The following is a 53,108-nucleotide window of genomic DNA, read 5'->3' as shown; positions in this document are numbered from 1 at the left end:
CGGGTCTGGTGACGCTGATGGGCAAGAAGCTCGATCGCGCTATAGCTGCGCTCAGTACGCATTCGTTGAGGGTCGGGCTGACACAGGATCTATTTGCCAGCGGGGCCGATGCAGGCCCTGTTGCCCAGGCGCTGCGCTGGACATCGACATCGACCGCGCTGCGCTATGGACGCAAGCTCGCCCCTGCCTCGAATGCCGCAGCGGCTATGCTGGGGAAGGTGAGAAGGTGACAAGTGAAGCCGAACGGAAATGTAGCCGTGGCCACTGCAGGTAATTTTGTCGGTCCTTGGGGCGCTTCAAAATCGGCTCGTTGCAGTCAATTCCGTCCGCTCACAGGTTCCCACGGATGACGGCTGAGTTCGCCGAGCAGGGCGCGGACCACGGCATAGGCGGAGCAGCCGGTGAGGGGTGTCTCTTGGGGGCCGCGGTCGAGCCCGGCGAACCAGGCGTTGAACCGGTGTTCGGCGTCCGCAAATCCCGCTTGCGCCAGGGATGAAAGCAACACCTCCCGCAGCAGCCCTACGCAGAACAGCCGTTTTTCGATATCGGTGAGGCTGGCGAGGAGCCCGTCGAGCCGGCCGAGCGCCAGCGCGCATTCGCCTTGCGCGAGGGCGAGCTCCTCGGGTGGGACGTCGGTGTCGGCGGCGAGGGGATGGAAGCGCTCCATGCCGGATGTGTAGTGAATGCCAAAACACTGCACAATTACTCAGGTGGTTGGTGAACGAACATGTGATAATTGCACTTATCACATAAGCAGATTTGACCGTTCTTTATAAGGTGGGCTACAAGCGCGGCTGAGGAGCGAGGCGCGTCGTGAGCACCGAAACCGCCCGGGAAGGGCCAGAAATCCCCGTAGCGCCGCCTGAGGCTGTCCTGCCGGCCGTCAGGGCGCCGGCCGACCTTGCGTGGACGATCGTGCAGATGCGCGCCGGCGAGCGCATCACCGTCAACGAGGGCCTGATCGCCGCCTATCAGGCCGCTTCATCGCCCCATAGCATCCGTGCGCTCAAGTCCGACGTCGAGGCGTTCGATGCGTGGTGTAGGCGCAACAACCGGATCGCGCTGCCGGCCACGCCCGAGACCGTGGCCGATTATCTCGACGCGCGGGCCGGGAAGGGGAGCCGGCCGGCCTCGCTATCCCGCTACAAGGCGTCGATCGCCAAGATCCACCAGCTGCTCGAGCTCAAGGATCCGACGCCGGCGCCGCTGGTGAAGCTGCGGCTCCAGACGGTGCGCCGCGAGAAGGGGGCTGCGCAGAAGCAGGCGCGGCCGCTGCGGTTCAAGGGCCCGGTGCGCGACGTCGAGCGCGACAAGGCGCGGGGGCTCAACATCCGCGCGCTGCTCGAGAGTTGTGGCGAGGATCTGCCGGGGCTGCGTGATCGGGCGCTGCTATCGGCCGCTTATGACACCGGGCTGCGCGCCTCCGAACTGGTGGCGGTCGCCATTGAGCATATTGAGGAGGCGATCGATCCCGAAGCGCGGCTGCTGCAGATTCTGCGTCATAAGGGCGATCAAGACGGGGAGGGGGCGACCGCCTACCTCAGCCCGCGCACCGTCGCGGCGATCGCGGCGTGGACCGAAGCGGCGGGGATCACGACAGGGCCGCTGTTCCGGCGGGTGCAGGTGCGGCGCTACAAGGCGCGGGCAGCCGTGCGCGGTCGGCCGATCGACAGCATCTCGGGCCGGGAGACGTGGGATCTGCGCAAGACGCTGTCCAAGCCGGCGGTGAAGGCGCGCGTCGAATATGACATCGGCACCGTGGCGCTGCACCCGGGCTCGATCGGACCAATCTTTCGGTCGATCATCGGCCGCGCGTTCGACCGTGGCGCGCTGCCCGATTTGACGGCGGACGATCTGGCGCGGTTGCTGAAGGGGATCAGTGCGCACTCGACGCGGATCGGGCTCAATCAGGACCTGTTCGCCAGCGGGGAGGATTTGGCCGGCATCATGGACGCGCTGCGGTGGAAGTCGCCGCGGATGCCGCTCGCTTATAATCGCAATCTCGCGGCAGAGCAGGGGGCGGCGGGGCGCCTTATGGCGAAGATTGGCTAGTCATGACGGCCTAAATAGGTCTTTGGATGATGCCGTGCGACCACACGACGGCGGCAGGTAGATCGAGGGATTTGCGCAGCGGCAAGAACCGGAGAAGGGAGGCTGAGCCCCCGGGGTCTTGAGCTACAACGTTAAGCCTAAGAAACGGGCAGGGGCCTGGTAGCGCGTAGTGTATGAGCGAAGCCACCATCGCTCAAACTCATCAGCACAGTCCAATTTCGAAGAGGAAACAAGAAGGGGTGACTACACGAAAGTGACGTATCTGCACGCTAAGGGCGAACAAATCCGGTACGATGCCAGCAGATGCTATTCGCAGGCTTTCCTGCCCCTTTTATGTGGTGCCGCCCTACGGGCGCCGATATGGGAGGGCGGCAATCCGATTGACCAACGATCGAGGTAGAACCCTGCTCGCCAAATATGTGAGCTGGTTGCCCATCCCCGGTATGGCGAAGGATTGCCGATAAACCAGAACGTGGACTGCATGGGCCGCGCACCGGTCAACGTCCATCAAACCCAACCTCCCCCACTTCAAATCGCTGAGGGCAGCCATGTCTGTGTCGATTCCACCGGGTGCAAAAGACCCAACACTCACTCCCGTCCCGGCAAGCTCCACGGAAAGCGCTCGCATGAGGGTGCTCACATAGGCTTTCGACGCGCCGTAGACCGCTTGGAAGGGCACGGATGTTTCGCCCGCCAGGCTCGACACGGCGATTACTGAGGATTCAAACGGCTGCTCCCTGAAAATCGCAATCAGGCGAGCCAGCAAATCCGTGAAACCGAGTATGTTTGTTTCAATTACCTCGGCATAAGTGTCGGCACGGCCTGCATCAAATGAACCAACGCTCGTCATTCCGGCAACCAACAAAGCGGCTGTTACTTGCAATTCTGCAACCTTAGCCGCGATTTTCTCCCTGCCCTCGATTTCACGTTGATCAGCCACTATAATCTCGCACGGCACATTGAACCGCTCGTCAATTTCGGTCTGTAGCTCCCGCAAGTTGTCGTGGACTTGCCCCGGAAAAGTGGAGAGTTCCCTTGAGGTGAAAGGCGAACTCGATGACGAAGCAGCGACGTTTCACGAAGGAATTCGAGGAGGAAGCGGTCCGACTGGTGGCGACCAGTGGACGCACGCAACGGGAGATAGCGGAGGATCTGGGTGTCGGGCTATCGACGCTGGTGCGCTGGATCGGCCGCAGCCGGGATCGTTTGGTGGAGGCACCCGGTCAAGCGCCGCAGGCAGATATGGCTGCCGAGTTGAAGCGGCTTCGGCGGGAGAACGAGATCCTCCGGCAGGAGCGTGACATACTGAAGCGGGCGACCGCTTTTTTCGCCCGGGAGGGAAGTCGATGAAGTTCACGCTCATCGATCGGGCGAGAAAGGATTTCCCGGTCCACCGCCTCTGCCAGGTACTCGGCGTCAGCCAGAGCGGCTATTTCGCCTGGAAGGATCGCCCGGCCAGTCGGCGCCAGCGCGACGACATGGTGATGCTGGCGCATGTCCGCTCGGGGTTCGCGCTGTCGAACGGCACGTACGGCAGTCCACGCATGACGCGCGAGTTGCAGGATGATGGCTTTGCCATCGGGCGGCGTCGCACGGCGCGGCTGATGCGCGAGAACGGCCTGCGCGCCCGGCAGAAGCGCCGGTTCAAACGGACGACCGACAGCGAACACGCCTGGCCGATCGCGCCGAACATCATCGACCAGGATTTCACCGTGACCGCGCCCAACCAGAAGTGGGGCGTCGACATCTCGTATGTCTGGACCAGAGAGGGGTGGCTCTATCTGGCCGTGGTCATCGACCTGTTCTCCCGTCGCGTCGTCGGCTGGGCTGTCGGCGACCGGCTGCACCGCGATCTCGCGCTGGCGGCGCTGCGCAAGGCCCTCGTCCTGCGGCGTCCGCCCCAAGGGCTCATTCATCATTCGGACCGCGGCAGCCAATATGGCGTCACCTCAAGGTTTGTTCGCCAGACAACGATTTCTCGGACATAAGCGGAACATGGGCTACGCTACACGCTTCAACCGCGCCATTGGCTCGTTGAGTGGGTGGAATTCACCTGCTGGAAGTCGCCTGGCCTGCTCCCAGAGGTAATCGCCGGTCAGACTGATGTGCGCCCAGCCCATCGGAGAAAGGTGCGCAAGCAGTGCCGCATCGAACGTCGTGCCGACAGCGTTGAGGTGCTGGGCGGCCCGGTCGAGATAGACCGTGTTCCAGTAGGAAATCGCCGCAATCAGCAGGTTCAGCCCAGATGCGCGAAATTCCTGATTTTCCAGCGAGCGATCGGTGAACCGACCCTGCCGGTTGGTATAGATGGCGGCGGCAAGCGTGTGCCTCGCCTCGCCTTTGTTGAGACCGGCCTGACAGGCACGTCGCAGTTCCGGTTGTTCAAGCCAATCGAGCGTGAACAAAGTGCGCTCGATACGGCCCAGTTCAGCCAATGCAAAATCCAGCCTGTTCTGGCGTTTGTAGGCGGCAAGTTTTCGCAAGATTACTGACGGCGCCACCGTGCCATCCTTGATTGAGGCGACAATCCTGACGATGTCATCCCAATCGGCCTCGATCGCTGCCGTTTTGATGGTGCGGCCCATCAGATTTTCGATGCCCTTGTATGTCGATGGCGCAGCGATCGAACCCAGCTTGCGGTCGCCAATATCGCGCAGCCGGGGCGCGAAGCGGAACCCGAGTAGGTGGCAGAGTGCGAAAACATGATCGGTGGCGCCGCCGGTATCGGTATAGTGCTCATGCAACGGAAGGTTGCCGGCGCCCAGGACAAGCCCGTCGAGCACGTAAGGCGCTTCACCTGCCGTCGCGGACATGATCCGTGATCCGAATGATGCGAAGTGATCGGAAAGGTGAGAATAGATTTTCACGCCAGGTTCGGCGCCATATTTGGCATTGACGTCCGCCGCCCCTGAACGGCTCCGCCCCGACCGGAAGAACTGGCCATCGGACGACGAACTGGTGCCAGCGCCCCAATGCCGCGCGAAGGGTAATTCGTGATGGGCTGAGATGATCATGGCCAGCGCGGCCTGATAGTTCTCGGGTGAAAGATACCAGTTGTGGGTCCATGCGAGTTGGGCATAGCTGACGCCTTCGCTGGCATTGGCCATCCGCTCCAGCCCGAGGTTGGTGCCATCAGCCAGAATTGCGGCGAGTACCGTGCTGGGGTTGTCGTGCTCCTTGCCTGAGCGCAGGTCACGGAATGCGTTCAAAAAACCAGTGCGTTCGGCGACTTCAAGCAGCAGCTCGGTGATGCGCACGCGGGGAAGCAGGGTATCGAGCTTGCGATCGAGGGCTTCAGCTTCCGGTGGGGTGACAGGCGGCATTTGCTGAAGCTTGAGCCGGTCTCGTTCGAGCGACACTCCCTCAAGCTTGTTTGTTTTCAACTGCTTGGCAAATCGGCGCAGCCGCCAGTCAAGATTTCGTGCCCGGTCAGCGAGGTAGGATGCAGCATTTGAATCGAACGGAAGCACATCCGCCACTTTGGCGGCGTCGCGCCGACCCAGCAAATAGGCATCGAAGCGCTGATAGTTGCGGGTTCCCTCGATCCATACATCACCGGCGCGCAAACGATCACGCAAGGTTGCCATGATCGCAATTTCATAACGTCGGCGGTCGATACGGCCGCTTTCGGTGATGAGACGCTTCCACTGCCGATTGGGGAATGGCAGTGGAACGCCATCGGGAAGGTCGCGCGACTTTCGTGTGTTCGCATCGCGAATGACATCGATGGCTTTGATCAGTGCCGTCCCTGTTCCAGACGCCTTGAAGGTGAAGGCGTCCAGAAATGCCGGGCTGAAACGCCGTAGCGTGGCGTAACGCTCGGTTGCCGTTACCAGTGCGTCCTCGCCGGCAAGATCAGCAAGGGCATCTACTTGGGCCTTTGCCGCAACAAGCCGGTGCCAGCCCACCGCTTCGTCAATCAATTCGAGCGGATCGCCGCCATTCTGGACAGCCTCATCAAGTGCTGTAATCGTGGCGCCAAACAGCCGCATGAGTTGCCCCACCGACTGAATACTATCTTGGTAGCGACGCTCGCGCCCACGCCGCGCGCGCGTGAACATGCCGCCGATAAGTCGGTCAAACATTTGGATCGCGGCATCGGCAAGTCTGGCCTCAAGGTCGATCACTGCGGCCGTCAACGTCGCCCGCCTGCGATTGACGCTGTAATCCGAAAGCAGGAATGCCGGTGCCACGCCGCCCTCGCGGACAAATTGGGCAAAGCGGAATTCCGGAATGGCGCCCCCAACTACCGGGTGGATACCTATGCCGCGAACATAGCGCAGGCGCTCAAGCAAGCCATTGATATTGGCCGCAGTCGGGGCTTCTTCGAAATTACGCAACCACGCCAGCGGTGTCATGCCGAAATCCGGGTTGTTGATTACGAGTTCGTCTAGCCGTGTCAGTTCAGCAGAGCTGAGGCCTTCGACGATTGCGGCTGCGGCAGCTTTGCGTGCGCGTGCCCGGCCAGCAAGACCGGCGCGTTCCAGTGTGTCGCCTGACGGAAGAATGAACCGCTCACCCTTCAGGCCAACCATGAGGGCGCGAACAATCGGTTCACCTCTGTCTGTATACTCGGCGGCTTGCGCGGCAAGATTCAGGGCAAGTGCCAGGTCGCCGCGTCGAAACGGGCGTATGCCAAGATAACGCGCCACGAGATCGGCATGATCGGTACGGGTTTGCGCGCGCTGACCATATGCAGAGAAGGAGGAAGGATCGACGAATAACTGTGCCGCGAGGTACTGAAGAATGACGTCGGGAAGCCCGATCTCGGGTTGCAGACCAAAGCCGGGATGTCGCATCAAAGCGATTTGTGCAGCCAGACCGAGGCGATTTGCTGGACCATAGCGGCGCCCAACCAATTCAACATCTTCCGCAGAAAGGGTATAATGCCCAATGATCGCGGTTTCTTGGACAGGAGGATCGAACAGGCGCCGGCGCTCGTCTCCGGTCAGAAGTCGGCGTCGTGCCATTTTGCTCTCCCGCTGAGGCGAATAACAAAATTGACACCAAAGCGGCTTGCACTGGAGGGAGGCCATTCGTTGCCGGTTGATCCCCGAGCAATCACCCGGCGCAGCAAGACAGTTTGGCGACATCCTTATCAAACGTTTGGGCCGCCAGTTTGAGGCCTTCCACAGTGGTCAGGTAAGGAAATATCGTTGCACCCAATTCCAGGGTGGTCATGCCGTGTTTGATCGCCAGCACCAGTGTCTGGATCGAATCCGCGCCTTCGGGTGCCATGATCTGGCCGCCCAGCAAACGGTCGTTCGCCTTGTCGGCAATCAGTTTGATGAGACCCCGCGTATCGCGTGCTGCCAGTGCCCTTGGCACAGCATCGAGCGGGAGCAGCGAAACCTTGATGTCCAGGCCTTGCGCCCGTGCTGTCGTTTCAGTGAGGCCGGCGCTGGCGACTTGCGGGTCGGTGAAGACGACGGATGGCATGGAGGAATTGTCGTAGCGGTATTGGTTGCCCGTCACCGCGTTGCGCGCGGCCAGTTTTGCGCCATAGGCGGCCATGTAGACGAACTGGTCCCGTCCCGTTACATCGCCCGCCGCGTAAATGCCTGGAACCGACGTTTCGAGGTGGTCATCGACGACGATTCCACCATTACGGGCAAGCACTATGCCGCGCTCCTCCAGCCCAAGCCCGTCGCTATTGGGTCGGCGTCCGGTGGCGATGAGCACCTGTTCCGCCGCGACGGTGTCACAATGCCCCTCGCAGGTCAATTCGACCCCGCTCTGTGTTTGGGCGATACGCTGATAGCCGACACCTGCGCAAACCCGCACGCCCTCGGCTTCCAAATAGTTTTTCAGCGCGGCACTCACTTCCGGGTCCATTTCGGGGAGCAGGCGGCTTCGGCAGCAGATGGTGACATCAACGCCCAGACGCGAAAACATCTGTCCCAGTTCTACCCCGATCACCCCGCCACCGATCACCAGCAGCGATTTGGGCAAGCGATCCAGCGCCAGCGCCGATGTGCTGGTTAGGTAGGGCACGCTGTCCATCCCCGGAATCGGCGGCACGGCGGCGTGCGCACCCATCGCCAATATGACCTTGCCGACCTTCATGGGCGCATCGCCGACAATCAGCGCACCATCGGCAAAGCGTGCCTTGCCCTCGATATAGCTCACACCGTCATAGGCGGGCAGCAGATCGACATATTTTTTTTGGCGCAGCGTCGTGACAAGATCGTCCTTCGACGCCGCCAATACGGACCAGTCATCCATCTGGACAGCGCCCCCAAGGCCGGGAAAGCGCGCGGCGGCAAGCCCACCATGCACCGCTTCGGCGGCGCGGATCAGCGTCTTGGAAGGAACGCAGCCAACATTGACACAGGTGCCGCCAATCGTGCCGTGACCGACGAGCGCCACTTTCGCGCCCAGATCGGCAGCGGCGATCGCGGCGGAGAACCCGGCAGAACCCGCGCCGATGACGGCCACGTCAAATCCTTCCTGCCCGGGGCGGTTGCAACAGTCGTTCATTGCTTATCGCTTTCTTGAGGCGCTGGCGGCGCCCCGCTCAGTTTTGAATAGCGCGCGCCGGATAACCCGCGTTGGTTGATGCAGCGGCAATCGCAGCAGCATTGGTGCGGCGCGGGTTATAGGTTGCGCGCGCGGTCTTGGCTGCGAAATCGACCGTGACCGCCGTTACCCCGGCGACGCCTTCCATCGCCTTCTTCACGGTGATCGGGCAGGTGGCGCAGGTCATGTTCTCTATGGCAAAGGTGGTTTGCTTCTGAGCGGTTGCGGTAGCCGCGGGGCGATCTTGCGCCGTGCCACTAACTGCATAGGCGACCCCGCCGCCAGCCATAGCCAGCACGGCCATAGCGATACATACTGTCTTTTTCATGGGTATTTCCTTTCAATAGAACCAGGGTGCCCACCAGTCGATGGTGAGCGCCAGGATGGCGACGGCAAGGCCCAGCCACAGCACCGCCTTGGTGGTCCAAGCCGATTGTGGACGAGCGCAGTAGGAACCGTCTTCACAGGGCGGTTTCGGCTTGAAATAGACATGCCAGAAGCCGTAGCCGAGCAGCGCGAGCGTTACGCCTGCGACATAGGGCTTGTAAGGTTCGAGCGCCGTCAGGTTGGCGATCCACGCGCCGGAAATTCCGAGCATAACCAACAGTAGCGGGACGACGCAGCAAGCCGAGGCGAGCCCCGCGCCGATCAATGCGCCCGCCGCAACCCAGTTTGCCTGCTTCGGCTCGTGGTTTTCGGTGAGGGCTGGCTGTCCCGCTTCCGGCGTTGAGACCATGGCTTGAATCCCTTGTTCCAACTGAGTGATTCGCAGTGTAGGCTCTGTAGCCACTACAGACTCAAGAGGTATTTTCATGGAGCAACAGGTCGGCATCTTGCGTGCCCAGCTTGCCCGGAAAACAGGCTGCAATCTCGAAACCATCCGCTATTACGAGAAGGTGGGATTGCTGCCGGGGCCGCCTCGCAGTTCCAACGGCTACCGCGTCTATTCGCCGGAACTGGTGCAAAGGTTGCAGTTCATCCTGCGCGCGCGCGACCTTGGCTATGCAATGGATGAGATACGGTCATTGTTGTCGCTCACCGATACCGGTGCACAAACCTGCGCGGAGGTTATGGCGAGAACCGAACTCCACCTTGAAGATGTCCGCCGCCGCATTGCAGATTTGCAGAAGATAGAGGTGACGCTGGCGACCACGTTAGCCAGATGCACTGGAGATGACGTTGCCGAATGTCCCATCCTGGAAGCACTCCAGTTTTTACCCCATCAAGGCAATTGACGCCATCTTTGAGGGATTTGATTTTGTGATGTCAGCTTGGAGTATAGTCTAACCGGACGTCAGACGGCTGTACCGAAACATGTCAGTTAAGAGCCGATTTCCGCATTTATTGACAGATGCCGATCAACCTCTTAGAACCCAAGCTGACAGATCGGGCCATCGGGGGGCAAAATGAAGGGTCAAAGGATCGGCTATGTCCGGGTCAGCGCCTTCGAACAAAATGTCGACCGCCAGTTGGACGGCGTCGCCCTCGACAGGGTCTTCACCGACCGCGCCTCCGGCAAGGACACCGGCCGCCCGCAACTCGAATCAATGCTCTCTTTCCTTAGAGAAGGCGACACCCTCATCGTCCACAGCATGGACCGCCTCGCCCGCAACCTTGACGACCTGCGCAAGCTCGTCCAGTCCTTGACCCGCCAAGGCATCCGCATCGAATTCGTCAAAGAAAGCCTCGCCTTCACCGGCGAGGATTCGCCGATGGCCAATCTCATGCTTTCGGTCATGGGTGCCTTCGCCGAATTCGAACGCGCTCTCATCCGCGAACGCCAACGCGAAGGCATCGCCTTCGCCAAACAACGCGGCGCCTATCGCGGACGCAAGAAGATGCTGTCGGAGGAGCGCGTCGCCGAACTGGTGCGGCGCGTGGGCGAGGGCGAGAAAAAATCCGTCATCGCGCGGGAAATGGGAATTAGCCGGGAGACGCTCTATCAATATTTAAGAGCGGCTGCGTGACGCCCTTTACTGCGGCGGCTGACCGCGTGTCGTCTGTTCTGCCGCGACTTCGAAAGGGGACGTCGTATTAGCAGTCGGGTCGTAAGAACGGTCGATCCGATTGCGGATGCGGTTCTGCACCCGGTTGGCGATCCGATTGTTGACGCGGCCCATCGGTCCGGTGTCGATGGCTGCGGCGCTCTGGCGCTGCCCGATCTGTCCCACCGCCGATGTCGCTATCTGGCCGGGGCGGGCTATCTCCTGCGTCGGAGCTACTTGGCTCTGTTCCATTTGACCCATCGGCAATGTGGTGACTTGGCCGGGGCGGATCGTCTGCTGCGCCTGCGCGATGGAGGCTAGGACCAGCAAGGTGACTGCGGCGAGGCTGCGCAGATAAAGTCTCATGATGCCGTCCTTGCAGATTCTTGAGCGCGCGCGGGGCGGATCGCGATGCGATCGATCTGCCCCGACACCCCGCCGATATCATCGGTCGAGCGCGCGACCAGCGCCAGCATCTGCACGGGGCAGTCGGTGGGGACGCTTATGGTCCCTTGGAAGCGCCCGCCCGCCTGCGACGAATTGGGCAGTTCCACCCGTCCGATCTCGCCGCCGGTTTGGCAGCGCAGCGTCCAATAGGGCCGTGAGCGCGCGGGCTGCTCGATGCCCATACTATGCCCTTCCAGCACATAATCACCAGCAGGCAGCATATGAAGCTGCTGCAGCAGCGTGCCGCCATTGCCCATCGACACGGTGAAGTCGAACAGTCCGTTCCGTGCATCGGGCAAGATCGCGGTCGATACGCCGAGGCCGTTGACGGCCACCCAGTCGAGGGCGCTACGGGCCTCGAGTGCGTTCGTAAAATCGGGATCGCGCGACCGGCGCCGGTCGCTGCCGGGACGCGCGGCGGCATAATAGGCCCAGGCATCGTCGAATAGCTTCGCTGCCAAAAGCCGGTTGAGGAGCGCGACGCTGGAGGCGTCGGACACGGGCACGCGGGCCGCCTGCAAGGCACGGAAGAAAGCAGCGCTCGCTGCCGGATTTGCGTCGCTGCGTGCGGCATGGGCGATGAAGCCGGTGCCCCAATTGGGTTGTTTCCCGAGCGTCTTGACCATCTCCGTGCGGATCGCCTGGTCGGATAGCGCAGAGGTCAGCACTGGAAAAAGCAGTTCGGGCGCGTTCTTTTTGGTGCGCAGCGCGATGTCATAATGGTGGAGCGCGCCGGCAATGTCGTCCTGTGCGACAGCGAGTTCGATCGCCATCAATTGCGTGCGCAGGTCGCGCCGTGACAGCTTCTGCGAATAGGCGAGCAGGCGCTCGCCCCCTGCCTGATTGCCGCGCGCGAAAGCGTCGGCGGCCAGCGTCGCGACGGCTTCGACGGCGGTCGGGTCGTGCCGCAGAGCCTCGCGCGCGATCGCTACCGCACGCGTTCGCTCCGCTTCGCTCGCATCAGGGCGATAAAGTGCCTGCGACAACCGCCCCGCGATGCGCCCATTGTTCGGTGCCAAAGCATAGGCTTCTTCAATCCGGCTGTCAGGCAGTACCAGCGCCACCGACTGCATGACCGAGAGATAGCCGATCCAGCCGACCACCCCGGCCAGAACCAGACGAACGCCCCATTCCTGCGGCGAGCGCCGTTGCCGGGAGCCCTGTTCCTTCATCAGGCGGCGTCGGGCTCTACCTTGCGGCCATAGCGGTAGCCATATTCATAGCCATAGCCATAGCCATAATGGGCCTTTTTGGCGTCGAACTTGGTGAGCACGCTACCGATGATGCGGACATTGGCAGTGATGAGACGGCCGAGCGCTTCCTTCACCAGGCCGGTGCGGATGCCATGCGATTCAACGGCATAGACGACGCCCTCGACCTTAGCGGCGATGAGCGGCGCGTCGGCGAGGCCCATGACCGGCGGGGAGTCGATGATGACATGGTCGTAGCTCTCGAGCAGCTGCGCGATGAGCTGCGACAGGCGATTGCTGGTCAACAGTTCCGCCGCATTGGGCGGCAGCGGCCCTGCCGACATGGCGGTGAAGCCCAGATCCGCCATGGGGAAGGTCAGGCTGTCGATATTGTCTTCGCCGGTCAGATAGTTGCTGAGGCCCCGATCGTGCTGGACACCGCCCAGATGATGGATCGACGGATTGCGCATGTCACCATCAATGAGGATGATCCGCTTGCCGCCGCGCGCCAATGTCGTGGCAAGCGCGAGACAGGTGGTCGATTTGCCTTCGCTCGGTCGCGTCGAGGTGACGGAGAAGGAGCGCGGCACGCCATGTTCGGTCGAGAAGGCGAGATTGGTCTGCACCGTGAGATAGGCGTCGACCAGATCGGACTTGCGGTCGAGCAGGATATCCTTGGGCGCTTCGTCGATCTTGGGGATCGAACCGAGCAGCGGCAGGCCAAGCTCGCGCTTGGCTTCCGCCGGGTCGGTGATGCCCTCGTCGATCTGTTCGAGACCAAAAGCCAGCGCTGCGCCGATACCCAAGCCCGCCAATATGGCGATGGCGAGATTGATCAGCAACTTGGGGCTTGAAGGCGCTCTGGGCGCCTGCGCCGGATCGACGATCGAGATATTGTTGACGCCGACCCCGCCGGCGATGCCGATTTCCTTGAAGCGCTGGAGCAGGCCGTCATAGAGCGCCTGGTTGGTATCCACTTCCTGCTGGTAGATATTATATTGGATGCTGCGGCGACGCAGATCGAGATAATCGCCCTTAAGCTGCTCGACCTTCGCCTGGAGCGCCTGTTCCTGCTCCTGCGTTCGGCGATAGTCAGCTTGGAGAGACGAGGTCACGCGGCCTTCTTCGCTGGCGATGCTGCGGTCGAGCTGGGTGATCTGCACCTGGATCGCTTGAGCGGCAGGATAGCCCGGTTCGAACTGCGTCATCAGCCGGCGGTACTCAGCCGCGAGTTCTGCACGCCGCTGGCGCAAGCTGTTGATCGCCGAATTGCTCAACGCTTCCGCTGAGGCGCCCGCGCGTCCGTTTTGTTGATAGCGCGCCTGGGCTTCGATACGGCCCGCGGTCGCCTGCGCCAGAGCGGCGTTGAGCGCGGCCAGATCATCGACGACGATCGAGCGCTCCGAACTGGACTGGCCGTTGCCCGATTGCGCGGGGAGGTTGATGATCCGGGCGGACGAAGCGTAATTCACTAACTGCCGCTGCGATTCATCCAGCCGCTTTTTTAGTTGGGTAAGCTGGCTTTGGAGAAGATTGCGGCCATAGGAGGTCGCTTGGACTTTTCGCTCCAGATTAGTTTGGATGAAATTCACAGCCCATCTATTGGTGACTTGGGCCGAGAAGTTTGGGTCTGGGCTGGTAAAATTAATCTCTACCAGGCGCGACATGCGCGTCGGGTTAATACTCAAATGTTTGCGTAGAATGTCTCCGGCAATACGTTGACGTATGGCGCGGCCGGAAGCGGGATAACGGCCATTTTCTAATTTAAAAGCAGCATCGCTACTTTTAATGTCGAACATTTCAAAAAAGCTTAGGGATTCTGCCAATTGAAGTTGCGTCGCCACGCGTTCGGAAAGTGCCCGCGATTTCAACAAGCCATATTGCGTCTGGTAAAATTCCTGGTCAGCAATGCTAGCCTCGCGCTCGACTCCCTGAAAATCCGTGACCTTGTCAGATTCACGGGAGATTTCGATTGTCGAAGAGGCTGTATATTGCGGTGTCGTTAACAAAGTCGCGATGAGTCCGATCAGGAAACAAACCGCCACGGCACCCAAGATAACGTAACGCCAACGCATCGCGATACGCAGATATTGGCGTAATATAGGAGATCGTGCATTATCCAGATGTGTCTGCAAAAATGTATGCTGGGTGAAATAGCTGTCAGAATTCAAACCGATATTATTCATGGAACAGCAACCCTTAACGCAGGACCGCGACAAGGGGCGCCGCGAGTAGAGGTGCTAGAGAAACGACATCGCGGAAGAGGCGACGTTGCGGGGAATCTCCGACGATGACGACATCATTGGCGTAGACTGCCGGGTCGGCGTAGGCGCCACGCCGGATCGCACCGATGTCGTAAAGACCCGCCATCCGCTGATTGTCGACGGTGCGCAGGATCACGACCTGTTCCTGCTTGGCGAATTCCGACAGGCCCTTGGCCGAGGCGATGACGCGCATCAGCGTCATCTGGTTGGTCACCGGGTAGAGGCCAGGCTCCTTCACTTCGCCATCGACGGTCACGACCTGGCTGACCGAGCTTTTGATATTGATCGTCACCTGCGGGTTGCGAACATACCGCCCCTGCAATGAATCCTCGATGGTGCGGGCCAGTTCGTCAGCGGTCTTGTTGCGCGCATCGACGGTGCCGATGAGCGGCATCGAAATCCGTCCGCTCGCGTCCACCTGCATTTCGCGGCTGAGTTCGGGCACGTTGAAGATATCGACGTTGATCGTGTCGAGCGGACCGATCAGCGCAGGCCGGTCGGCCGCGGCGAGATCGCCCCGGCTGGGTGCGGGCAGGCCCTGGCTGTCGGGAATGACGGTCAGTTGCGCGCTGGACTGGGGCGGCGGTGTGCCCGCGCAGCCGACAAGACCGGCCGCGAGCATGATCGAAACAAGAATTTTGCGCATGCGCCCCATATCTTCCCGCTGAAGAGAATTTCGCCTTAGATGCTGATCGCAATCAGGTAAAGGCGGCCCTAACGCCGACTGTCCTATTTTGGCAGAGCCAAGAAGCGGCGATGACGATCATTGCCATGATCATCGGTGTGCGCGCCGGATAGTCGAAGACGCTGGCGACGAGAACGAGAAGCAACATGGCCGATCCGAGCTTGGGCAGGACCGCGTGTCGTCCGCTCGCCCGCCAGGCGCGGACGCTGGCTATCGCATACCAGCCGATCGCGACGATCAGGAGCAGCAGCGCGGGCAGGCCGCCATCGAGCACCACTTCCAGAAAATCATTATGGGCATGATTGAAATAGGTGGGCTTGAGCAGGGCGAACGGCTCATGCAGGCGGAAGATCGGATCGAAGCCGCCGAACCCCGATCCGGCGGGAAAATAGGCGGCGATCATCGCCAGAACCGTCGGCAGACCGCGCGTGCGCATGTCCTGGCCGGCATCGATTTCAAACGCGCGGCGCACGGATTCCGCCCTGTCGGCGGCGATGCTGACCAGGACGAACAGAGCGACGACGCCGACGATCGCCGCGATCAGCGCCGGGAACACCCAGCGCGGCGCTCCACGCAGGGCATGGCCGACATCGTGCCAGCACAAGGCCAGGCCCAGCGCCAGCGCCAGCAGGCCGGTCAATAGGCCGGCGCGCGATCCGGTCGCCAGGATAGTGAGCGCAAACAGCGTGATCAGCCCCAGCGCGACCGGCGCACGCCATCCCGCGCTCCGCTTTCCGGCAAAGGCCCAGACGGGCGTGATCAGGCACCCCATGGCGAGCAACAGCGCGAAATGATTGCGGTTGGCAAATGTCCCGCCGACCGCGCCCGCCGAGTCATTGATGAATGGGTTGTCGATGCCGAAGCTGGAAAATTGCAGCAAGCCGACCAGCATCGCGCAGAAAATGACGCCGAGCAGGATCGTCGGCAGCCATGGTTTCTCCTCATCGCGCAAGGCGCTCATGAGCATGAACGTCACGACCGGCACGATCAGCGAGGAGGCAGCATTGGCCGTCGCCGAAGGGACGATCGCCCAAGGCCGCCATATCGCCTCGTCAGGTGACGCGCCGAGCAGCGCATCCCGGCCCGGCAATGCTGTCCAGATGTTGGGAGGCAGCGGTACAAGCTGCAGCAGCACGAGCAGCACCGTCGCCAGCAGCAGCCAGAACACAGGCCGTGCCCCCGCGACGACCGGCCGCACGCCGAGCAGGATCGCCAGCACGAGGAGCGACCATGCGGCGCCCCGCGTCACCACCTGCCCGGTGACGTCGGCATGTGACGCGCCGCCCGCCATCCAGAGCGCCCCCAGCAGCAGAAGGAACAGCGTCAGAGCGGGATTCCAGCGATGGGTGAGGACGGCGCGGGCAGGCATTTAGGACAGCGCTTCCTCTGTGCGCATCGCGTCCTTCATCACGTCGTCTATGGCCTGCGAAACGCGCGCCATGTCGTTCGCGGACAGGCTCGGATGGACGAGAAACATGAGGCTGGTCCCGCCCAGTTCCTGTGTGACCGGCAAGGGCGCCTCGGGCCGCCAGCCGGTGCCGTCGAACGCCTTTTCGAGATAGACTTCCGAACAGGAGCCTTGAAAACAGGGAATGTCCTGCTGGCCCATTGCATCGACGATCCGGTCGCGCGACCAGCCGGGGGCCAGATTTTCCGGCCGCACATAGGCATAATATTTGTAGAAAGCATGGACCGACCCTTGCCGCCAGCTTTCGTCCTGGCCGAGCGGGCCATGGAGGCGCAGGACCCCTTCCTCCCCGGCAAAGGGCGTCAGCGCCTCTTGCAGGATCGTCGCATTCTCCGTCCGCGCGCGCGTCCACTCGGCCATGCGGCGGAGCTGGATGCGTCCGATCGCGGCCTGCATCTCCAGCATCCGCCAGTTGGTGCCGATGCTTTCGTGCAGCCAGCGAAAACCCGGCGGGTGCGCGCGTTCGTAGACCGCGTCCCAGCTCTTGCCATGATCCTTGAACGACCACATGCGCGACCAGAGCGCGCGGTCGTTGCACGTCACCATGCCGCCCTCGCCGCCGGTGGTCATGATCTTGTCCTGGCAGAAGGACCAGGCGCTGACATCGCCGATCGACCCGACGCTGCGCCCCTTGTAGCGCGCGCCATGCGCCTGCGCGCAATCCTCGATCACCTTGATGCCATTCGCGGCGGCGAGGTCCATGATCGGGTCCATGTCGCACGGCCAGCCTGACAGATGCACCGCGATGATCGCCTTGGTCTGCGGGGTCAGGACGGCTCGACAGGTGTCGGCGGAAATATTGCCGCTGGCACGATCGACATCGGCGAAGACCGGCTTGGCGCCGGCATTGGCGACGCAGGAAATCGATGCGATGAAGGTGCGCGGCGTGACGATCACCTCATCCTGCGCGCTGCCGCCATTGGCGCTGCCGATGCCAAGACCCTGGAGCGCCAGATCGAGCGCGACCGTGCCGTTGGCGACGGCGATGGCATGATCGCTTTCCGACCAGGCGGCGAACTCCCGCTCGAAGGCGCGGCATTCCTCGCCGGTCCAATAGTTGACGCGGTTGGAGAGCAGGACGGCGGAAACGGCGTCCGCTTCTTCCTGCGTGAAACTGGGCCAAGGCGCGAAATTTGTGTTCAGCATGTCAGTTTTTCTCGAGAATGTGGGCGGGGTTGCCGACCACGGTTACACCGGGAGGAACATCCTTGGTCACGACGGCCCCCATGCCGACCACCGCGTCCGCGCCGATCGTCAGATTCTGGCGAATGACCGCGCCGGACCCGATATAGGCGCGATCGCCGATCCGAATATTGCCGTTGCAGCGCACACCCGGTGCAAAGGTGACATAATCGCCGATCACGCAATCATGCTCGACATAGGAATAGAGGTTGGCATGGAAGCAGCGGCCGACCTTGATGTTGGAGGTAAAGGTGACATAGGGCGAAACGAGCGCGCCTTCGTCGATCTCGACATCGTCCATCATGATCGTGTCCTTGGCCCAGACGGACAGCAACTGCAAACCCGTCTCATCGCATTTTCGCGCCATCGCCGCGCGAATTGCAGGTCCGGCGACGGCCAGGGCGACATGCTTTTCGCTCGCTTCCTCTTCCCTGAAGCGGTCGAACGACATAACCTCCTGGCCATTGATATGGCCATGGCCTGCGCCATCGTCGATGAATACGAGCCGGGCATCCCTGGCGAGCGGCATGGACCGCGCGAGCGGCATGATGCCGCGGCCGCATCCGCCGGCGCCATATATGCCGATGAGGCGCGTCACGGGCGGTTTTCGCTTCCAGTGAATTTCGGCATCGTCGCCTCCCCTGCCGCGTTGATCCCGTCACGAACGAGGACTTTGCGAACTGTGCGGAACAGAATCTTCAGGTCGAGTATGAAAGAGCGATGTTCGACATACCAAAGGTCGAGCGCGAATTTTTCGTCCCAGGAAAGCGCGTTGCGACCGTTGACCTGCGCCCAGCCGGTGATCCCAGGGCGCACTTCGTGCCGTCGCGCCTGTTCCGGGCTGTAAAGCGGCAGATATTCTATCAGAAGAGGGCGAGGCCCGACCAGGCTCATATCACCTTTCAAAACATTGACCAATCCAGGGAGTTCGTCGAGACTGGATTTTCGCAGGAAGCGACCAAAACGCGTCAAACGCTGTTCATCGGGTAGCAGGTTGCCTGCCTTATCAACGGCATTGATCATGGTACGGAATTTCCAGATCGTAAAAGCTTTGCCTTTCAAACCCGGTCGTCGTTGTGTGAACAACACAGGACGTCCTAATAGGATAGCGACAAGGGAAGAAATAACGAGCAGGACGGGAATGAAGAAAATCAGGCCCGTGCCGGCTATAACGATGTCGAAAAAGCGCTTTGTCATGTGATTACATTGATCTCAATATAGACGATAAGCATCTTAATATCATACAATAATACTTTATATGTGCGCGCTTGCTATTGGTGAAGAATTTTTGATCTTTTAAATAAAAATGCTAAAATATTATTATGTAATAGCTATAAATATTTTTGAATAATAAAATGTGACGGGCGCAAAATCGCTTTGCGACACATCTGTTTCAATCTCAAGTCACAGAGGCCTTTGAATTTTCCATTGGTTTGAAATTGCCTTATTCACCGACGGGTATCATCGCCGTACGAAGAACAGCGTCGGTTTTTTCAAGAGCGGCTGCGAATGAGAAATTAGAACCATAGGTATCGCGCGCGCGCTGGCCCATGGCCTCGCGTTCTGCAGGCGTCATTGTAGCGAAGGCCACCATCGCGTCAGCGATTGATGCAGAGTTCTCAGGTTGTGCTGCCAAGCCTGCACCCGATTCAACTACGATTCTTGCGGCTTCTCCCTCGACGGCTGCCAGCACCGGTTTGCCGGCCGAAAGGTAGGTCTGGGTCTTATGGGGAACAGTGATCGCGAACAGCGGATCGCGGACGAGATGCAGTGTCAGGACGTCGGCCGATGCCAGCACATCGCCGATGGTCTCGCGCGGGACTGCCGGAAGAAGCTGAACATAATCGCTGCCATCATGGGCGATGAGGTCGCGTAATCGATCCGCTTCCACCCCATTACCAATCAGCGTCAACCGAATGTTAGGAACCGAGCGAGCAGCGATTTTCGTAGCCTCGATCAGCGTGTCGAGTCCTTGCACTATGCCTAGATTACCGGCGTAGACGATATTGAAGCGTCCTTCAAAGCCGTATCGCGCTTGATCGATTTGTGGCGCTGGCACATCTTCATGCGCCCAGTTGTAAATGACGTGAATCTTGTCGCGCGGTACGCCGCGTTCTATCAGCCGGTCGGCAATCCCTTGTGATTGGGCGACGATCATTGCTGCCCGACGATAGGCGATCCTGCACAGCATATGGATTGCTCGTTCCATCCATCGGACGCCGGGCATGCCGGAGGACACTACTGAATCCGGCCAGAGATCCTGGATATCCATGACGTAAGGGCGGCGCCGTAATGCGCACACGGCAGCAGTCGCGAGAGCGGCGGGGATGGGCGGATAGACATAAGCCACATCGAATTGCCTGGATCGCAGCGCACCGAAGACGCCGGCGCTAAATGCAAAACTGAAATAGTTTACGATCCGCAAGATGCTCGATCGGCTGTGGTTCGGATAGAGCAGCACTCTTTCAACAGGGACGCCGCCTGCCATGTCGTGCTTGTGAAATGTCAGGCGATAGCCTGGGTAGACCTTGCCGTGAGGATAATGTGGAAAGCCGGTGATAGACTGCACATGATAACCTCGACTTTCGAGGCCCTTCACGAACGAGGCGCCTTTGAGAATGGGTTCCGGCTCAAACCATTGGGAGATGTAGAGCAGCCGGAGTGGACGTGTCGTCACATGCGCCTGATCGCAATCGCGCTGTTCAATCATATTCACGCCATATCTTCGGGGCATACATGCTTTGCAGATACTCGACTGATGATCCTTTGGCGATAGAAACGCGGTTTGGCATCTCACGGCATGCTGGGATCATGATGAACTGGCGCTCAGGCAGAGAGACGGCAGAGCAAAGGGGAACATGATTCATGAGAAGGACCCTCGCGGTGTGCGGTCGTTGGCGAGCGCTGCCAGCCACGCACCGACGGCCTGTTCGCCGTAAAGGGCTTCGATATGGGCGAGGACGTCGTGTTTGCTCTCCGGCTTAATAAGCGCACGCTGGATCGCATCGGCGATTCCCGCAGGGGTTTCATCGTCGATATAGTCGAAACAGTTCGCGAGGTCGGACGGAATGCTGCGAATGCGCGTTGTCAGCACCGTACGGCCAGTGGCAAGATATTCGATGAGCTTCGACGGGAAGGACTGAACCGCAAAATCGGCGTTTGAAGGTCTCGGATTGATCAGGATGGAGGCATCGCGCATCGCCTCTGCGAGCTGGGCCGAATTGGCAAAGCCACGATAGCTGATGTTGGGTGCGGCGCTATTCTCCAGCCTTACCACTTGATTGCCCTTCCCATAGAAAAGAAAATCGATATCGGGCAGCAATGTCGCTGCATCGATGAGCCGGTCGACGCCATAAGCGGCGACAAGACCGCCGGCATATAGGACGACCGGGCGCTTTCCGGGTGGGGACTGTATGCGTGCCTTGCCGAAGCTTTGAATTCGTTCGACCCAGCGGCCGTTGAGAATCCCCGGCACCACCAATACCGGAAGCGTGTCCGCAAAGGGGCGCGCCAGTTCAGGCGCAAGCGCGACAATGGCGGTCGTGCGTCGTATCAGCGCCCTAGTAATTTTGCGGTCCACTCGCTTGAGCAGTGTGGAAATCTTTCCGTCGGTCGGCAGAATAATGCCCGGCGGGTCAGTCAGGACGGGAACGACGCGATATCCGAATAGGGCGAGTAAGGCGCCAAAAAGCAGGAACGGACTGTGAACGCCATGGATATAGATGCTGTGTATTTGCCAACGCCGAATTTGAGGCAAAGCTGCGAGGCAGGAAATAAAGCGGGTCAGATGCTTTAAGATCATCAGGTTCGCAAAAGCGATCGTTCGCCCCTCGATACCATTTTCGACGAAGCTTCTTGCGGCGAACCACTTCTGCGGAACGAGCGGATAGTTCTGCACCGGGTCCGTAGACAGCAAATATATGCGATCATGGGCGCTGCCGAGCGCGTGCGCCAGGCTCCAAGCGAAATTATGTGTCTGCACTGCCGGTAGCGGATCGGCTGCGAATATCGGACGCGCTACGGCGTCGGGGATGGTGAAACCCAGGAGCAGGGCGGGAGATTTGCTCATACTCATGTCGCCGCGACCGCGCGATAATGTGCTTCCCACGACCGCGCCATTCGATCGAGGCTATAATGTTCGACAATCGTTCCAAGGGCGGCATGGCCCATCGCCTCGCGCTGGGCGGCGTCTTTGACCAGCCGGAGCATGGCGCCAGCCAACGCCCCCGCATTGCGGGCCGGTACAAGCACGCCGCCGCCGTGATTTAAGACTTCGACGTTGCCGCCTACTGCGGTCGCGACGACTGGCAGGCGATAGGCCATCGCTTCGATCAGCGCGTTGGACAGATTTTCGTGCCATGACGGAAAAACGAATAGATCGGCAGCCGCGAGATAAGGCCCCACTTCGCTCTGCTGTCCGGTAAAATGCACTCGGCATCGGACAAGGCCGTCAAAAAGCCGAGCGATGCGTCCGTCTTCATCGCCACCTCCGACAACAATCAAGTCGATGTCCGGGCCGTCCGCTGCTTCGATATGGCGCAAAGCCTGGGCGAGGTCGGCATAGCCCTTTTGCTCAGTCAGCCGCGATACGATGACTGCCACGATCCGGTCGGCGGCGATTCCCAGTCGTTCGCGAATGGCCGTACCTTTTGCCATTTCTTCAGGACCAGGCAATGCCACTCCATTAGGTACGGGCACAAGCATCTTATGCCGGACAGGATCTAGGAAGCTCCGCTGTGCCGCCGAATGGCACATGGTGACGATAGCATCGGCCATCCGCAGCGTCGCTGGCTCGAGCAGATTTACCACGGTCGCCCGCCGAAGACCGCCGCTGCCCACCAGGTCACGTTGCGTTCCATGCACCGATACGAGAATATGAGGTACGCCGGCCAAGCGGCCGGCCAGTGCCGCATGGAACCCTTCGTTCCCCAGGCCACGTACATGCAGGAGTTGGGGGCGTAATCGTCGAAGTTCGTCCTTGAAGCGCCGGATGAGCTGCAACGAGAAACCGCCCGCCGCCTCGCGCTGCCAGATTTCGGGATAAGGGTGCGTGCGCATCGCCTGCAGGCGCGACAACGCTGCCGCGGGTCCGCCCGTATGCGGTGCGCCAAAGCAATGCTGAACAACTAGGGGATCCATGACGTCAGCGAACCGGTTGGCGGCGTGCCAGATATTTGGTCAGCCCGATGCCGATCAAGGTAATTACCGCCCATAGGCCCTGACGCTGCATGAGCACCTGGTTATTCGCGGGTATGAAGGCGATGAAAATGATCATCTGCCCCACCGCAGCCAGAGCGAAGGGATTGTTATTGTAAAGACAGGCTATCCATAACCGGGCGAAAATAAAGCCCATGAGGATCATGAAGATCGGTACGCCGAAAAAACTGAGATCCGACGCCAGCCAGGGAAAAATCGTCGACCAGTACATTCCTGCCGGCCAGCCGGTTATCCGTTCGGCGCGATAGGGGTAGGTGAGATAACGATTGTCCTCGCCTCCCAGGAACTGAAGCCGGTAGGATTCATAAGCCTGTGAGAAGCCGGCGCCGTGGGAAAATTCAAATGGCTGTTCAAGACTGTAGGCAAGCCCGCGATAACCGTGGCTGGGGTAGGCGAGTGTCTGATATATACCAAAGGCCGCGTCGTACCCAATTGTCCGGACGAGAAGCGTATCGGATATGTTGCCGACCGTTCCCGATTCCGAAATGCCGAACTGTTCCGCCCTTTGGACTTGGTTGATCGCCATATAGGTGAAGAAGGCAAAGCTGGTGATGCCGATCATGACATAAATACGGGTGCGGACGATGCGCTGGGCGCTGGACAGGCTCTGCCGCGCCAGGATCACGGAAACGCCTGTTATAAGGAAAAGGACAATGTCGCCGATGCCCTTCATGGTGCCGATGAACAGAAAACTTGTCACATACATTGTAACGCCCAAAATCGTCAGGGCTTTGATGTAACGATTGAGTCGCGACCAGGATACGACAGCCAATGGCAAGAAAACCGCATATATAATGCTGAGTATAATGAGAATTTGCGTAATCCGGTTTACCTGTTTGGTTTCTATTCGTTCAGAAAAAACATCGAATTTGGCTTGATAGGCCTCACCGGGCGAAAGTATGGTTCGCACAATGCTTTGAAGATCAGTACCGCCGAAATCATAGAATTGATTTATGCCCCAAACGGTAAAATAGAGGGCGCCTGCGATAACGAGCCATCTATGAGAGGGACGGTCGCCGAATGGCGCGCCTTGGTCGCGCTTGTAATGTTCGACCACGGGAGCAATACCCATATAATAGCCCAGATAAAGCCCGGCAAATGACAGCATGACGAAACTGATGAGCGTTCCGAGATTGGAAACGTCGCTGACGAGATTGCTGATCAGGAACAGCCCGAAAGTCGTCAGGAGGTAGAGGAGCGAGAAGCGGATCGGGGCAAAGAGGGTCTTTCGAGTACGTGACGGCAAGCTGCCATGATGGTGCCCGTCAACCAGTCCCGGATAGACCCGGCCTCTATCAGATCGAAATTGAGAGACAGACATGGTCATCCGCGCAATTTCTCCAGCATGTCGCTCATGGACCGCGAGTGGCTTTGGGGGCAAAAGTGCGTTCGGGCAAGGGCTTGTGCGCTGGCGCACATCATATTGCGGATGCCGGGAGAATGGTTTGCCGCTCGCATCACGGCATCGGCGAAAGTTTCATTCGACAAATCGGTCAACAGGAGGGCGTTTTCCCCGTCGCTCAGGAAGCGCGAGAGGTCACTGAACCGGTTAGCGATGACCGGTGTACCCAGCGTCATGCTCTCAGCAAGCTTTGATGGAAAGCCAAACTGATTGGATCGGCGCAGCGGTCGTAATAGCAGGCTAAAATCCGACCGTGATACGATTCTTCGGGCGCGCACGTTCGGGATGCGGCCATAGCAGATCGTGGCCGTGGCACCTGCCCCGTCAAGCCACGTCGAGCCACCCGGCACGGCCCGCAAATCCGCCTCGGTCATGCCGACGAGGTGCCAGGTAAGCGCCACGCCCTGTGCCGCCGCAATGCTCAGTCCGCCAATCAGCGTTTCGAACGCTTCCTTGTTACCTGGTGATCCGGCGTAAACGAGATGAAGGCGTCCGTCGTCTTCGGACCATTTTTCTGCGGTCATGACGGTTTCAAGAAAGAGAGGCGGGACCGTTACGATTGGCTTGCCTGCACGGCTATAATGCTTGGCCAGGCGCTCGCTTATGACAAAGAAGCCGTCGGCGCGAAACGATTCCCGGCGCATACTCAGCATGTTGGAAATGGCATAGGGACCGAAGCGGCCGCCGGGCAGATCCTCCGCCGCATACCATTCGACGATGTCGAGGACGAGCGGGATACCGAGTTCGTTGCAAAGTTTGCGGAGCCGCCGAATATATCCCAGATGCGTGCCATAGAGAATGATAAGATCGGGTCGCGGAGACATTTCGCGGATATAATTTGCGGTAACGTCCCCGATAAACATTCCTCGAACGCCCATCGGAAAATGTGAAAGGAAGCCGGTGGCGTATTCGTCCAGCGACACGCCCGTCAATATCGGTAGCCCTGACAACTCTATCGACCAGCCCCTCGGATCGGTTCTCCCCATTCGAACATCGATCACCTGTACGTCATGCCCTGCCGTTAGCAGCGCTCCCGCCGTTCCACGCACTCGCAAGCTCGCAGCGGTGCTTTCGCGGGTGTCGAAATGGCCTACAATTAGAATTCGCATTGGGTGTCGTCCCTTAATGCCTCAGCGCGTTGCCGGCCGTTTTCCACATCGCTGGCGTTATAATGATAGCATACATTATCAGAGAAATGGCAGGAACGAGCCACAGATGGCCTTCAGTGACAAAAGCTAATTTGAGAGCAATAGTGATTAGAGCGAAGATTGCCCAAGCAATGATTTGAATTCGAATTTGTCCTATCGCGTTCAGAACCATATTCGCAGGTGACGCAATAGCCATCACAACCGAAAGCCCCCCAAGCAATCCTAAAATCATCTGCTGATCGGAAAAATTTCGGCCCATCCATAAATAGATGATCCGGTCACCTGCCAACGTTAATATCATAGCTGCGACCGCAACACCGCCACCGCCGATCCATACCATCCGGCGGCTGTTATTGCGTACCCAGTCAAAATCGCCCCGCGCTAATGCTTCGCCGTTGGCGGCCCATAGTGGAAGAAAGATCGTCGTTATGACGAGGCCCAAGAGCGACCCAATTTTCGCTGGGACCGAGTATTGCGTGACTGCATGTGCGCCTGCATTCGCAGCAATAATGACATTATCAACATTCAACGCGACCGACGTCAAAATGCCAAGCGCGAGAAAGCGTATTCCAAGTGTTAAAAGCTGTCGGCTGGAATCCTTACGCACATCGGACAGGCGAGGCCGCAATTCCGGATTGCGAACGAAGTACCACAGGCCTGCGCCTGCCAGGGCCAGTGCCGCAGGAAGGCCGTAAGCCAGCACGGCGGCCCATGGCGGTAGCTTCAAAGTCACAGCCGCCCAGCAGGCGATAACCGCAACGCTGGCCCCCGCAATCTGCCATAGATTGCTCAACATAACCTGTTGTCGGGCATACATGACGCGCTGAATGATGCTCGCTGGAATTCCGGCAAAAAAAGCCACCAGGACTGACGCTACGATAGCAAGCGAGGCGGGCTGGGTGGATATTCCGAATGGTCGTAGATTGGATGCCAGCAACAGACCCCCTGAAATAACGGAGAGTATCAATGCCACGCATGTCAGCATCGCATAGGCGCTCGAAATATCTGCGCGGGCGCTAACGATATCGTCACGGCCAAACGCAGCTGATAGTCTGGTCAGCAACCCGTTACCGATACCTAGGTCGCTGAATTGCGCCATGCTGGTAATCGACACTGCAGTCATCCAAATACCGAAATGCGTATCGCCAAGATAACGCAGCATGATTGGCATGACCAAAAATGGCGCAATGAGGCTGACGGATCGCCCGAGAGCGCCCCCGATGATCCCTGAAACAAGGCGACGTGAACGATTCATAGGTTGTCCGTAAATCGTTAACTAGAATATTTGCTTCATAATTGTCTCATGCTGAGCAAATGTTTGATGATCCCAGCGCATGCGGATCAATTTTGCTGGGTTACCTCCAACGATGCTATAGCGTGGGACATTTTTAGTCACGGCAGCACCAGCGGCGACAACCGAACCTCGACCGACTGCGACGCCAGCAAGAATTGCTCTTGTCCCGATCCACACATCGTTTTCAATAACTACACCCGGATCGTCTTTCAGGGCGCTTCTCATCATTACCGACGGCAATCATCGGCTTACCGACAATATCGATCCGATGATTGCCGCCACGAATTGTTACTTCTGGGCCGAGCATGACATTGTTACCGATCACAATCTTCGAACGAGCCGCGATAAGTATCTGACGAGGTTCACATTGTCGCCGACACTAATAGATTCGAATGAGTAGATATCTGAAGAGTCCAAAGAAAAATTCGCCCATTTTGAGAGGGTCGGGTCCGGTAAATACGAGACAGCAAACCATTATAAAGTGTTTTAGTAGAAGAGTGCGCGCGAACTAGAAGAGAAAGAAGGGTTTTCACTGTAAGATCCCACGGCGATCACGCAACATCATGCGTGCGAATTCCATCCCAGCTGTTCGAAAGCCGCGCCGTGCCCAGGATCAGGCTGACGACGCGTTCCGACGTGTTCGTGATCTGGTAATCGACGGGGACGGGGTGATCAACGCCTGCGGTGGTGCGCTCGGCGAACATGCGGGTCACCGCTTCGATGCCGTCCAGCATCGTGTCGCGATGGAGGCCGGTCATGATGATGCAGCCGACGTCGAGACCCTCCGGCCGCTCGATCGCATCGCGCGGCGTGATCGCGGGAAAGCCGAGCATCGAGCTTTCCTCGGCGATCGTACCGCTGTCCGATACAGCGCAAAAACATTGTTTTTGCAGAGCATTATAGTCGTGGAAGCCGAAGGGCTTCATATATTGGACGCGCGGGTCGAGCGCGATGTCTTTGAGCGCCTCCAACCGTTTGCGGGTGCGAGGATGCGTCGAAACGATCACCGGCATCTCATAACGCACTGCGAGCGCATTGAGCGTTTCCAGGAGCGAGCGCAGGCGCTCGGCACTGTCTACATTCTCCTCGCGGTGCAGTGAGACGATGAAATATCCCTGCGGCGCGAGACCGAGCCGATCGAGCACGTCAGACGCGTCAATTTGGCTGCGATAATGGTCGAGCACTTCGCGGATCGGCGATCCTGTCAGGTAGATGCGGCGGTGCTGTACGCCCTCCGACAGCAGATGGCGGCGCGCATGTTCGGTGTAGACGAGGTTGAAGTCGGCAATATGATCAACGAGCTTGCGGTTCGTTTCCTCCGGCACATTGCGATCGAAAGACCGGTTGCCTGCTTCCATATGATAGACCGGCACCTTCATGCGGCGCGCCATGATCGCCGAAATCGCCGAGTTGGTGTCACCGAGCACGACGACTGCGTCGGGTCGTTCGGCGGCGATCACGCGCTCGCTTTCGGTGAGGATCTTGCCAAGCGTTTCACCCAGCGTACCACCGCCCGTGCCGAGGAAATGGTCCGGCTTGCGGACACCGAGATCCTCGAAGAAAACTTCGTTGAGTTCGAAATCCCAATTCTGCCCAGTGTGGACAATGATCTGGTCGGTATACTCGTCGAGCCGCGCCATCACGCGCGAAAGGCGGATGATCTCGGGACGGGTGCCCAAAATGGTCATGACTTTAAGGCGGGACATGTCAGGCTCCGGAAACGGGATCGGCATAGGTGTCGGGTGCTGCTGGATCGAACACGGCGTTCGTCCAGAATAGTGTCAGCAGCGGTTTGTCACCGACATTAACGATATTATGGGTGTGCAGCGTGGGCATATCGATGGCGGCCGGCGCGTCGCCGCTGACGCGGCATTCCCATATGGTATCGCCCAGAACCGGGCGAATACGGATGATCGCTTCGCCTTCGACCACCAGAAAACGCTCGACCTTGTCGAGGTGAAAATGGTCGCCGCGCGTAACGCCCGGATGTGTCCAGCTGAGAAAGGTCTGACCGCCGCCGCCGCCGCGCGATGCTTCAAACAGGGCGCCGCGCGCATCGCTGTTGAGCCTGAGCATCTTGGGATATTGATCCGGATAGAGCGCGGCGCGATAGCTGTTGAACAACGCCAGATCGAAGGGATCGGTCAGGTCGGGGAAAAGATTGGCATTGTAATCGGCATGGAACCTTTCGATCTTTGTAAGCAGATCGACGACCGATACCGGAAGTGCCGCAGGCGTGATCACCCCGGTCGTTCTCTCGACCGCGGCATTGATAGCAATCTGAGCCGCTTCGCCCGCATGCAGCAGCGCGACACGCCCTTCGGGGTTCACTTCAGGGCTATCACCGGCGATCACCTGAGCGATGAAGGTTGCGGTGACATTGTTGTAATGGGGGCGCGCGCCTTCGCCGAAAATATGCGGCAGGATAAGATCGGTATAGCCGCCGCTGCCTTCGCTAAGGATTTCGCCCGCGATCCGCTTGCTTTTGCCATAAACGCTATCGTTCGCAGCGTGGGTCGAATTGGCATAGACGATATGGGGTGCCGATCCAGCGGTCCGGCACGCGTTGACCAGCCGGCGCGCGATATCGGGATTACCGCTTGCAACGTCCGTATCGCTAGCGCGATTGACCCCGGCAAAGTGCAGCACCGCATCGGCGCCATTTACCGCGTCGATTAGTCGAGAGTCGTCGGAAAACGCCGCGCGATCAAGGCCTACGAGTATATATGGCTCGCTTTGCCCCTTGAAGCGAGCGGCGCAGTTGGCGGCGTGGAGCCGCACCGATGTGTGATGGCCCAGCAGCCCGCCTGCCCCTGTGACGACGATCTTCATTTGCGCTCACTTTTCCAAGCCTCGATGTCAGCATGCACTTCAGCAAGTGTCAGAAGAAGCTCTTTTACTTGCGGTACGGTCAGCTGCGTGGTGTTGTGGGAATGATAATCGTCGAAATGACTGGTTTCGCGATCACCTTCACTAAAATAGGCTTTATAGTTGAGGTCGCGGGTGTCCATGCGGATACGGTAGTAATCACCCATATCGTCGCCGCTCGCCAGTTCCTGGCCGCTCGCGAGCGTTTCGTATAATTTTTCAGCATGGCGCCAGCCGATCACATCCACCGGATGATCGGGAACCTCGAACAGTTCCTTAAGCGCAGTAACAAGGTCGGCGATCGTCGAGGCAGGAGCCTTGCGAATGAAGAGGTCGCCCTGACTTGCGTTTTCGAATGCATGATGGACGAGCGCAACAGAATCGCGCAACGGCATCAGGAAGCGGGTCATTGTCGGTTCGGTAACGCTGATCGGCCGCCCGCTGCGAATTTGGCGCATAAAGAGCGGGATCGCCGATCCGCGCGAACACATCACATTGCCATAACGGACCATCGAAATTGTTGTCGCGGCGTCAGTAGGCAAAGACCGCGCAACCGATTGCGCTACTTTTTCCATCATTGCCTTAGACACGCCCATCGCGTTGACTGGAAATACAGCTTTGTCGGTCGATAGACATACAAGGCTACGTACACCTGCAGCGACAGAAGAGCGAACTACATTTTCGGATCCGATTATGTTGGTCCGCACTGCTTCCATCGGGAAGAATTCGCAACTCGGGACTTGTTTCAAAGCAGCGGCATGAAAAACACAATCCACCCCGGCGACAGCCCGGTCAACGCTTTCGCGATCTCTGATATCACCAATATAGAAACGAACTCTTGAATCGCGCAATTCGCTACGCAATGCATCTTGCTTTTCTTCATCGCGACTTAGAATTCTAATTTCAGAAACGTCGCGCGATAGCATATCGCGCAGCATCGTTTTTCCGAAGGAGCCAGTGCCCCCAGTGATGAGCAGTTTATCAATTGTCATGGCATTCCTGCGTAGAGTAAATGTAAAAATGACATTGTCATTATTAAAAGACAGAAGAATTATTTGATTATAACCATAGCAATTCTACAATCTTATATCTGTATCGTTACGACCAAACATATATTTAAGATCATACAATATATGGCCCTGTCTGCCAAAATCTCTTATGCGCTCAACGCCGCCTTCTATGAAATCGTCATGAGCGACAGCTGCAATAATTGCGTCATACTCACCTGATGAAATTTCTTGGATCATTTCAATCCCATATTCATTAAGTGCTTGTTCTGGATCAACCCAAGGGTCGTATACATCGACCTTTATGTTATAATCTTTCAGTTCATTGATAAGATCAATGACTTTGGTATTACGCAAATCTGGGCAATTTTCTTTAAAGGAAAGGCCAAGTATGAGAACTTTGGAGTCATTGACCTGAATACGACTGCGCAACATTTCTTTGATGAGACGTTCAGCTATATAGCGCCCCATACTGTCATTCAGGCGGCGTCCAGCTAGGATTATTTCAGGGTTATAGCCGATCGCTTCGGCCTTATGCGTCAGATAATAGGGGTCGACGCCAATGCAGTGGCCTCCGACCAGGCCGGGGCGGAAAGGCAGGAAGTTCCATTTGGTGCCGGCCGCTTTCAGCACCGCCTCGGTATCGATGCCCATGCGATTGAAGATGATCGCCAGCTCATTGATGAGCGCAATGTTGAGGTCGCGCTGGGTGTTCTCGATGACCTTGGCCGCTTCGGCGACGCGGATCGTTTCCGCCTTGTAGGTTCCCGCCGTGATGATCGAGGCATAAAGGCTGTCGACCAGCGTGGCGATTTCCGGCGTCGACCCCGACGTTACCTTGCGGATCGTCGGTAGACGATGTTCCTTGTCGCCTGGGTTGATCCGTTCGGGGCTATAGCCGCAGAAGAAGTCGTGATTATAGGTGAGCCCCGACAGCCGTTCGAGCACCGGAACGCAATCTTCCTCGGTCGCACCGGGATAGACGGTCGATTCATAGACTACGATGTCGCCGCGCTTAAGCACCTTGCCCACTGTCTCCGACGCTTTGATCAGCGGCGTCAGGTCAGGCCGCCGATGCGCGTCGATCGGCGTCGGCACCGTCACGATATAGAGATTGCATTGAGTCAGATCGGCAGGATCGGTCGAAAAGCTCAGATACTTCGCTGCGGCAAGCTCTTCGGCCTTCGTTTCCAGCGTCGTGTCTTCGCCCCGGTGAAGCGCATCGATCCGCGGCTGGTTGATGTCGAAACCCGTCACATCGCGAATACGGCCGAATTCGACGGCAAGCGGCAACCCGACATAACCAAGACCAACAACGGCGATCTTGAGATCCTCGAGCGCCGGCACCGCCGCAATATCCATGCTGCTCATGGTCATTTCCCCGAATATTCACGAAACCAGGCGACGAAACTGGCGATGCCGTCCCGGAAATCAGTCGCCGGACGATAGCCGGTCAACCGCTCGAGCAGCGAGGCATCGGCCCAGGTGGCGGGCACGTCGCCCGTCTGCATCGGCATGTAGTTGCGGATCGCCTTCATTCCCAGACTCGCCTCGATCGCATCGATGAAGTCGAGCAGGCGCACCTTGTCGTTGTTGCCGATATTGACGATGCGGAACGGCGCGACGGGGCTGAGAGAGTCTCCGGCCACGATGTCGGCGCGCGATGCCGGCCGCTCGGGCGCTGCGTCGATCAGCAGGCGGATCGCACGGACAAGATCGTCGACATAGGTAAAGTCGCGATACATGTCGCCACTATTGTAGATGTCGATCGGACGGCCATCGAGCATCGCATCGACGAACTTGTAAAGCGCAAGATCGGGGCGACCCCACGGACCATAGACCGTGAAGAAGCGGAACATCGTCGTGGGAAGGGTATAAAGATGCGCATAGGCATGCGCCATCGATTCATTGGCCTTCTTCGTTGCGGCATAGATGGTGAGCTGCGTATCGGCCTTTTCGGTCTCGATGAAGGGCATGTCTTCATTCGCGCCATAGACCGAGGAGGTCGAGGCCATCAGCAGATGCTGCACCGCGTTGCGCCGCGCCGCTTCCATGACGTTGAACGTGCCGATGACATTGCTGTCGAGATAGGCGCGCGGATTTTCGAGGCTGTAGCGCACGCCCGCCTGGGCGGCGAGGTGGACGATGACGTCGGGCTTGAAGGCGTCGATGGTGTCATCGAGCAGCGCTTGGTCTTCGAGCATCCCCTCGGTCGCGGTGAAATTGGCGTTTTCGCGGAGATGGGCATGGCGCGAGCGCTTGAGATTGACGTCATAATAGTCGGTCATCCCGTCATATCCGGCCACGACGAACCCTTCGGCAAGCAGAAGCTTGGAAAGATGGAAGCCGATGAACCCTGCTGTCCCGGTGACGAAGATACGCTTCAGATTAGCCGTGCTCTCTAGCATTGAAAATGGATCCGTTCTCTATGGTAAGATGGATGGATTATTGGGCAGCGGCTTCATAAGCTGGACGGTTATATTCAGGAACCAGCTTGTAGAGGATGGACAACGCCTCTGATGCATCACCATGTCTCAGATAATCGGTCAGATCTTCCAAGATATCCGACAATGAATTCCAAGGATGCACCGCTTCGCGCGCCTGCATGATCCGCGAATGCACCGTCGGCGCCGGATTGTGGCCGATCAGGAGCTCTTCATACAGCTTCTCGCCAGGACGCAGACCCACTTCAACAATCTCGATGTCGCCCTCCGGCGTTGTTGCATCGCACACCGACAGGCCTGAAAGCTTTACCATCGTCTCTGCCAGATCACGAATCAGCACCGGCTGACCCATGTCGAGGACGAAGACTTCGCCACCTTCAGCCATGCCGCCAGCCTGAATGACGAGCTGCGAGGCCTCAGGAATCGTCATGAAATAGCGGGTGACCTCCCTGTGGGTGATCGTCACCGGGCCACCCGCGGCAATCTGCTGTTTGAACAGGGGCACGACCGAACCGCTCGATCCCAGCACGTTGCCGAAGCGGACCATGGTGAAGAGAGTCTTGTTCTGTTCCTGCGCGCGCGCCTGCAGGATCAGTTCGCAGACCCGTTTGGACGCCCCCATAATATTGGTCGGGCGAACCGCCTTATCTGTGCTCACCAGAATGAAGCGCCGGACGCCCACCGCCTCAGCGGCGAGTGCGCAATAGAGGGTGCTGAAGATATTGTTGCGCATGCCCGCGATCGGATTGCTCTCGACCAAAGGCACATGCTTGTAGGCGGCGGCGTGATAGACGGTTTCAGGTTGCCAACGGCGGAAGATGCGGAAGACCGAATCTCTGTCGGCGACATCGGCTAACTCGGGAATAAGCTCGACCTCACAGCCTTCTGCCAGCGCTAGCCGGCGCAACTCGCCTTCAATCGCGTAGAGGAAATATTCCGACTGCTCGACGAGGATCAGCCGCTTCGGTCGCGAGTGAATGATCTGGCGGCACAGTTCGCTGCCGATCGAGCCGCCCGCGCCCGTCACCAGCACATTTTTGCTCAAAAGAGATCGGCCCATCAGCAATTCATTAGGTGCGACTGCATCGCGGCCGAGCAAATCCTCGACCTGGACGTCGCGAATGTCGCTGACGGCAAAATGGCCGTCGATTAGCTGGCCGATGCCCGGCAGCATGCGCACGCGGATCTTGCGAGCCTGTAGCGCCTCCACGATTTCGCGCCGGCGCACGCGCAATGCGCTCGGGATCGCCAAGACGACCTCGTCCACCCGCCGCTCTTCCAGGACGCTGTCGAGGATGGAGGAATGCCAGACGGTGATACCATCGAGCTGCTGATTGCTGAGGCGCTCATCATCGTCGATATAGCCGACCAGCACCAGATGCGGCTCCTGCCGCAGCGAATTGGCAAGCTGCTGCCCGCCCCGCCCGGCGCCATAGATGAGCAGCCGCCGTCGCTCCTCGGTCCTGCCACGCGCAAGATGCAGATAGTCGCTGACAACGAAGCGCAGGCTGAGGCGCAGAAAAAGCATCAACAGGAAGAAGATGATCGGATGCAGGACTGCAATCGTGCGGGGCACGCCGTCTATCTGGATGAAGCCGAAGATGATCGTCAGCGGAATTCCGAGTAACGCGCAGGCGTAGAACAGCCTGCCCGATGCGCGGGCGCCCGAAAAGCGTATAAGGTTGCGATAAAGTCCGGTTGGCCAAGCGATAACGGTCCAGAATAGAAGCGTCGTCGCGGTTAGGATCAGGAGGGCGTGCAGATCATGGGGCCATTCCCCTAGCCGTAGAGCAAAGGCGACCCAGGCAGCGATCAGGCAGAGCAGACAATCGAAGCCAAAGACCATCCATTTACGCGCCGAGCGTGGCAGACGGGTTAATGCTTCGAGCGCGTTAAGAAGGGCGCTTTGCGTTTCCTTCGTCATTTGCCTTGAGCGTCCTTGATGATCGTGGCGGCCAATGCGCCCTAAGATATTCTGGAAAAGGCTAATGCGTCCAACCTTAGCCTGAAGAATGGCGATTGCGTCCCTTACTCCACCGTAACCGACTTTGCGAGGTTACGCGGCTGGTCTACATCAGTGCCTTTTGTGACCGCCACATGATAGGCCAGCAATTGCACCGGTACGCTGTAGACCAGAGGCGCGATCAGCGGATGGACCTTTGGCATGGTGATCGTCGCCAGACAACCGCTGCCAGCCTCCTGAATGCCGTCATAATCGCTGATCAGTACCACCTTCCCGCCGCGCGCTTGCACTTCCTGCATGTTGCTGACCGTCTTTTCGAATAGGCGGCCTGAAGGCGCGATGACAATTACGGGGACATTTTCGTCGATAAGGGCGATGGGGCCATGCTTCATCTCGCCGGCGGCATAGCCCTCAGCATGAATATAGCTAATTTCTTTAAGCTTGAGCGCGCCTTCGAGCGCGAGCGGATAATCAGTGCCGCGTCCCAGATAGAGCACGCCGCGTGCCATCGCAACGTCAGCGGCGACGCCTTTGATCGTGTCTTCATAGGCAAGCGCGGCGTTGAGCGCAGCGGGGGCTTCGGAGAGATGTTTGACGACCGCATGTTCGTCTTCGGGCGTCAATCGTCCTTTGGCGCGCGCCAGATTGGCGGCGAGCGCGGCGAGTACTGCGAGCTGGCAGGTAAAGGCCTTGGTCGAGGCGACGCCAATTTCTGGCCCGGCATAGGTCGGCAGCAACAGGTCCGCCTCACGCGCCATGGAACTGGTCGGCACGTTGACGACGACGGCGATCTTCTGCCCCTCCTTGCGCGCATGGCGCAGCGCCGCTAGCGTATCGGCAGTCTCGCCTGACTGGCTGATGAAGAGCGCGAGGCCCCCCGGCTCGATCACCGGCGCGCGATAGCGGAATTCGGACGCCACATCGAGATCTACGGGTACGCGCGCGAACTGCTCGAACCAGTAGCGCGCGATCATGCCGGCATAGAAGCTGGTGCCGCAGGCGACGATTGTCACCCGCCTGATCGCCGACAGGTCGAAATCGGGGATCGGCAGTGTCAGCGTATCGTCGATACGCTGGAGATAAGAGCGCAGCGTTTGGGCAACCACGATCGGTTGCTCATAAATTTCCTTGATCATATAGTGGCGATGATTGCCCTTGGAGATCAACTCTCCGTCAACCCCCGACTGGATGATCGCACGCTCGACCGGTTGGTTGGCCTGGTCGAAAATCTGTACTTCTTCCCGGCTGCAGACGACCCAGTCGCCTTCTTCCAGATAGATGATCCGCTGGGTGAGCGATGCCAGGGCAAGCGCATCCGAGCCAAGATAGGTTTCCCCGTCCCCGACGCCCACGACCAGCGGTGAGCCTAGCCGCGCTCCAATGAGAAGGTCGGGCCAATCACGGAAAAGGATGGCAAGCGCGAAGGCGCCGCGCAACTGCGGCAGCACGTCCCGCACCGCCTCGACTGGGTCGGCACCGGCTTCCACCTTTTCACTGATCAGATGAGCGACGACTTCGGTGTCGGTTTCGCTTGTGAAAGCGCGGCCACGTGCGATCAACGCCTCACGTAGCGGTTTGAAATTCTCGATAATGCCATTGTGGACAACGGCAACCTTGTCGGTGGCATGGGGGTGAGCATTGTTGATGGTTGGCCCGCCATGCGTGGCCCAGCGCGTATGGGCGATGCCGATAGCGCCGGAAAGTGGCTCAGTTTCGAGCACATTGGCAAGATTGCCGAGCTTGCCGGAGGCTCTCCGTCGTTCGATCGCATTGTTATGGACCGTAGCAATTCCGGCGGAATCATAGCCGCGATATTCAAGGCGCTTGAGACCATCGAGAAGCCGTTCGGCGACATCTTCATGGCCAACAATGCCGATTATTCCGCACATGGAATCCTGCCCCTGAAATTGTGAGCGCCTCTTAGGCATAATGGGCAAGTTAAGGCAAGTTAAAGGGACTCATATATTGACGCCGGCTTCACCCGTTCAGCGAGGCTGATCATCAACGGCCAGAACAGTGTGTTGGCGATATCGAAATAGGTGTCCGTCGGTCGCCACCCATAAGCGAGATAGTCGAGAATTTCATTGCAGGTTTCGGCGAGGATGACGCACAAAAAGGGAATGAAGCTGCTATAAGGACGGCGCGTTATCAGCCGCGTCAGCACGAATATGGCCAGTCCGCTATGAATATGAAGAAGATTGTCAGCAAGGCCCGTCTTGTCACTGATCCACAGGATGGAGCGATGATATTCTCGCGGGATATCAATTTGGTATGGAATAATCGGAGCCATGATTATCTGAAGCGGAGCATTAGCGAATATCGGATGTACCGTCGCGGCTGCACCCTTTGATATATCGTTTAAACGACTGTTAAATGGGATGAGCTGCCAATGGCAGGTTTAAAGTCACGCTGCTTTATATTATCGTGGAGCGACAATAACACGGAGAGGGCGATGATCTTTCAGGATGGAGAATTGCGCCGGGTCGATAATAGCAAGCCTATGCTGTTCGACGGATGGGCCTATGTTCCGATGGAGCTAGCATCCACCCCTGTCAATGTCCTGACCCTGGAGGAAGGTGCACCGGCGCCGATGAAGCAGGACAAGTCTCCCATATCTGATTCCAAATAAACCCCGGCAATTTAGCGGGGCCTTGTCAGCCCTAGATTGAAATCAACAAGCGAATTTTCTGAGGGCGGCTCGTGCCGTCTGTTGCCAAATGACTTTGGCAACAGACGATCCTCCGAGCACTCAATAGCCCCAGCGTAAGCAAGGCTTGCCAGAGCGCTGCCTATCCCACCCCCGGATATACAGAAAAATGGCGGCTCGACGGCCGCCATTTCAATTATTTCTCAAATGCTCAGTTGCTGTCTGAATCATCGTCATCCGACGTGACTGCGACAACTACCAGAGCACCAGCCAGTAGCACGCCGGCACCAACTGCGGTCGAGGACAGCTTGCTGGCCTTCTTGGGAGTGGTAACCGCCTTCACATTGCTGGCCTTGGCAACCGAAAGGGCGGACGCCGAGTTTGCCATCACAGGAGCGGCCATCAGCGACGACGCCATCAAACCGGCAAGAACAAGCTTCAAACGCATATCAAGCATCCTCAAAATTTGGTTTCAATTAGCATTGGCTTTGCAACCATGCAAGCATATTATTGGCGGACTTGCGTTGCCTCCTCCCCAGAACACCGCTTACTGCGGCGCTGTTCCGCAAATTCCTGAATGATCCAACGTTTATCCCCTTCGAAAGCCATCGCACTCAAAATGCCCGAACGATAGGCACCCGTGTCCAGGCCAATGCGGCCAGGATGCTCGGCTATATTTTCAAAGATCGTATGGCCATGGACGACAACCATTCCTTGAATTGCAGGCGAAGCATGTTTCTCAGATTCGCGGAGAAATTCTTCACGAATCCAGCGTAAATCACCCGCACGCTGCTTTTTGAGTGGCACGCCGGGGCGGACGCCAGCATGGACGAAGACATAGTCGCCTTCAACGATCATGTCCTCGAAGCTTTCAAGGAAGCGCTTGTGTGAGAGAGGTACGGCAGATTGCAGCATCGCAGCGAGTTCGAGATAATTGGCCGCTTCATAGGCTTGCCGCGTTATGCCGTAGCTTAGGATCGTCTCTGCTCCTCCAATGCGGTCAAAAAAGCGGATCGCTTCGCGATTTCCGCTAAGCGCGGTCAGGAAAAGCTCTTCATGGTTGCCGAGCAGAAAGCGCGTTTCGGGACGGTCAGCCTTGAGCTTGATCAGGCGGTCGATCACCTGGGCCGATCGAGGTCCTCGGTTGATAAGGTCGCCGAGAAAGATCAATTCGCCCTTTGGTTGGCCGCGTTCCAACTCGTCGTCGCGGATCCGCGTCAGCAGGCCGTCAAGCAGATCGAGATGGCCGTGAATGTCGCCAATCGCATAAAAGCGGCGGCCATCAGGCACATGGGCGACAGTTGGAGGGCGGCGGCTGAGGCAAGAGAGAATTTTTACAAGCATCGTTGGATGCGAACCCTTAACGGCCTTAAGCAGTGGAAATGACACTGATCGACCCTAGCAGAATTTGCCACGCAAGGCTTTGGAAATATGTGATGTTCCGCGTTGCCATTATATCGGCGTCACTTCTTCCCGCAGCGCCAGCGCCAGCACAAGAGGCGCCACCCTTTGAGGTCATTCGCGCACTTGATGCAGAGATGGCCAGCATTGGCTATCGCCTCGCCACCGCCAATGCCTCCTTGTGCGACCGGCAAGAACCGGGCTTGGGTTTGCTGCTTCATACGCCCGATCAATATGCGCGTGACATCCGCGAGACAGCGATCCGTCATTTTCATTTCGATGGACCGGTAGGGGTAGAAGCGGTGATCTCCAAATCTCCTGCTGCCGCAGCGGATATCAGGGAGGATGATACATTGATTGGCGTGGGACAAACGCGCTTTCGCCCTACGGATCCCCAGGCCAACTCGAACACCGCTTCTCTCATAGTGGCGACCCACCAGATCATGGCGCTTCCACCTAATGGTCCGATCACGCTGCATATACGTCGGAGCGGCGTCGATCAGATCCGCAGAGTCATCCCGGTTCCTGCCTGTCGCTCGCGGTTCGAAGTGGCCTTTGGCAATAGTTTTCTTGCTCAGGCGGATGGTGAATTGGTTCAGATCAGCAGTCGTTTCCTGACCGACTATCCACAGTGGGCGCCCGTGCCGATAGCGCATGAGTTGGCCCATAATATTCTGCGTCACCGCGAGCGGTTAGAAGCAAAGGGCGTGAGCTATGGCCTGTTGTCGGGTATCGGCCGCAATGTCCGGTTTTTCCGGCAAACCGAATTGGAAGCAGATATTCTGTCTATATCGCTACTTACCAATGCTGGATACGACCCCAAAATCGCCCTGCTTTTCTGGCAGGCCTTCGGTCCTGCGCATGCTGGTAGCCTGTTTCGTAGCCGTACGCATCCGAGTTGGAAGACGCGTACTGGCATTATGGCACGCACAATCGCTGAAATGGGGCCAGAACGCTCCCTCCATCCTGACATCATCGCGGCACGGGATCGGCCAATCGATGGAAAATGGCAGGATTTGTTGAAAAGAGAGCACTGACGAATGTCAGGTGACGCGATAGGCGTGGAAATGGCGTGCGGCGGCAAGTTGGCGAGGATAGGGTTTCGATATTCTCCTGGCAACGCTAGCGCCCTGCCGCCAGAAACGTCTTAAACGGTGTCCTACAGGCACAAGGCGATTGCTGCCATGGGATTCCACTCCGCCTACATGTGATAGTGTCCTTATCGTAGATATAAATCGGATACAGAGCTTCTATGGACAAGGCCCCGGAAAGCGAGATCATTGGCATCGCCGAAGCCGGCCTGATGCTGAGCGTCGAGGGACAGGAGCAGATTGCCCCTTGGTCTGCGATCACGATGGTTGAGGCTGTTCTGGCACTGGTCGATTGGGCGGGCGACCAGCGCATGGCTGTACTGGTCATTGCGATCATGCTGGACGCCGACGAGCGAATCTTCATTGTCGCGGAAAGCGAACTGCTCTGGGCGCCGCTGGTATCGATCCTGTCTCAAATCCTCCCAGGCATACCCTCTGTCAAAATATGGGGCGCGCAACTGGCCGCTTCCGGCAAAGTCGCGCTCTATGAAAGAGCAGGAGGCTTGCAATGACACCGACAATCCTTGATCCCCTTTCGACTGAGATGCGCCATAATGCGTGCAGAACATGATTTCATCGAGGGGCCCTTCGCCATTGCGGAAGACCTCACCCTCCATGGGACAATCGTCGGTGACGCGGCGCTGCAGGAAGGCGTGCGGTTCATCCTGCACGGCACGATTGCGGGCAACCTCACCGTCAAAGCGGGCAGCCGTGCCCTTATTCATGGCACAGTCTCGGGCCGCATCTATAATGACGGTGGACGGGTCGAGGTTTTTGGGATTTGCGAGGCCGTGGAAAATCTGGCGCCCGATGCGGTGTCGATCATCTCGCCCACCGCGCATGTGCGGCGCGGGCGTGTGAACCGGAGATGCGGTCTATGATCCTACTGGCCCCGCCGCCCGCGCTGGCGCTACCTGCGATCGTGGCATCGGCCGACGACCAGACGCGGACCCGCTTCCTGGAATTTTTCGCGGTCACCATTCGCAATCCGCATACGCGCCGCGCCTATATGCGGGCGGCGGGCAATTTCCTCGCCTGGGTCGCCGCGCGCGGTGTGTCGTCGCTCGCAGCGGTACAGCCGCTGCACGTAGCGGGATGGGTCGCAGCGTTGGCGCACGAAATGAGCGCGCCCAGCGTCAAACAATAGCTGGCCGCCATGCGTCACCTGTTCGAATGGCTGGTGACCGGTCAGTAGCAGCTATGCATTTCTGTTTGGTTTAAATTCAAAATAGTGCGGAGATGTACACATTTTAGACGGATATTGACGAGTGAGTATCATAAGGCGCATCGACAATCGCATCAGGTGAATTTATCACATTTCGGGCATCAACATAACGGGACGCACTTTAATGAGCGAAAATGCTAACCAGACTGAACTTCTTGTCACCTTGACCAGCGACATTGTTGCCGCACATGTATCGAACAACAGCGTGGCTGTCGGTGATGTCGCTACGCTCATTGCCAACGTGCATAGCGCTCTTTCAGCCCTAAATCAGCCCGTAGAGGCTCCTGCCGAGAAGCAGGAACCCGCAGTGTCCGTGCGGTCATCGGTAAAGCCTGACTACATCGTCTGTCTTGAAGATGGCAAAAAACTCAAGATGCTTAAGCGCCATTTGATGACGCGCTATCAGATGACCCCGGATGAATATCGCGCCAAATGGGGACTGCCGGCTGACTATCCCATGACCGCCCCCAATTATGCTCAGCAGCGCAAGGACCTGGCGGTCAAGATCGGCCTTGGACGTAAGCCAAGACAGGGCAAAAAGACTGCTGGAGGCAGGCCGTCGACAAAGAAGAGCGCTGAGAAGCCTGTGACAGAGTGATTATGGCAACATCTTGCTAGCATAGGAGCGCTGGCGAGGGCTGTTAAAACGAGAATCCAATATAAAACGCCCCCTGCCCGTTTCGGGGCAGGGGTCAGGAAAAAGAGTGCCTCTGGTAAGATGAGCCATTCTGGGTCGCGGGCTTTCCATAGGCAGATAAATTGCAACGGCGAAATGAATTTCGCACCATAACGATGACATTTTCTGTAAGATTTCGACCGGCACGCCGGGAAAGCGCGCGATCGTCGGCGCGGCCGTCTGTCGGGTGCGCGTATAGGGCGACGTGACGATGAGCGCGGCGCTTGTGTCCAGCTCGCCGCGACCGCCCTCGCCTGTTCGTAGCCGCGCTCCGTCAGCTCGATCGTCGCGAGATCATGGCAGGGCACGCCGGCGTTGCCGGTGGATTCGCCGTGGCGGATGAAGATCGCTCGCAGGGCTCCGCCTATGCCGCCTGATGCAGCCCGTCGCTGACCTCCCAGCCCCGACAGGCCAGCAGGATCGGCTTGGGCACTCTCTTTTCGCCATTGGAATAATAGGCGACCATCCGGCGCGAGACGCCCAACGCGTCGGCCGCCTTCGACAGCGACAGGGCATGGCGCAGCCGCCATTCGAGAAAGGCGCGCACGTCGCCATGTCCGGTTGCCGAGAGCGTTTCGAGCCACAGCATGTCCGCGCCCAGCTCGACCCCCGATGGCCAGGTCAGGCTATGCCCCCAATCGCCTAGCTCGACCTTGGCGAACTCGCCGGGATCGCGCAGCGCGGCGAAGGCGCGATCATCGAGGATCGCGCCCAGCTCGATATCGGCGGCCGTGCCATCCGACCACGACACATGCAGCACCGAAGGACCAATCGCGCGCACGGCGGCAATGGTGCGGGTCTTGTCGGTGACGTTCATCCGTTCAACTCCTGCCATGTCTGCATGAGCAGCGCCTGGTTCGGCCCCGCCCATTCCAAAGCGTCTTTCAGGACCGCCGTTGGCACGGTGCCGACGATCAGCTCGAACGTCGCGATTGCCACCGAGCAGCGGAAATCCGGGCCTTCGATGTGAAAATGCGGCACGCCATGATCGCGACCATAGACGGCAATCTTCCAGCGGGGACCGCGAAACATCGTGACCATGTCTCAATATAGTGCAACTGTTGCACTAGCGCAAGCGTAGGGTCGTTCTCACCTGAAGGGGCTTTCAGCCGGACTGCATGACGGAGGCGATCCAGCGCAATCCGCTATTATATGTATATCTAAACGATGGCGTTATGATACCAGTTAGCCATTAGAAAGACATATTGGCGCGTCCCTTCGGGCACGGCTCTATCTCCGCCTGAAGGCTACGACCGAGCCCGCAAGCGGTCTTGGCGCATAGGCGTGACGATCCTCGCGTGAGGGCCGGGGCAAGGCCCCTGCCCTGCTGTGCCGGCGTGCTCTGGCGTGGATCTTCGTTTGAAGGGGGAAAGGCGGTCCCGGCCGCCTTTCCCCCGCAACGGGATTAGACGGGGCCGTGCCTCGCTGCGCTGCGGCCGCTCCACCCCCGTCGAATCCCGCTGCCCCCCTCTTTCGCCGGCGTTCTTGGGCGTCCGTGTTCCGGCCGATGGCATGGCCATCGCCGGACAGGCGATCGAAGGGAGTAGAAGGCATGACGCAGGACAACCGCGAAAGCTGGCTCAACCGGGTGGCGGCGGGCATGGCTCCGCTGTTCGAGGCGCTGGAAAGCCCCCTGCCCTCGCGCGTGCGGGTCGCGATCGGCTTCACCAGCGCGGGCCGCAAGGCCAAGGCGATCGGCGAGTGCTGGGATAACCGCTTGAACGCGGACGGGCATTGTGAAATCTTCATCCGCCCGGACCTGGCGCACGCGCCCGACGCGATGCCGTCGCAGATCGCGGCCATCCTCGCGCATGAGCTGGTCCATGCCGCCGTCGGCATCCCGGCAGGGCATGGGAAGGCGTTTAAAAGGGTCGCCCTTGGTCTTGGCCTGGTCGGGCCGACGCGCACCACCACCCCCGGCGAGGCGTTCCTTACGACCATCGCGCCTATCTTGGATGCAGCCGGACTCCTCCCCCATGCCCGCCTCGACACGGATGGGGAGTCGACCGGGCCCAAGAAGCAAAAAAACCGGATGCTCAAATGCGAGTGTGCGGAGTGCGGTTATACCGTGAGGACCGCGCGCAAATGGCTAGAACAGGCCGGCGCGCCGCTCTGCCCGATCGAGGGGCATGGGGTCATGGAGCATGAGCCGCTGGGCGACGACGATCCCGAGCCGGAGGATTGAGTGCGACTGTATATCACAACGATAGACAGATCATGCCGAAACGATTAACGATGGCGCGCGGAACGAGGGCATTATGATATTAGCAGTCGGAAACACGAAAGGCGGCGTTGGCAAGACCACCCTCGCCGTCAATCTCGCGGTCGCGCTGGCGCTCGCCGGCCGCGACCTCTTGCTGGTGGATGGGGACGAGCAGGGCACCGCCCTCACCTTCACCCAGCTTCGAGCCGAGCGGCTTGGGGAGGCCGGTTATACCGCCGTCGCGCTGACCGGCGCGGCGCTGCGCAGCCAGGTCCGCCAGCTCGCCGGCAAATATGACGATATCATCATCGATGTGGGCGGGCGCGACACCGGATCGCTGCGCGCCGCGCTCACCGTCGCCGACACCCTGCTGGTGCCGGTGCAGCCGCGCAGCTTCGACGTGTGGGCGCTCGATCAGGTGTCGGCGCTGGTCGCTGAGGCCCGCGAGATCAACGAAGGCTTGCGCGCAGTCGCCGTGCTGAACGGCGCGGACGCGCAGGGGGCCGACAATGAGGGGTCGGTTCCGGCTGAGGGCGAAATGACACCCTAAGCGAAACGGCAAGAAGTGGTGGGAAGCGGCCATTCATACTGGGGGCCACGGTATAACCGCCTTGCGCCCCAAATCGGTCATAGGTCGTGCCTAGCCCATTTCTCGAAACCTGCGGCAGACGAGAAAAGCACGGTTTGCGTCAGCTGATGAAAAACTCGACCGGCACCACAAGTTCGATGGCCTCACCCTTCACTTCGACCGGGGGCTTGGGCAACGGCTGTGCACGTTTGGGAAGCGAGATCGCCTCGTCGTCAAGTGGCCGGAAACCGGACGAGCGCTCAATACGGGAGGACAGAACATTGCCTTCGCGGTTCATGACAAACCGAATATAAGGCACGCCCTGCTGGCGGCGCAGAGCGGCGTCTCGCGGATAGCGCTTCACTTTGTTGAGCGCTCCCAGGACAAGGCCTTCCCATGTCGGCCTGGCATTGCTGGGCTGCGGGGCGGGCGGTTCGGGCTTGGATTCCGGCGCGGTTGTATCTTTCACCGGCGGGCCGGGATCGACAAGCGGCTTTGCCGCTGGAACCGGCGGTGGGCTGTTGCCAGCAAGCTGGATCTGCGGATGCGGGATGACGGGGCTTTCGGTGGTCGGCTCGGCGCGATCCTTCTTTACCTGCTGCGGACCGGGAGGCTTTTCTTTCGAGGGTTCGGGCGGGGCAGCGGGCGGCGCCACATTGAACACGGTGAGATGGGCTGTCTCTTTTGGCACATGAAATGCAGTCCATGTGAACAAGGCGCAACCTGTGATGAACAGGGCGAGCAATGTCACCCCGCCCATGCCGCACAGTCTAGTGCCAAGCGTCACCGGTTGATCGGAATAGCGGATTCCAGGGGGGGCGGAATCTGATGGGCGCCTCGAGCGAGGGTCGTCCTCAGTGTGCGGGGCGCTGTTCGAGAGTCCCATCATTTCCTGAACCTTGCGCTGCGCTTGCGCCGCCAGACAAGTATTCCCGTAATCGACAACATGGCGACTGTCAGGCCAAAGGTGGCAACGAAGATGCGATAGGGGAACCCAAAAACCTGCGCCATGTGCAGGCCGTAAAGCCACCGGTTGATTGCGTTGCCGGCGGCTTCGGGGTGGCGCGGCAGCAAGGGGGCGATGACGGCTCCTGTCGCGGCGTCGATCAGGACGCCGGTTGCGGCACCATCATCGCGAATGTCGAGGGTACTGCGGACGTAATAGGCGTAGCTGTTTGTGCGGCGATTGCGCAGGATTTCGCCTTCCCTTTCGATCTTGAATCCGTGTGCTCGCGCAATTCCGGGCATTGCCCTTCTGCCGATGGCGATCGCCTGCTGCCAGTCCACCATCATGGACACGGCCGAATGCGGCTTTGACAATAGTGCAGCTCTGGGATCATCGAAGCGCACGACTCCGCGCATGGCAGCGTAGTAGACCGGCGACAGGCTGAGCAGCACGCTGGACCAGGCGAAGATCACCAGCATGCCCCATAACCATAGCCCCCCGGCACGGTGAAGATCCAGCACGCGCCGCGTTGGTCCTGCGGCACGCTTGATTCGCCACGCGACGGCCCAACGGCTGACCCATGACTTGCGCCGTGCCGCCCCGGCACGCAGGGGCAGCGTCAGGGTAAAGCCAAAGAGGCTGTCGAACAGCCAGAGAAGAGAGACGCCCCCCAGTATGGCGGTGCCCCAGCCTGAGGGCAGAGCGAGGCTTTGATGCAGCCGGAACATAAAGCCCATCACGGAACGGCGGTCGAACGGTGTAGCATCGGCCGCCCGTGTGCCCAGAAGTGCGCCGCTGTACTGATCGAAAAAGGCTTCGTCATAGGGGAACGCATGATCGGTGCCCGACCGGGGAACCACCCGCAGCCTGACACTGGAAGTCGCGGCTTCCTGGAGTGGCAGGTAGCGCGGCTCGGCTTCCGGCAAGGCGGCCTCGATATGCGCGATGAGGGCTTCGATTGGCAGGGCCTTGCCGCGCGGCGGTGGCTGTACGAGCATCAGATCTGGATTAAGCCAGCGGTCCAGTGGTTCGTGAAAGGCAAGCATACTTCCTGTCAGGCCTGTGATTACCAGAAAACCGGCAATCACAAGGCCTATCCAACGGTGCAGACGCACCAGCAACGCACGCAAACCTCTTGGCAAAACCGCGCCCCTAGAAGTTGAAACGCAAGCTTGTCCGTCGTCAGAACATTCGGCACAACTCGCGGCGTAGATTAGCGGAGTGCGGACCTCGTCAGGGGGTTGATATTAGGCGGCGAACTTGCGGTGCTGCAAGCGCCGATGTTCGATGGTCTGTCGCTTGATCCTTTCGCGCAGTTTGATGATTGCCGGAGCCCTGCCGAAGTAGGCGTCGGCAGGCGTCACGTTGGCCAGGCTCTCGTGGTATCGCTGGTGATTGTAGTGCTCGACGAAGGTCTCGATGTGGGCTTCGAGGTCGCCGGGCAGGAAGTAGTTTTCCAGCAAGATGCGGTTTTTCAGGGTCTGGTGCCAGCGCTCGATCTTACCCTGGGTTTGGGGATGACACGGGGCGCTGCGGACATGGCTCATCTTCCGGGCCTCGATGTATTCCGCCAGCTCACCCGCGATGTAGCTGGGGCCATTATCGCTGAGTAGCCGGGGTTTGTGCAGCACCGTGGCGCTGTCGCAACCAGAAGCCGCCAGGGCGAGGTCCAGCGTGTCGGTGACGTCCTCGGCTCGCATGTTGGTGCACAGCTTCCAGGCGATGATGTAGCGCGAGAAGTCGTCGAGCACGGTCGACAGATACATCCAGCCCCACCCGATGATCTTGAAGTAGGTGAAGTCGGTCTGCCACATCTCGTTCGGCCGCGTGGTTTTCGTGTGGAACTGATCGGCAGCCTTGATCACGACATAGGCCGGGCTGGTGATCAGGTCGTGGGCCTTCAACAGGCGGTAAACCGTGGATTCCGACACGAATTAGCGCTGCCCATCGGTGAAGCGCACGGCCAGTTCCCGGGGGCTCAGCTCAGACTGTTCCAGCGCCAGCTCGATGATCTGGTCTTGGATGCCCGCCGGGATGCGGTTCCACACCCGGCTCGGCGCCGATGGCCGATCTTCCAACGCCTCCGGCCGGCCTTCGAGGTAGCGATCATACCAGCGGTAGAATGTCCGACGAGGGATGCCGAGTTGGTCCAGCGTGCGCTTGGCCGACAGGTGCGACTGCTCGACGGTTCTGATGATCTCGCGGGATACCTCATTCGTCGTTGTCCCCATCCGCGACCATGCTTTTTTTGAGCAGACGGTTTTCCAGTGTCAGATCGGCCACGCATTCCTTCAGGGCCCGGGCTTCGCGGCGCAGGTCCTGGACCTCTCCGGTGGTCGCGGCACGGGCGGTGTCGCCGGCCAGGCGGCGCTTGCCAGCTTCCATGAACTCCTTCGACCAGGTGTAATACAGGCTCTGGGCAATGCCTTCCTTGCGGCATAGCTCGGCGATGCTGTCTTCCCCGCGCAGGCCATCCAGCACGATGCGGATCTTGTCCTCGGCCGAAAAGTGGCGCCGGGTCTGTCGGCGGATGTCCTTCACTACCCGCTCTGCTGGGGCCTTGGCGGGCGATTTTACATTGGAGGATCTGGGCTTCATCTTCGTTCCTTCGTCACTACGACGAAGCCCAGATCCTCCTTAAATCACAACCTCAAATCTGTGCCATTGGTGCTGACGGCGGACACGCAAGCTTACATCGACCGTGCGTGGCCTGCCGTACCAACACAGGCCCGAGTAGCAGGAGTTAACGTAGCTCTTGTTCAACAGGTTGGTCGCGTTGACCGCCAGCCTCCATTGATCGGCCTGATAAGCGATCAGCGCGTCGAACAGCGTACGCCCTTCGGTCTTGACGCTGTTGCTGATATCGTAGCTGCCGCTCGTGTATCGCCCGCCGAGGCCGAAGCTCAGACCGCTGAGAGTGCCTGTCCGGAAACGGTAGTCGGCCCAGAGCGAAGCCATCGTCGATGGTGTATCGACCGGCACGAGGCCGACTTCGGACGGCGTATTGGACTTGGTCACCTCAGCATCGATCAGGGTCAGGGCGCCGCGCAGGCGCAGGTTCTGTGTGATATCGGACTGTGCCTCTACCTCGATGCCCTTTGAGCGGATCTCGCCGGTTTGGACTTGCGCGCCGGGGTGGTTCACCTGATCGGGATCGGGCGTCGCAACATTCTGCTGTGCCAGATGATAGGCAGCGATCGTCACGAGCGTGTCGCTGCCTGCGGGCTGGAACTTGATGCCTGCTTCATACTGGCGGCCGGTTGTCGGCTTGAAGGCCGCGCCTTCCCAAGTGCTGCCGCTCGATGGTTCGAAGGATTCGGTATAGCTGACGTATGGCGCGATGCCGCTGGGATGCACGTAAGTCAGACCGCCCCGGAACGTGAAGGCATCGTCCTTGGTCACGGTGCGGGCACCAGTTGAAATCGCCGTCTCCCGCGTCTGCGCCCAATCCTTGCGCCCGTTCAGCGTCACTACTAAGCGGTCGGCGAACTTGCTCTGCTGCTGCAGGTAAATGCCCGTCTGCTGATAGCGGATCGGATTGTCCACGCGCGGGGTGGCGAAAGTCAACGTGTCAAGATTGCCGTAAGTGGGCACGTATATGTCGATGGAGGGCGCATCCGCAAAGCGCCGGGTGCGTTGATAATGGCTGCGGCCGAAATCAACGCCGATCAGCGTCGTATGCTCGCCGCCCAGACCCGACCATTTCGCCTGCAGGTTATTGTCGGCCGTTAGCGTGTCGGAATCGTCATGGCGGCGGATCGCGCCGCGGGTCAGGGTGCGGTCATCGTCCTGCAGGACGTCGAGATAGAGATAGCCATAGTCCAGCTTGGACTCGCTGTAGCGCAGGCCGCTCTTGAACGTGATGGCATCGCTCAGCTTACGCTCGAACAGGTAGCTCGCGTAGAAAGCCTTGGTATCCCAGTAATTGATGTCGGGATCGCCCAGATAGCGATCACGCGCGATTTTGCCGTTGGCGTTCGGCAGGATGCTGCCTTCATAAGGGACGCCGGGATAGTAGCTCGACTTGCTCTCCTGATAATAGCCAAGCAGCGTCAGGTTGGTGCGATCATCGGGCCGCCAGCTAATAGCCGGTGCGATGTAGAGGCGATCGTTGCGCCCGTAATCGGTCCACCCGCCGCTTTGCCGGGCCAGAGCCGTCAGGCGATAGGAAAATTGCCCATCGGTGTCGATCGCGCCGCTATGGTCGGTGGCTACCTGATAGCGGCTGAAAGTGCCGCCCTGCAGTTCGAACTCATGCAGGGGATCGGTGGTGGGGCGCTTCGATACCATGTTGACCGCGCCGGATGGGCCGGATTGCCCATAGAGCACGCCTGCCGGACCTTTCAGCACTTCAATCCGTTCCAGCCCATATGTTTCCGAAGGCGCGTCGAACGAATTGTAATTGAGCCGCATGCCGTCGCGCAGCAAGCCACTGTTGCTGTTCGAAAAGCCGCGAATGGTGAAGATGTCGTAGTTGTCGCCATTGCCGTTGAGATAGGCTGCGGTCGAAATGCCGGCCGAATAGCGCAAGGCATCGGTGAGGTTCGTGGCGCCCTGTGTATCGAGCGCTTCGCGGGTCACGATGGAAATGGACTGCGGCGTTTCCAGGATCGGCGTGTCGATCTTGGTGGCGGTCGCACTTATCCGCGCAGCATAGCTTGGCACATAGGAGGACGCTGTCTCCTGCTGCGGCACTATGCGACCATATATGCCTCGTGCTCGCTCACCTTGCCCCTCGACGCGAACCGGCCCGAGCTGGATGGCACTCTCGGCAGTTTCCGGGGCCTGCTCGATCGTGATGCGATTGGTCCCGGAAATACGGAAGGACAGGCCCGTTCCGGTCAACAGGCGGGAAAGCGCCTCGATGGGAGCCATCCTGCCCTTGACCGCAGAACTGCGGCGGCCGACTACCTTGTCTGCATCATAGACGATCTGCAGGCCAGCGCGCTGGGTAAGAACCAGCAGGGCTGCATTGAGATCCTGCGCTGGAATATCGAGGTCGAGCTGACGCATGGCGGTCTGAGCATACGTTACAGTCGGAATGGCGATGCCCCCCACTGTCAGCGTCGCAGTGCCGGCAGACAGCGCCAACAAAGTGTTGCCGCGCAAAGCGCGCCGCAAACTGGTAACAACCCCCATCAAACTCCCTTTCGCAAATGAACCGATGCGATAACAGTTCGCATTAGCTGAATGCCAAGACGTCCGGTGTTGTAAGAGTCGGTAAAGTTTTTTGCCGGCCTGCGAAAAAAGAGATCAATAAAGCGCGGTCAGCAGCGGGGCGTCTAACCGGCTGGCGCCGACTTCACCCGCCAATGCGGTGATGGCACCGTCGATATCGTTGCTGTCGAATACACCGCTGACCCGATGCGAACGGAGCCTGCCGCCGAGAAGGACGATGCGGCCGGCGCGGTAACGATTAAGGGTCGCCATGACTTCGCTCAACGGTGCGCGGTCGAAGACGAGTTGGCCGTTCTGCCAGGCCAGAGCGAGGTCTGGACTAGCGGTTTCAACACGACCGATATGGCCGTTCGCGTCATAGCGCAGTTTCTGCCCGGGCGAGAGGATGAGGCTCTTGCCCATGCCGGACCCTGTGTCCCCTGACACGGCAACCTGATGGTGCATGACAGTCACGATTGTGTCGCCGGCCCGACGCTCGACTTGAAAGCGTGTGCCGAGCGCCGTCGAAGTCCCGCGACCGGCTTCAACGACGAAGGGCCGCCCGCCAGCCTGCACCTTTGGCGTGGCGCGAACATAGGCTGTGCCCGCAAGCAGTTCGATGCGCCGCTCCTGGCTATCGAAATGCACGGCGATCGCGCTGGACGGGGCCAGATCGACATGACTGCCATCATCCAGGGTGAAGGAGCCATTTTGTGAGATGCCAGTGCGATGGTCCGCGCGCAGATATGTAACCGGATCGCCGACCCATGCGAAACCGATCATCAGGGCCAAAGCGGCGCAGGCCGTGATCGCGCTCGGCAATGCCCAAAGGCGGCGGAGCGAAGCCATGGGGCGTGATGCTATGGTCGTCGACGGGATGCTATGCCTTGCCAGCGTTCCCGGATTTTCCGCAAGCTGCCCCATCTGCCCCCAAGCACGCTGCGCAATGCCGAACGCCATGGCATTGGATGGTGACGCTGCACGCCAGCGCTCAAACGCGGCATGGGTTTGCGCGGAAGGCCGGCTGTCATTGAGGCGCACGATCCACTCCGCCGCCTCAAGCTCGGGATCGGGCATGGACTGGCTATCCTGTGACATGCGGCCGTCTCCGATCGATATTCACGCCAGACGCCATGATGCATGGGCCTGCGTGCCTACTGCTTCCAGAACGTCTGAAGGCCATCGATCGAGTAAAATGAGGGGCGATTTTGTTCATGTCTTCATTCGCCGCATGACATGATGGACCGCACGGGCAAGATGTTTCTGCACCGAGGAATCCGAAATTTCCAGCAGTTCTGCCGTCTCGGTATAGGTCCGACCGTCAACTCGGACCGCGACGAAGACCTTCTGAGTACGCTCCGGCAACTCCTCGATGATCCGCGTCAGCCGGTCCAGTTCCATCCGGTCGGCCACGATATGCTCCGGTGATGGGCTGTCGTCAGCTATAGCGCCAAGACCCTCCATATCCGCGGCGTCAGTGCGCCGCCTTGAAGCCTGCCGACCGTGATCCACGGCGAGGTTATGTGCGGTCCGATAGAGCCATGCTCGCCCATGAGTGATCGCGCCTCCACCGCCTTCGGTCAGGCGCAAAAACGCTTCCTGGGTCAGGTCTTCGGCGGTCTCCGGATCGCCCAGTTTCTTGTTGATATACGCCTTTATCCCACGACGATGGGCAGCATAAAGGCGCATGAGCGCCTTATCTGCCAAGGCTCATCCTCACGTTGTTCTAACCCGCCTTATTCACCAAAAGTGTCCTGAAGGGTTGGCGGGAGTGGCGTAAGCCTCTGATCTGAATTAGGAACTGGGTGTCTAAGCCGAACCTGCCGCAGGGCAGAAAATGCCACGGGCCACACCCGCCATGAACGATGATATCGCAAGCTCATTTGGATTCCCAGCAGTCGGCCGCAAGAAAATCACAGCTGCGTTCGACGGTGGCCGGCTTACCTCGGATGGCGGTGTTCTACTGCTTGCACAGGCCGAGCGCGCGATGGGGATTTGCCAGCGCCTGGCGGCTTGTATTGCCGATCCGCGCGATCCAGCGCGGGTGATCCATCGCCTG

The 53,108-nt window shown here is 59.2% G+C and carries 49 protein-coding genes and 5 pseudogenes; 14 read left to right on the top strand and 40 right to left on the bottom strand.

Annotated features, from left to right (window positions below; all coding sequences use genetic code 11):
* Nucleotides 1–230 (top strand): annotated as a pseudogene (locus tag IQ35_RS21330) (integrase); the annotation flags it as partial.
* 86 nt (nt 231–316) lie between these two features.
* On the opposite strand, the gene IQ35_RS16995 reads toward IQ35_RS21330, so the two are convergent.
* Nucleotides 317–667, bottom strand: a complete 351-nt coding sequence (locus IQ35_RS16995; protein ID WP_242003388.1) for a hypothetical protein — start codon at nt 665–667, stop codon at nt 317–319.
* Nucleotides 668–813: 146 nt separating this feature from the next.
* Between IQ35_RS16995 and IQ35_RS16990 the strand changes: the two genes are divergently transcribed.
* A complete protein-coding gene (locus tag IQ35_RS16990; protein ID WP_013039113.1) occupies nt 814–2,052 on the top strand; it encodes a site-specific integrase in 1,239 nt (412 codons plus the stop codon).
* Nucleotides 2,053–2,398: 346 nt separating this feature from the next.
* Here the strand turns inward: IQ35_RS16990 and IQ35_RS16985 are convergent, their stop codons facing one another.
* Complete coding sequence (locus IQ35_RS16985) at nt 2,399–3,049, bottom strand: SDR family NAD(P)-dependent oxidoreductase (protein WP_260401587.1); 651 nt, start codon at nt 3,047–3,049, stop codon at nt 2,399–2,401.
* A 59-nt stretch (nt 3,050–3,108) separates the two neighbouring features.
* Between IQ35_RS16985 and IQ35_RS16980 the strand changes: the two are divergent.
* Nucleotides 3,109–3,992 (top strand): annotated as a pseudogene (locus IQ35_RS16980) (IS3 family transposase); the annotation flags it as partial.
* A gap of 60 nt (nt 3,993–4,052) precedes the next feature.
* On the opposite strand, the gene IQ35_RS16975 reads toward IQ35_RS16980, so the two are convergent.
* From IQ35_RS16975 to IQ35_RS16960, 4 genes are all read right to left on the bottom strand, one after another.
* Nucleotides 4,053–7,022 (bottom strand): Tn3 family transposase, encoded by a 2,970-nt coding sequence (locus IQ35_RS16975; protein ID WP_014072601.1) that lies wholly within the window; start codon nt 7,020–7,022, stop codon nt 4,053–4,055.
* Nucleotides 7,023–7,113: 91 nt separating this feature from the next.
* Nucleotides 7,114–8,490: a mercury(II) reductase gene (merA, locus tag IQ35_RS16970; RefSeq protein ID WP_021222959.1), complete on the bottom strand. Its 1,377-nt coding sequence runs from the start codon at nt 8,488–8,490 to the stop codon at nt 7,114–7,116.
* Between the two features lie 79 nt (nt 8,491–8,569).
* Nucleotides 8,570–8,899, bottom strand: coding sequence for a heavy-metal-associated domain-containing protein (locus tag IQ35_RS16965; protein ID WP_004213249.1), 330 nt, complete (start codon nt 8,897–8,899; stop codon nt 8,570–8,572).
* Nucleotides 8,900–8,911: 12 nt separating this feature from the next.
* A complete protein-coding gene (locus IQ35_RS16960; RefSeq protein ID WP_014072602.1) occupies nt 8,912–9,307 on the bottom strand; it encodes a mercuric transporter MerT family protein in 396 nt (131 codons plus the stop codon).
* A gap of 76 nt (nt 9,308–9,383) precedes the next feature.
* Here IQ35_RS16960 and IQ35_RS16955 point away from each other — a divergent pair, with 76 nt between their 5' ends.
* On the top strand, nt 9,384–9,806 hold the full coding sequence (locus IQ35_RS16955; RefSeq protein WP_014072603.1) for a MerR family transcriptional regulator: 423 nt from the start codon (nt 9,384–9,386) through the stop codon (nt 9,804–9,806).
* 171 nt (nt 9,807–9,977) lie between these two features.
* Nucleotides 9,978–10,538, top strand: coding sequence for a recombinase family protein (locus tag IQ35_RS16950; RefSeq protein ID WP_145075221.1), 561 nt, complete (start codon nt 9,978–9,980; stop codon nt 10,536–10,538).
* Between the two features lie 6 nt (nt 10,539–10,544).
* Here IQ35_RS16950 and IQ35_RS16945 read toward each other — a convergent pair whose 3' ends face one another.
* From IQ35_RS16945 to IQ35_RS16835, 23 genes are all read right to left on the bottom strand, one after another.
* A complete protein-coding gene (locus IQ35_RS16945; RefSeq protein ID WP_145075218.1) occupies nt 10,545–10,922 on the bottom strand; it encodes a hypothetical protein in 378 nt (125 codons plus the stop codon).
* Nucleotides 10,919–12,175: a tetratricopeptide repeat protein gene (locus IQ35_RS16940; protein WP_145075215.1), complete on the bottom strand. Its 1,257-nt coding sequence runs from the start codon at nt 12,173–12,175 to the stop codon at nt 10,919–10,921. Before IQ35_RS16940 ends, IQ35_RS16945 begins: the two co-directional genes overlap by 4 nt.
* On the bottom strand, nt 12,175–14,379 hold the full coding sequence (locus IQ35_RS16935) for a GumC family protein (RefSeq protein WP_145075212.1): 2,205 nt from the start codon (nt 14,377–14,379) through the stop codon (nt 12,175–12,177). The genes IQ35_RS16940 and IQ35_RS16935 overlap by 1 nt, the downstream gene beginning before the upstream one ends.
* 13 nt (nt 14,380–14,392) lie before the next feature.
* Nucleotides 14,393–15,103 (bottom strand): polysaccharide biosynthesis/export family protein, encoded by a 711-nt coding sequence (locus IQ35_RS16930; RefSeq protein ID WP_242003387.1) that lies wholly within the window; start codon nt 15,101–15,103, stop codon nt 14,393–14,395.
* 52 nt (nt 15,104–15,155) lie between these two features.
* Complete coding sequence (locus tag IQ35_RS16925) at nt 15,156–16,511, bottom strand: O-antigen ligase family protein (protein ID WP_145075206.1); 1,356 nt, start codon at nt 16,509–16,511, stop codon at nt 15,156–15,158.
* On the bottom strand, nt 16,512–17,756 hold the full coding sequence (locus IQ35_RS16920) for a DegT/DnrJ/EryC1/StrS family aminotransferase (protein ID WP_145075203.1): 1,245 nt from the start codon (nt 17,754–17,756) through the stop codon (nt 16,512–16,514). It abuts the gene before it with no gap.
* Nucleotide 17,757: 1 nt separating this feature from the next.
* Entirely contained in the window at nt 17,758–18,390 is a 633-nt protein-coding gene (locus tag IQ35_RS16915) for an acetyltransferase (RefSeq protein WP_145075200.1), read from the bottom strand.
* Nucleotides 18,387–18,989 (bottom strand): sugar transferase, encoded by a 603-nt coding sequence (locus tag IQ35_RS16910; RefSeq protein WP_145075197.1) that lies wholly within the window; start codon nt 18,987–18,989, stop codon nt 18,387–18,389. The genes IQ35_RS16915 and IQ35_RS16910 overlap by 4 nt, the downstream gene beginning before the upstream one ends.
* A 247-nt stretch (nt 18,990–19,236) precedes the next feature.
* Nucleotides 19,237–20,502 carry a glycosyltransferase family 4 protein gene (locus tag IQ35_RS16905; RefSeq protein ID WP_158636695.1) on the bottom strand — a complete coding sequence of 422 codons (1,266 nt, stop codon included), beginning with the start codon at nt 20,500–20,502 and terminating at the stop codon, nt 19,237–19,239.
* A gap of 153 nt (nt 20,503–20,655) precedes the next feature.
* Nucleotides 20,656–21,861, bottom strand: coding sequence for a glycosyltransferase (locus IQ35_RS16900; RefSeq protein ID WP_158636694.1), 1,206 nt, complete (start codon nt 21,859–21,861; stop codon nt 20,656–20,658).
* Nucleotides 21,862–21,863: 2 nt separating this feature from the next.
* Nucleotides 21,864–22,931, bottom strand: a complete 1,068-nt coding sequence (locus IQ35_RS16895; RefSeq protein WP_145075188.1) for a glycosyltransferase — start codon at nt 22,929–22,931, stop codon at nt 21,864–21,866.
* 4 nt (nt 22,932–22,935) lie between these two features.
* On the bottom strand, nt 22,936–24,336 hold the full coding sequence (locus IQ35_RS16890) for a hypothetical protein (RefSeq protein WP_145075185.1): 1,401 nt from the start codon (nt 24,334–24,336) through the stop codon (nt 22,936–22,938).
* Nucleotides 24,333–25,334: a glycosyltransferase gene (locus tag IQ35_RS16885; RefSeq protein WP_479685475.1), complete on the bottom strand. Its 1,002-nt coding sequence runs from the start codon at nt 25,332–25,334 to the stop codon at nt 24,333–24,335. The genes IQ35_RS16890 and IQ35_RS16885 overlap by 4 nt, the downstream gene beginning before the upstream one ends.
* Before the next feature lie 199 nt (nt 25,335–25,533).
* Nucleotides 25,534–26,814: a lipopolysaccharide biosynthesis protein gene (locus IQ35_RS16880; protein WP_145075179.1), complete on the bottom strand. Its 1,281-nt coding sequence runs from the start codon at nt 26,812–26,814 to the stop codon at nt 25,534–25,536.
* A gap of 21 nt (nt 26,815–26,835) precedes the next feature.
* On the bottom strand, nt 26,836–27,081 hold the full coding sequence (locus IQ35_RS16875) for a DapH/DapD/GlmU-related protein (protein ID WP_145075176.1): 246 nt from the start codon (nt 27,079–27,081) through the stop codon (nt 26,836–26,838).
* 323 nt (nt 27,082–27,404) lie between these two features.
* Nucleotides 27,405–28,559 (bottom strand): non-hydrolyzing UDP-N-acetylglucosamine 2-epimerase, encoded by a 1,155-nt coding sequence (gene wecB / locus IQ35_RS16870; RefSeq protein WP_145075173.1) that lies wholly within the window; start codon nt 28,557–28,559, stop codon nt 27,405–27,407.
* Nucleotide 28,560: 1 nt separating this feature from the next.
* Nucleotides 28,561–29,685 carry a polysaccharide biosynthesis C-terminal domain-containing protein gene (locus tag IQ35_RS16865; protein ID WP_145075170.1) on the bottom strand — a complete coding sequence of 375 codons (1,125 nt, stop codon included), beginning with the start codon at nt 29,683–29,685 and terminating at the stop codon, nt 28,561–28,563.
* Nucleotides 29,682–30,713, bottom strand: coding sequence for a polysaccharide biosynthesis protein (locus tag IQ35_RS16860; protein ID WP_145075166.1), 1,032 nt, complete (start codon nt 30,711–30,713; stop codon nt 29,682–29,684). The genes IQ35_RS16865 and IQ35_RS16860 overlap by 4 nt, the downstream gene beginning before the upstream one ends.
* A gap of 84 nt (nt 30,714–30,797) precedes the next feature.
* Nucleotides 30,798–32,099 carry a Vi polysaccharide biosynthesis UDP-N-acetylglucosamine C-6 dehydrogenase TviB gene (gene tviB, locus IQ35_RS16855; RefSeq protein ID WP_277872633.1) on the bottom strand — a complete coding sequence of 434 codons (1,302 nt, stop codon included), beginning with the start codon at nt 32,097–32,099 and terminating at the stop codon, nt 30,798–30,800.
* Nucleotides 32,100–32,101: 2 nt separating this feature from the next.
* The gene (locus tag IQ35_RS16850; protein WP_145075164.1) at nt 32,102–33,136 is read right to left on the bottom strand and encodes an NAD-dependent epimerase/dehydratase family protein; all 1,035 of its coding nucleotides are present in this window, start codon (nt 33,134–33,136) and stop codon (nt 32,102–32,104) included.
* A 37-nt stretch (nt 33,137–33,173) separates the two neighbouring features.
* Nucleotides 33,174–35,096 carry a polysaccharide biosynthesis protein gene (locus IQ35_RS16845; protein WP_145075162.1) on the bottom strand — a complete coding sequence of 641 codons (1,923 nt, stop codon included), beginning with the start codon at nt 35,094–35,096 and terminating at the stop codon, nt 33,174–33,176.
* Nucleotides 35,097–35,200: 104 nt separating this feature from the next.
* On the bottom strand, nt 35,201–37,024 hold the full coding sequence (gene glmS / locus IQ35_RS16840; RefSeq protein WP_145075159.1) for a glutamine--fructose-6-phosphate transaminase (isomerizing): 1,824 nt from the start codon (nt 37,022–37,024) through the stop codon (nt 35,201–35,203).
* A gap of 59 nt (nt 37,025–37,083) precedes the next feature.
* Entirely contained in the window at nt 37,084–37,425 is a 342-nt protein-coding gene (locus IQ35_RS16835; protein WP_145075156.1) for a hypothetical protein, read from the bottom strand.
* A 162-nt stretch (nt 37,426–37,587) separates the two neighbouring features.
* On the opposite strand from IQ35_RS16835, the gene IQ35_RS21105 reads away from it, so the two are divergent.
* Entirely contained in the window at nt 37,588–37,764 is a 177-nt protein-coding gene (locus tag IQ35_RS21105; RefSeq protein WP_158636693.1) for a hypothetical protein, read from the top strand.
* A 229-nt stretch (nt 37,765–37,993) separates the two neighbouring features.
* Here the strand turns inward: IQ35_RS21105 and IQ35_RS16830 are convergent, their stop codons facing one another.
* Together IQ35_RS16830 and IQ35_RS16825 are read right to left on the bottom strand one after the other, a co-directional pair.
* The gene (locus IQ35_RS16830) at nt 37,994–38,230 is read right to left on the bottom strand and encodes a hypothetical protein (RefSeq protein WP_145075153.1); all 237 of its coding nucleotides are present in this window, start codon (nt 38,228–38,230) and stop codon (nt 37,994–37,996) included.
* 59 nt (nt 38,231–38,289) lie between these two features.
* Nucleotides 38,290–39,126 (bottom strand): metallophosphoesterase family protein, encoded by an 837-nt coding sequence (locus IQ35_RS16825; RefSeq protein WP_145075224.1) that lies wholly within the window; start codon nt 39,124–39,126, stop codon nt 38,290–38,292.
* Between the two features lie 38 nt (nt 39,127–39,164).
* Here IQ35_RS16825 and IQ35_RS16820 point away from each other — a divergent pair, with 38 nt between their 5' ends.
* The 5 genes and pseudogenes from IQ35_RS16820 (at nt 39,165) to IQ35_RS16800 (ending at nt 42,097) form a co-directional block, all read left to right on the top strand.
* A complete protein-coding gene (locus tag IQ35_RS16820) occupies nt 39,165–40,220 on the top strand; it encodes a M48 family metallopeptidase (RefSeq protein ID WP_145075151.1) in 1,056 nt (351 codons plus the stop codon).
* Between the two features lie 215 nt (nt 40,221–40,435).
* Nucleotides 40,436–40,786 carry a hypothetical protein gene (locus tag IQ35_RS16815; RefSeq protein WP_021319147.1) on the top strand — a complete coding sequence of 117 codons (351 nt, stop codon included), beginning with the start codon at nt 40,436–40,438 and terminating at the stop codon, nt 40,784–40,786.
* Between the two features lie 42 nt (nt 40,787–40,828).
* Nucleotides 40,829–41,155 (top strand): hypothetical protein, encoded by a 327-nt coding sequence (locus IQ35_RS16810; protein WP_021319148.1) that lies wholly within the window; start codon nt 40,829–40,831, stop codon nt 41,153–41,155.
* Nucleotides 41,152–41,418, top strand: a pseudogene (locus IQ35_RS16805) (tyrosine-type recombinase/integrase); the annotation flags it as partial. The gene IQ35_RS16810 and the pseudogene IQ35_RS16805, both read left to right, overlap by 4 nt.
* Before the next feature lie 205 nt (nt 41,419–41,623).
* Complete coding sequence (locus tag IQ35_RS16800) at nt 41,624–42,097, top strand: Ros/MucR family transcriptional regulator (RefSeq protein WP_145075148.1); 474 nt, start codon at nt 41,624–41,626, stop codon at nt 42,095–42,097.
* A 210-nt stretch (nt 42,098–42,307) separates the two neighbouring features.
* Here the strand turns inward: IQ35_RS16800 and IQ35_RS16795 are convergent.
* The 3 genes and pseudogenes from IQ35_RS16795 to IQ35_RS16785 all read right to left on the bottom strand — a co-directional run.
* Nucleotides 42,308–42,531, bottom strand: a pseudogene (locus IQ35_RS16795) (phosphoglycerate mutase family protein); the annotation flags it as partial.
* Between the two features lie 8 nt (nt 42,532–42,539).
* Nucleotides 42,540–42,992, bottom strand: coding sequence for a DUF2442 domain-containing protein (locus IQ35_RS16790; RefSeq protein ID WP_021319153.1), 453 nt, complete (start codon nt 42,990–42,992; stop codon nt 42,540–42,542).
* A complete protein-coding gene (locus IQ35_RS16785) occupies nt 42,989–43,216 on the bottom strand; it encodes a DUF4160 domain-containing protein (RefSeq protein WP_017503387.1) in 228 nt (75 codons plus the stop codon). Before IQ35_RS16785 ends, IQ35_RS16790 begins: the two co-directional genes overlap by 4 nt.
* A gap of 511 nt (nt 43,217–43,727) precedes the next feature.
* Here IQ35_RS16785 and IQ35_RS16780 point away from each other — a divergent pair.
* Together IQ35_RS16780 and IQ35_RS16775 are read left to right on the top strand one after the other, a co-directional pair.
* The gene (locus IQ35_RS16780; protein WP_145075145.1) at nt 43,728–44,360 is read left to right on the top strand and encodes a SprT family zinc-dependent metalloprotease; all 633 of its coding nucleotides are present in this window, start codon (nt 43,728–43,730) and stop codon (nt 44,358–44,360) included.
* Nucleotides 44,361–44,433: 73 nt separating this feature from the next.
* Entirely contained in the window at nt 44,434–44,928 is a 495-nt protein-coding gene (locus tag IQ35_RS16775; RefSeq protein ID WP_242003386.1) for an AAA family ATPase, read from the top strand.
* 139 nt (nt 44,929–45,067) lie between these two features.
* Here the strand turns inward: IQ35_RS16775 and IQ35_RS16770 are convergent, their stop codons facing one another.
* From IQ35_RS16770 to IQ35_RS16740, 6 genes and pseudogenes are all read right to left on the bottom strand, one after another.
* Entirely contained in the window at nt 45,068–45,691 is a 624-nt protein-coding gene (locus IQ35_RS16770; RefSeq protein ID WP_242003385.1) for an energy transducer TonB family protein, read from the bottom strand.
* 140 nt (nt 45,692–45,831) lie between these two features.
* Nucleotides 45,832–47,007 carry a PepSY-associated TM helix domain-containing protein gene (locus tag IQ35_RS16765; protein WP_242003389.1) on the bottom strand — a complete coding sequence of 392 codons (1,176 nt, stop codon included), beginning with the start codon at nt 47,005–47,007 and terminating at the stop codon, nt 45,832–45,834.
* 132 nt (nt 47,008–47,139) lie between these two features.
* A pseudogene (locus IQ35_RS16760) lies at nt 47,140–48,490 on the bottom strand (IS3 family transposase).
* A 39-nt stretch (nt 48,491–48,529) separates the two neighbouring features.
* Complete coding sequence (locus IQ35_RS16750) at nt 48,530–51,031, bottom strand: TonB-dependent siderophore receptor (RefSeq protein WP_130752816.1); 2,502 nt, start codon at nt 51,029–51,031, stop codon at nt 48,530–48,532.
* Nucleotides 51,032–51,145: 114 nt separating this feature from the next.
* Nucleotides 51,146–52,147, bottom strand: a complete 1,002-nt coding sequence (locus IQ35_RS16745; protein WP_007182968.1) for a FecR family protein — start codon at nt 52,145–52,147, stop codon at nt 51,146–51,148.
* A 114-nt stretch (nt 52,148–52,261) separates the two neighbouring features.
* On the bottom strand, nt 52,262–52,756 hold the full coding sequence (locus IQ35_RS16740; RefSeq protein ID WP_007182969.1) for an RNA polymerase sigma factor: 495 nt from the start codon (nt 52,754–52,756) through the stop codon (nt 52,262–52,264).
* 130 nt (nt 52,757–52,886) lie between these two features.
* On the opposite strand from IQ35_RS16740, the gene IQ35_RS16735 reads away from it, so the two are divergent.
* A partial coding sequence (locus tag IQ35_RS16735) for a transposase (protein ID WP_199739980.1) occupies nt 52,887–53,108 on the top strand: 222 nt, incomplete at its 3' end.

It is taken from the genome of Sphingobium wenxiniae (assembly GCF_007830065.1).
GTDB lineage: Bacteria > Pseudomonadota > Alphaproteobacteria > Sphingomonadales > Sphingomonadaceae > Sphingobium > Sphingobium wenxiniae.
Note: the sequence above shows the minus strand (reverse complement) of the source record. Positions and strands in the feature narration are given on the sequence as shown.

Excerpts from the sequence above, each read along its gene's own strand:
- IQ35_RS16890 (WP_145075185.1), bottom strand. The coding sequence starts at position 24,336 with ATGACCATGTCTGTCTCTCAATTTCGATCTGATAGAGGCCGGGTCTAT.
- IQ35_RS21105 (WP_158636693.1), top strand. The coding sequence starts at position 37,588 with ATGATCTTTCAGGATGGAGAATTGCGCCGGGTCGATAATAGCAAGCCT.
- IQ35_RS16825 (WP_145075224.1), bottom strand. The coding sequence starts at position 39,126 with ATGCTTGTAAAAATTCTCTCTTGCCTCAGCCGCCGCCCTCCAACTGTC.
- IQ35_RS16845 (WP_145075162.1), bottom strand. The coding sequence starts at position 35,096 with ATGACGAAGGAAACGCAAAGCGCCCTTCTTAACGCGCTCGAAGCATTA.
- IQ35_RS16820 (WP_145075151.1), top strand. The coding sequence starts at position 39,165 with ATGACACTGATCGACCCTAGCAGAATTTGCCACGCAAGGCTTTGGAAA.
- IQ35_RS16790 (WP_021319153.1), bottom strand. The coding sequence starts at position 42,992 with ATGAACGTCACCGACAAGACCCGCACCATTGCCGCCGTGCGCGCGATT.
- IQ35_RS16800 (WP_145075148.1), top strand. The coding sequence starts at position 41,624 with ATGAGCGAAAATGCTAACCAGACTGAACTTCTTGTCACCTTGACCAGC.
- tviB (WP_277872633.1), bottom strand. The coding sequence starts at position 32,099 with ATGAGCAGCATGGATATTGCGGCGGTGCCGGCGCTCGAGGATCTCAAG.
- IQ35_RS16960 (WP_014072602.1), bottom strand. The coding sequence starts at position 9,307 with ATGGTCTCAACGCCGGAAGCGGGACAGCCAGCCCTCACCGAAAACCAC.
- IQ35_RS16905 (WP_158636695.1), bottom strand. The coding sequence starts at position 20,502 with ATGATTGAACAGCGCGATTGCGATCAGGCGCATGTGACGACACGTCCA.
- IQ35_RS16940 (WP_145075215.1), bottom strand. The coding sequence starts at position 12,175 with ATGAAGGAACAGGGCTCCCGGCAACGGCGCTCGCCGCAGGAATGGGGC.
- IQ35_RS16995 (WP_242003388.1), bottom strand. The coding sequence starts at position 667 with ATGGAGCGCTTCCATCCCCTCGCCGCCGACACCGACGTCCCACCCGAG.
- IQ35_RS16955 (WP_014072603.1), top strand. The coding sequence starts at position 9,384 with ATGGAGCAACAGGTCGGCATCTTGCGTGCCCAGCTTGCCCGGAAAACA.
- IQ35_RS16780 (WP_145075145.1), top strand. The coding sequence starts at position 43,728 with ATGACGCAGGACAACCGCGAAAGCTGGCTCAACCGGGTGGCGGCGGGC.
- IQ35_RS16830 (WP_145075153.1), bottom strand. The coding sequence starts at position 38,230 with ATGCGTTTGAAGCTTGTTCTTGCCGGTTTGATGGCGTCGTCGCTGATG.
- IQ35_RS16745 (WP_007182968.1), bottom strand. The coding sequence starts at position 52,147 with ATGTCACAGGATAGCCAGTCCATGCCCGATCCCGAGCTTGAGGCGGCG.
- glmS (WP_145075159.1), bottom strand. The coding sequence starts at position 37,024 with ATGTGCGGAATAATCGGCATTGTTGGCCATGAAGATGTCGCCGAACGG.
- IQ35_RS16920 (WP_145075203.1), bottom strand. The coding sequence starts at position 17,756 with ATGCTGAACACAAATTTCGCGCCTTGGCCCAGTTTCACGCAGGAAGAA.
- IQ35_RS16810 (WP_021319148.1), top strand. The coding sequence starts at position 40,829 with ATGCGTGCAGAACATGATTTCATCGAGGGGCCCTTCGCCATTGCGGAA.
- IQ35_RS16850 (WP_145075164.1), bottom strand. The coding sequence starts at position 33,136 with ATGCTAGAGAGCACGGCTAATCTGAAGCGTATCTTCGTCACCGGGACA.
- wecB (WP_145075173.1), bottom strand. The coding sequence starts at position 28,559 with ATGTCCCGCCTTAAAGTCATGACCATTTTGGGCACCCGTCCCGAGATC.
- IQ35_RS16835 (WP_145075156.1), bottom strand. The coding sequence starts at position 37,425 with ATGGCTCCGATTATTCCATACCAAATTGATATCCCGCGAGAATATCAT.
- IQ35_RS16945 (WP_145075218.1), bottom strand. The coding sequence starts at position 10,922 with ATGAGACTTTATCTGCGCAGCCTCGCCGCAGTCACCTTGCTGGTCCTA.
- IQ35_RS16750 (WP_130752816.1), bottom strand. The coding sequence starts at position 51,031 with ATGGGGGTTGTTACCAGTTTGCGGCGCGCTTTGCGCGGCAACACTTTG.
- IQ35_RS16950 (WP_145075221.1), top strand. The coding sequence starts at position 9,978 with ATGAAGGGTCAAAGGATCGGCTATGTCCGGGTCAGCGCCTTCGAACAA.
- IQ35_RS16930 (WP_242003387.1), bottom strand. The coding sequence starts at position 15,103 with ATGCGCAAAATTCTTGTTTCGATCATGCTCGCGGCCGGTCTTGTCGGC.
- IQ35_RS16925 (WP_145075206.1), bottom strand. The coding sequence starts at position 16,511 with ATGCCTGCCCGCGCCGTCCTCACCCATCGCTGGAATCCCGCTCTGACG.
- IQ35_RS16880 (WP_145075179.1), bottom strand. The coding sequence starts at position 26,814 with ATGAATCGTTCACGTCGCCTTGTTTCAGGGATCATCGGGGGCGCTCTC.
- IQ35_RS16775 (WP_242003386.1), top strand. The coding sequence starts at position 44,434 with ATGATATTAGCAGTCGGAAACACGAAAGGCGGCGTTGGCAAGACCACC.
- IQ35_RS16860 (WP_145075166.1), bottom strand. The coding sequence starts at position 30,713 with ATGACAATTGATAAACTGCTCATCACTGGGGGCACTGGCTCCTTCGGA.
- IQ35_RS16865 (WP_145075170.1), bottom strand. The coding sequence starts at position 29,685 with ATGAAGATCGTCGTCACAGGGGCAGGCGGGCTGCTGGGCCATCACACA.
- IQ35_RS16895 (WP_145075188.1), bottom strand. The coding sequence starts at position 22,931 with ATGGATCCCCTAGTTGTTCAGCATTGCTTTGGCGCACCGCATACGGGC.
- IQ35_RS16875 (WP_145075176.1), bottom strand. The coding sequence starts at position 27,081 with ATGATGAGAAGCGCCCTGAAAGACGATCCGGGTGTAGTTATTGAAAAC.
- IQ35_RS16965 (WP_004213249.1), bottom strand. The coding sequence starts at position 8,899 with ATGAAAAAGACAGTATGTATCGCTATGGCCGTGCTGGCTATGGCTGGC.
- IQ35_RS16975 (WP_014072601.1), bottom strand. The coding sequence starts at position 7,022 with ATGGCACGACGCCGACTTCTGACCGGAGACGAGCGCCGGCGCCTGTTC.
- IQ35_RS16785 (WP_017503387.1), bottom strand. The coding sequence starts at position 43,216 with ATGGTCACGATGTTTCGCGGTCCCCGCTGGAAGATTGCCGTCTATGGT.
- IQ35_RS16815 (WP_021319147.1), top strand. The coding sequence starts at position 40,436 with ATGGACAAGGCCCCGGAAAGCGAGATCATTGGCATCGCCGAAGCCGGC.
- IQ35_RS16935 (WP_145075212.1), bottom strand. The coding sequence starts at position 14,379 with ATGAATAATATCGGTTTGAATTCTGACAGCTATTTCACCCAGCATACA.
- IQ35_RS16900 (WP_158636694.1), bottom strand. The coding sequence starts at position 21,861 with ATGAGCAAATCTCCCGCCCTGCTCCTGGGTTTCACCATCCCCGACGCC.
- IQ35_RS16910 (WP_145075197.1), bottom strand. The coding sequence starts at position 18,989 with ATGACAAAGCGCTTTTTCGACATCGTTATAGCCGGCACGGGCCTGATT.